This window comes from Solibacillus daqui, from assembly GCF_028747805.1.
GTDB lineage: Bacteria > Bacillota > Bacilli > Bacillales_A > Planococcaceae > Solibacillus > Solibacillus daqui.
Window position 1 is genome coordinate 3,483,700 of sequence record NZ_CP114887.1, and the last position, 57,671, is coordinate 3,541,370.

The window sequence follows — 57,671 nt, forward strand, 5'->3', positions numbered from 1 at the left end:
ACTTCCTTGTCTTTATACGGACCAAATGCCGTCATAGATAATTTTAATGGTTTCATTTATTTACACCTCCTGCTTTTCGCGTTCGTTATCAAGTAATTGTTGGAGTACATTTGTATAAATAGATTTGATATCCGCTGTAAGTTCTTTACCTGTCATTTCACTATAAAATAATTCAAATAGCTCTGAATCGTCCATTTGTACACGATTCATCGTCGCTGATTGCTGCTCCATTTGTGCAAAAACGGCTACGCGCTCGATGTGCAGTGCATTTGGGTACACAGTACGCACAAGTCCCGCTGCCCCTTTAACATAGCCTTCATCTTCTAGCTTCACAAATACATAATCGTCACTTTTCGTATGTTGTAAAATATCGTCTAATAAACCCTTTACAATGCGCATTTCACGTTTCGGTACGAGCAGCTTTTTCTCTATCGTAACTGTGCCGTCCTGAGCTAAATCAAGCATTAAAAAGCCTTTTTTATGCGTCACTTCCGATTCCGAATATTTAAGTGGGGAACCTGAATATTGGATCGTTTCATTCGCAACAAAATGGGCTTGGTGCAAATGACCAAGCGCTGTATAGCAAAACGGCTCAAATAGCGCTGCATTGATGCATTCTGTACCACCAATCGTTAATTTGCGCTCGGAATCACTTGTGTTTAGTTCCGGCATACCGTCCTTCGTAATAAAGGCATGTCCCATAATAATATTGCGCTTCGTCGAATCAAGCTTCCCTTTAATGTGATCAATAATTTTAGCCATTGCCGCTTCATGCGTTGTAATCGAATCATCGTCAAAAAGAATGCGCACTGTGGAAGGTTCTGCAAATGGTACTAAATAAAAATGCACCTCGCCAAATTCATCCTGCAGGATAACTGGCTCTATGTCATTTTCTAAATGACCAACTAAATGCAAGCCACTTGCCTTCATTAAATCACTACCAAAATTTAAACGTGTTGCGCTATCATGATTTCCTGCAATCGCAACAATAGGCGTTTTTTCGTCGATTAATATTTGCTTAAATATTTTATTTAACAGTTGAATTGCCTCTGTTGGCGGAACAGAGCGATCATATAAATCACCAGCAATCATCACAACATCGGGTTTTTCAATTTTAATTTCCTCAATAAATTGTTGTAGAATGTACGCCTGATCTTCTGTCATCGCTACACCTTGTACAAGTTTTCCTAAATGCCAATCTGCTGTATGAAAGATTTTCATGAGTGACGCCTCCTAGTCAAAAGATCTTATTTTTAGTGTACATGAGTGCCATCAAAAACACCACAATATACGAATACTCGTTCGTATATTGTGGTGTTTTGTTTATATAATTGTTAAACATATATTGCTAATGGTGCTTTGACATTATGAATGGCTACCGTCTTACTTTGAAATTGTTCACGTAGCCGTAGCATTTGTTCAAAGCTTTTTGGGTTAGGTGCTGGTAATTCGCTAGCCTGCAATTGTAACGAATCATCTCCGCTATATCTTCGCAGTATCGCATTCGCCATTATTAAATAACCGAGTTGATTGGGATGTACATCATTATTATTCGTTAAATAATTCCCTCGATTTTCTTCGAAGCTATCATATACATCAACAAAGATCATGCTTGCTCGCTTTGCCTCTTGCGCCAAAATATCATTCAATAATTTTAGCGCTGCGGCTGCTCCCCCTACTTGCTCTTGATGAACACTGACATATGGGAAATAGTAACCTACTACATATACATCTGCTTTTGGCGCAAGTTCACGTACAAGCAGCAGCAATTGAGCTATTTCTTCACGCACATTATTTAACGCCAAGTTTGCATTGAGTTGTGAAAAATTCAATGTCCCTTGATTCGGATTATGCGCGATTAACGGTAATAAATCATTAGCACCTGCAGAAATGGTAATGACCGTGGCATCTTGAAGTAACAACGCGGCTTGCTCAGACTTAACAGTATCAATTACATCACTTACACGATATCCAGGGAAAGTAAGCTCTTTTGTAAAATGAGCTAGCTTCCCTTTCTTTTGAAGTTGTAATGCAATAAAATCCGTGTAACCCGCATCGATTTGTGAATACGGTGTTTGCCCTGCTGCTAAAGAATCGCCAAGCGCGATATATACTTCACGTTCATTTGCCATAGCTTGTGCCGGTAACAATAAACAAATTAGTAGCGCGAACAAACACTTGCGCATCACTTCACCTCACCCATAAAAAATCATTTACATTTCTGCATACATTCCGTCTTAAGCGTTATTATTTTCAATCGGTTTCACATAGAAACCATTAGAATTAAAATGCCCAATTTCCTTTACGGAAGATTGGTTCGACTCTGCCATCTGCTAAAATTCCGTCGATATTCATTTCCGCACTACCAATCATGAAATCTTCATGCGTAATTGACGTGTTAATACCTAATGTCTCTAATTGTCCTTTTTCTAGCTCCTTACCACCCTCATAGCAAGTTGGGTAAGCTTCACCAATCGCTAAGTGGTTCGAGGCGTTTTCATCGAATAAGGTATTGTAATATAAAATATTCGACGCTGAAATAGGTGATTCGTGTGGCACTAATGCTACCTCACCTAAATATCGAGAGCCTTCATCTGAATCGATTAATTGTTGCAGTAAATCTTGACCAACCTTAGCTTCTGCACCAACAATTTTCCCTTTTTCAAATGTGAGCTTAAAATCGTCAATAATATTCCCTTTATAAACAAGTGGTTTTGTATTAGAAACATAGCCATTCACGCCAAATTTCGCCGGTAATGTAAATACCTCTTCAGTCGGCATATTGGCAATAAATGTTGTATTAGCAGGTGTTTTGCTACTACCACTTTTCCATAAATGCTTTTCAGGTAATTCAATAGTTAAATCTGTGCCTGGAGCAGTGTAGTGTAGTTTTGCATATTTCTTCGCATTTAACTGATCTGCACGCGCATGTAGATTCGTGATATGACCTTCCCAGTTTTCTACGGCATTACCTTCTCCGATACGAACTGTTTTGAAAATTGCTTCCCATAAAGCGTCTACCTGCTCGTTTTCAGGTAACTCTGGGAATACTTTAGCTGCCCATTTGGGTGATGGTACAGCGATGATTGACCATGCAATATCGTCGTTCATAACTGCTTTACGATAGTTTACTAATGCTGTACCCGCCGCTTTTTGTTGTGCACCGATTTTTTCAACATCAATCCCTGCTAATAAATCCGGATTTTCCGCGTCGATCCACAGTAATGCACCTTTACGCTCAATTAATTCTTCACGCTGTGCAACAGTCCATTTCGGGAAATTTGCAGTTTCTTCAACTGTAACATTTTCATAATAGGCACGCTCGAAGCATGAATCTGTTAAGTTGACATGCACACGCCCAGCGCCTGCCTCATAAGCTTTCTTTACAACGATACGTGTGAAATCTAACGTATCAGTAGAAGTGTTGATTAATAAATATTGACCCTTTTGAACATTAACGCCAATTTTTACGGCTAACTCTGCAAATTGCTCTAATTTTTCTTCAAATGTCATCTGTTATTTCTCCTTCTTCTTACTGAATTTCATACCTTTTTTACCTGTTTTTGATTGATACGGTTTTTTTTCTGCTTTTGTCGCTGGAGCTGATGATGCTTTTGAAGCCGTTACCGTTTTCGCATTGCCTTCAATGAATTCACCACGGTTCCATACTTTTTGCACGCCTTTTAATGATAATTCGCGCAACCATTTTTTATACGTTTTTTCATCTTTATAAGAAAGTAATGTTAATACTTCACCATCCGCACCCGCACGACCCGTACGACCAGAGCGGTGTGTATATTGTTCAATCGTGCGTGGAACATCGACATGAACAACATGTGTTAAACCAGAAATATCTAAGCCACGAGCCGCAATATCCGTTGCGATTAAAATTCGTGCCTCGCCATTACGGAATGCATCTAGTGCTTTTTTACGCTCTTCTTTTTTCATATCTGAATGCAGCGCTACAATTGGAGCATCCCTATATTCAAGCTTGCTTTGTTTCATTAATACTTGGTCGATATTGTTGACGAACGCTAACCCCCGCACGCCTTCAATATTCGCTAAGCGGCGTAGCATATCTGTTTTGTCTCGCTCTTCCACCTTAACAAAAGAATGCACGACCTTGCCGAATTTCACCATGTCTTCTGGATTGATTTTGATTGCGACTGGCTCAAACATTAAACGCTCTGCTACAAGTTTAATCTCCTCTGTAATAGTTGCTGAAACAACTACCACTTGACGACCGAAAGCCGCACCCTCGATGAATGATTTTACAACAACGCGGTATTCACGGCTTAGTAGCTGATCACATTCATCTAAAACAACGGTTTCGATTTCTTTTAATTTTAATTTTCCTTGGCGCGCTAATTCGTTTAAGCGTCCTGGTGTACCAACAACAATTGTTGGCTTTTTCTTTAATTTTTCAATTTGTCGAGCTGAGTTCGCACCACCGATTAATTGTTGTACTGTAATATCTGTGCCCTCTGTCCACTGACGGATTACTTCAACAATTTGCATTGCTAATTCTTGTGATGGCGCTACGATTAATGCTTGTGTTTGCTTTTTTGAACCATCTACTTTATTTAAAATTGGTAGTGTATAAGCTAATGTTTTCCCCGAGCCCGTTGGAGATTCTGCCACAATGTCTTTTCCGTCAAGCATTGCTGGAATCATCTCTTCCTGAATTTTCATTGTCGCATCAAACGACCATTTATTTTGAAGTGTTTCCTTTAGTAAATTGATAACTGACATATTGTTTTACCACCTTTTATTCATTGATTTCAGTGTACCATATTCCATGAACGTAGGTGTAATTTGCATGTTCTCTAAAACTTTTGAAAAATATAAAAGGTGCTTGTCCAGAAATCACTTTCCGGACAAGCTCTACATAAATTTACATACGCTCAATAATTAATGCAATTCCTTGTCCACCACCGATGCAAAGACTGGCAATGGCATAACGACCATTTCGACGTTGTAGTTCGTAAGCCACCGCTAAAATAATGCGTGTACCACTCGCACCAACAGGATGCCCAAGTGCAATTGCGCCACCATTCACATTTGTTTTGTCACGGTCTAAGCCGAGCTCTTTTTCTACCGCAATATATTGCGCCGCAAATGCTTCATTAATTTCTACTAAATCCATATCATCTAATGTTAAATTGGCACGTTTCAATGCTTCACGAATTGCTGGTGCAGGACCAATGCCCATAATTGTTGGATCAACGCCCGCAATCCCCCAGCTTACAATACGTGCAATTGGGTTTAAATTTTGTTGCTGTACAAATTCCTCACTTGCTACCACTACCGAAGCTGCGCCATCATTAATTCCTGAAGCATTTGCTGCTGTTACTGTACCGTCCTTTTTAAATGCAGGACGTAATTTTGCCAATCCTTCAAGTGTTGTACCTTCCTTAATATGCTCATCTGTATCGACAATAACTTCACCTTTTCGTGTAGGAATAACTACCGGGACAATTTCCTTAGCAAACTTTCCTTCTGCCCGCGCCAGTGCTGCTCGGTCATTAGAAAGAATCGCAAAAATATCTTGCTCCTCACGTGAAATCTCATATTGCTCTGCTAATTTTTCTGCGGTCAAGCCCATGCCGGAACCTGTAAATTGGTCAGTTAATGTTGCTTGTAGCATATCAGTAAATTGTAAATTCCCCATTTTCGATCCATTAAAGCGCTGTTCATAGTTTGAATACGGTGATTGCGACATATTTTCAGCACCACCAGCTAGTACGACATCCCCTTCGCCTAACTGAATCATTTGTGCTGCTGAAATAACAGACTGCATACCAGAACCACATAAACGATTTAATGTTAATGCTGGCACTTCTTGAGGTACACCAGTATAAAGACCAATATGACGCGCTAAATACGCTGAGTTTGCACTTGATGTAATAACCCCACCATATATAACATGATTCACCTGTTCTGGTGTAATACCAGAGCGCTTTAATGCTTCAATTGCTGTTTTTGTCCCTAGTTGCACTGCATCCACAGAAGCAAATGAGCCCCCAAATGCTGTAAATGCCGTACGTGCACCGTCTAAAATATATACATTTTTCATTTTTTCATTTCCCCTTTGTGTTTACTATTTTAAATTTGCTTCATTATTTCAGTAATACCAAACCTTTTAGTTTTCTGAAAATTATTACACCTTAACTTTAACAACACATAAATTTAAAAACAACGTCTTTTCAAGAAACAATTTCAATTAAAAAAAGCTACCATTAAAGGTAACTCTTTAAACTATCTACTAGTTATCATTAAAATAGATTTCATTACATATTCGTTCTATTTTATTTCTAATTGGCTCCATGTTCGTTGAATATTTTGCTTTCGCTCATCATCTAAAAATACATCACTTTCCAATAACGCTAGTATATAAGCCCCGACAGCTCCAATAACATTTGGTTTCTTCACTATTAGTTTTGGATAATTACTAGAGATAATTTGAACAAAATCTCGGTAAAACGACTCATCCGAAAACAGCCCTCCATGTAATACTAGCGGCTTCATAATATCCATTCGTTCATAACCCGATTTGACTAATGCAAGTAGTGCCTCAAGAACAGTTGAAATAATAGTCTTTGCGACATCATCTTCCTCATATGCATTGATGACAATTTTACTTACGGAAGAAATGACCGTCACAGGATTTGAACTACTGTAAATGGTTGTGATTAATTCTTCAGGATGCTTCACTTTAATGAAATCTAAAATTGCTTTTTGAAAGGGCCTTAACGCTACATTTTGATCCTGTGCTTGTAGAATAGAACGAATTGCGAGCTTTCCTAAATGATAACCACTGCCCTCATCACCTAATAAATAGCCCCAGCCCCCTATGCGAAAGCTTTTATTTTGATGCCATCCAAATAAAATAGCACCCGTACCCGCAATCATAAGTGTTCCTTCGCGACTCCAAGTACCAGATGCTAGAGCGGCATGAACATCACTTTGTACCCGCAATTTCTTTAGAATAGGGGAATGTTGAAATGCCTCATAAATTTTTTGTTGCTCACCTTGTCGATCAGCACCTGCTAAAGCGGCAAAAATCAAATTCACTGAACTCAATTCAATATTCGACTTTACTAATAAATGCTCAATAATATGATGAATTCGTTCGACTAGTTGCTCTATCGAAATAGCTGTTAAATTTCCAGACTGACCGTAATACACTGCCAATAATTGACCATTGCTATCGCCAATTACAGCCGATGTTTTCGTTCCCCCTCCATCAATCCCTATCCAGTATGCATCCAACATATTATCACCTTATTTATTGACATGATCGAGCGCAATGGAATTATGAACAATTCTACGCAATCGCTGAATTTGACAAGTTCGTCCAAAATGAACACGATTCGTTAATAAGACAATCGCTAACTGCTGCTCATCAGAAACCCAAATGGATGTGCCCGTAAATCCTGTATGCCCAAAGCCATCTTGTAAATACTGCCCCGAAAATGAGGGTTGACTATATAATTGCCAGCCCAATCCCCTTTGTTCATCATGATTCTTTGAAAAACTTTGTTTACTTAACTGCTTTGTTTTCTCAGTAAAAATCGATGTTTTCCCTTTCATAAATGCCTGAGCAAATCGTATTAAATCTGGAGCAGTTGAAAACAAGCCTGCATGACCGCTTACTCCACCAAAGTGAAGGGCATTTTCATCATGCACCTCTCCCCATTGATAGTCTTGTAAATAATCACGATATTCTGTAGCTGCTACGCTTTCCTTTACAATGTTCTTTGGATTAAAAAGGGTCTGGGCCATTTTAAGGGGTTCAAAAATGTTAATATTTGCAAATCGATCTAATGATTCATTCGTAATTTTTTCGATAATAATTCCTAACAAAATATAATTTACATCACTATAAATAACCGCCGAATCAATCGGTTTCCTAGTAGAGATGCTCGCTATTCGTTCAACTACCTCTTTATAAGAAACAGGCTCTCTATAAAACTTAATCTCTGATTGAAAGCCACTTGTATGGGTCAATAAATGCCGAACCGTAACACCAGCATGAAAAAAGGCTAATTCAGGAAAATAATACGAAATCGCATCGTCTAAATCTAGTTGACCTGATTCAAGTAATTTGAAAATGGATGCTGCTGTGGCAACTACCTTCGTTAACGAGGCACAATCAAAAAGGGTGTCTTCCGTCATAGCAATTTGCTTTTCACTATGCGCCGTGCCGAAAGCCTTGCAATAGATCATTTCCTCACTATTCGCGATAGCTAAAACGGCTCCAGGGATGTAACGTACCTTTACTGCATTCTCTATAAATTCCTCAACTCGTGTATATGCCACCTTGTAGACCTCCTACTTAATTGCACCTTCTGTCATTCCTTTTACAATATGACGTTGGAATATCGTATAAAAAATAATGACCGGAATAACAGCAATACATAAACCTGCAAATAATACACCCCAAGCACTATCATATTGGGCGTCTACCTTTAATAAGTTCATAGCTACCCCTAACGTATTTTTGCTTTCCGTCTGTAATAAAATGAGGGCCATGAAAAATTCATTCCAATAGGATATGGCATTTAATATCGTAACCGTCATAATTCCTGATTTAATAAGTGGTGACACAATTTTAAATAAGATCCCATACGGACTCATGCCATCTACTATTGCTGCTTCTTCTAATTCTTTAGGCACATTTCCTATAAAGCCAATCAAAATGAAGATGGTAAATGGTACATGAGAGATTGCATAAACAAGAGATAACGCCCACAAATTATCTAACAAATTAAATTTCATTAATAAAAAGAATAATGGAATCCATCCTAAAACGGCTGGAATCATCATCGACGCTAGATAAACATTGATGAGTACCTCGCCTAATTTTGAACGAATTCGCTCAAGTGCATATGCTGTAGGAATGGATAAAAATAATGTTAAAAGCGAGCCAAGTACTGTAACAAAAAAGCTATTTAAAAATGCGCGCCCGATATTATAATCATTCCACGCACTTTCAAAATTAGAAAAATTAAACGTTTGAGGCAATGCCCATGGAGATGTAAAAATTTCTGCATTGGATTTAAATGCGCCCATAAACATCCAAACTAACGGAAAAACAACAACAAATGCCCATAAAATTAAAGGGATACGCACTAATATTTGTGAAATTATTTTCATAGCAATCCCTCCATTAATATTCGACTTTTTCTTTTTTCAAAATAAATTGCGAAATTAATACCGTAATAAGTGATACAACTAGAATAAGTACTCCTATTGCGGCTCCATACCCAAACTGAAAATCTTCAAAAGCACGCTGGTATAAATACGAACCCATTACTTCTGACGAGCTCCCTGGTCCTCCACCTGTCATTACTTGAACAAGCACAAATGAACCATTTAATGAAGTAATGATAATGTAAAGAATTGACGTCTTAATTTGTGGCCAAATAAGGGGAACCGTAATATGCCAAAATTGTTGCCACTCCGATGCCCCGTCAATTTCCGCTGCTTCATATAAGCTTTTAGGAACACTTGAAATACCGCCCATCAGTAAAAGCATAAATAAGCCAATCCCTGCCCAAATAGCAGGAATTGCAATACTCGGTAAAACCCATGTTTTATCACCAAGCCAAGGACGTACCCATTCAGTTAGACCAACTTGATTTAAGAAACTGTTTACAATACCAATATTCGGATCATATATAAATTGCCAAAGAATACCGATTACAACGACAGACATAATATTCGGAAAGAAAAACACAATTCTGTAAAACGGTGCTTCTTTAATTCGCAATTGTGTTAATGCCACTGCAAAAAATAATGACAGCATCATAATCCCTAGCACTTTTACAAATACAAAGAAAAAATCATTAAAGATTGCTTTTTTAATAATCGAATCATTCCATAAGCGTATATAGTTCTCTAATCCGATAAAGGTTTTATTAGCACTTGTACCTGACCATTCAAAAAACGAATAATATAACCCACCTAGCATCGGATAAACTGTAAAAATTAAAAAGAGAATAAATGTTGGTAATAAACAAAAGGCTAAAAATAAATATTTTTGCTTTGCAGAAAAGGCCACCATGTGTTCCCCCTTCCATTTCTTGAAAAAATAAGGGCTGTCCAGAAAGTAATACTTTCTAGCAACCCTATTCCATTGTTATAACTGAAATTGTCTACTTATTTAGCACTTTATTTTCTTAGTTCCTCCGCTTTTTTCGTTAATTTTTCTACGAATTGCTCTGCAGTAATTTCGCCAAGTAAGATATCTGTAATTTGTAATTTAATTTCGTTTGTAATTTCTACAGCAATTTTTTGTTCTTCGGCATTTGGTGTTTGGCGTTTGAAAATTTGAACAGAACCAGGATTGTTGATCATATCATTAACACCTTTTAAGAAATCTGGTACATTTGAGCTTGCTGATAAATCAACGTTTTTCATGTTCATAATTGCACCTGTAGATTCAGCAAATGCTTGTGCATATTGCTCAGTGAATACAAACTCTAAAAATGCTTTTGCCGCTTCTGGATTTTTCGCTTTTTCAGCAATGGCAATCGTACGAATATCTGGTACAAGTGCTAGCGGCTCGCCTGGATCATTCATCGGTGTAGGTGTAAAGCCAAATTCAAAATCTGCTGGAGTGTCTTTTTTCATTTCGTTTGGTAACCAGAATCCAACAGGAATATAAGCATTTTTATGCATTAAGAAATTCATTTGTGATTGTGTATGATTGTACGCAGCAAAACCTGAATCAAGCACTTTTGCCTGCACAATTTTTTCAACTTTTTTCAACACTTCAAGTGTTTCTGGTTTTTTCCAAGCCTCAACTACACCATTATTTAAATCATTTAATAATTCATTTCCGCCTGCTGCTGCAAACGCTGGGTTTAGCACCCCTCGTTGGAAGTATTGTGTATACTGGCCTGTTGTTACAAGAGGAGTAATATTTTCATCTGCTTTAATTTTTTCCATTGAACTTAACCAGCTATCAAAGTCAGTTGGTACTTCCCAACCTTTATCTTTAAACCAATTATTGTCATACCAAATTCCCCATGTATCAAACACTAATGGTAAGCTATAAATTTTTCCGCCATCTAATTCTTCAGCCGGTACGATAAAGCTATCTAATAGAGGACTATCCTCAAATTTCCAATCTTTCACGATGGAGCTAATGTCCATTAATTGCCCTTCTACAATCATTTGCGTTTCATCTGCACCATTACCATCAATATAAACAACATCTGGTGGCGTATTTGAAATCCAACGTGTGTTCATTTCCGTATTAATATTCGGACCTGCATGTTCAATAATTTCAAGGTTAGGATGTTGTTTTTGGAAATCACCAATTACACGTTTCCACCATTCATCCCCATAACCACCTACGAAATATTGAATTTCAAATTTTCCAGTTAGTCCATCTTCTGTATTTTCAGAAGCATCAGTCTCCGTCTCCGTTTCCGTATCTGTTTGTTCGTTATCTGTAGTTGTGTTACCATCTGTTGCACTATCTCCTGAACAAGCGACTAATAGCACCATCAAGCTCATTAAAGCGATTAAAAACCAAATCCGTTTCATCTTTACTTTAAGAATAATGTGAAACACCCCTTAGCTTTATTTATGTTAACTATATGAATATAGTTACCACCAATATTAATGGGCAAAAACTTATAGTTATTCCTAATATTATTTTGTAACTGCCGTTTATGAATTGCATCTATTGAATAAACTGTATGTTATAGGCTAATTTAGCGTTACACCTAAAATTTCAATTACAACTGAAATATTCAGAGTGAAACAACAAAAGTTTAAGAAACAAAAGTTCTTCCCGTTTCAGACTATTCGAAATCCAACTCCAAAATACCCTTTGCACCGATTTGCAAACCGTTTATTCACTGAAATGATTTTATCAATTACGCCGCTGCGTAATTGCGTCCAGATTTTTTCAAGCTCGGGGCCACAGGACGTGGGTCAGTCAGCCGTTGTCACACGATGTGACGTCTTTAGGCTGACTTCCTCTTTAAAACTCCCCTAAAAATCTGTGACATCCGCCGGGGCTTGGGCTGGCCAACACGATGTTGGTCACTCAGGTGTTGCCGCACGATGCGGCGTCCTTAACCTGAGTTCCTCCATTCAGCTGGAATTTCAACCCCCACTTAATAGAAGTAGGGGACTTTTTGTACCTGTCGCTTCACTTCCGGTACAAAAAGGATTTGCTGAATCAAGTTAAATATTTATTTTCTTGTTTTATATCTCTTGGTATAATACAAAATGATTCTTTTATTGGTGGTGATCAAAATTTGCAATACGCATTCGTTAGCGACTTACATTCGCATTATAAAAACACAAAAAAAGTGTTAAATCACATTGAACAAATTGCGCCGCAAGCTGAAATTATCGGCTTAGGAGATTTATTTGAGTGTACAATCGGTAAGAAAAAAGCAAAAACCATTCGTAATGCTAAACTTAAGGATGCAGCCATTATTGAAGAAAAATTTATGAACCTATTAACATTTCCCTCTATTATCGGAAATCAAGAAGAACGAATCGCACTCGTAACAGGTGATCATCGTTTTTTACAATACGAAGAAGTCCGTGAAATTGAACACGCTACATTAATTCATGGTCATCAAATTGAATGGGATGAAACATATAAACCAACATTCCCACAAATTAAAACACCGCTATTATTTTTTGGTCATAGCCATGAAGCAGCTATTTATATTAATGGGCAACGTCAACCGGTGCCTTATAATATTCCACTTGCAATCGGACAAAAACCTTATCAAATCAATGTTGGCGCAGTAGTGGACAATAAGGAATGGTGTCTATATGACAGTGAATCCATGACTGTAACTTTTTTACAGGCACAATAAAGAAAAGCGAGTAGCTCAGTCAATTCAGACTAAGTTACTCGCTTTTACTGTTGTTATTATCAATTACGCCTCGGCGTAATTGTGTCCAGATTTTTTTCAAGCTCGGGGCCACAGGACGTGGGTCAGTCAGCCGTTGTCACACGATGTGACGTCTTTAGGCTGACTTCCTCTTTAAAACTCCTCTAAAAATCTGTGACATCCGCCGGGGCTTAACTTGATTCACCCTACTTATAGAAGTAGGGTGAATCAAGTTAAAAACTGTGCTTTTGAATCAATTAAAATTTCTTGTAATCGTTGAAGCTTCGTAATTACAACCGTTGATGTGTCAGTCAATTCTTCCAAATACTTTTCTGCTAAAGCTTTTTCGCCAGCTGTATGAGCTTTTACTGCCTTTTTTGCAATTTCATACACTTTTAAGAATGGCGTTTCTAACTCGCGATATTCCTTTTCATCACCCAGTAATTCACGGCCTTTACCGTAATACCACTGACCTAAGTTTGAGTCACGTGGAGAATCTAAATTTAAACTCGTCATTTCTTCAAAGCCTAGTAATAAGTTGTAGATTCTCCAGCGCCATAATAGGTGGTCAGTAATTGCTACCTCGATAATATCTTCTTGAGAAATAATGAAGTTTTTCGAGATTGTTTGTGAACGGTATTCATCAATCATTTTACTTAATGTATATATAGCCGAACCTGTTTCAAACGCGATTTCTTGACTACGAATTGTGCTTTCTGTCATGCTGCGGTTACGCTCAGCAATTTCAGAAGCGGATTCTGCTTGGTGACGAGTTGTCGAAGCAATTTCTTCAAAGCGTGCACCTTGTGTTTGTAATGTATCATTCAATTCAGATAATGTGTTCGTAATTTGAATCACATCCGATACACCTACGTGTAACTCTTCTGTTGAACGTCTTGTTAAATCATCGATGTTTTCAGTAATATGTAATAATGCTTTAATATCTGAATCAATCGATTGAACAGAGCGTTTAGTATCATCTGCTAATTTACGCACTTCTTCTGCTACTACTGCGAAACCTTTACCAGCCTCACCTGCACGTGCTGCCTCGATCGAAGCGTTTAATGCAAGTAAGTTTGTTTGGTCTGCGATACCTTGGATTAGCTCCATTACTTTTGATACACTATGTACTCGGTCTACTAGGTTCGCTACATTTTGGCGCACTGCTTGTTGACCTTCGTCTGTATTTTGTAAAATCGTCGATACTTGTTGTAATGATGTAAGGTCATTATTCAATTCTGTTAATGACGCTTGCGTATGTGTCGAAATATCCCCTACCGATGCAGCAATTTCCTCAATACTTGAATCAAGTTCAAGCATTAAATCACTCGCTAATTTAACATCATTATGTTGTACTTCTTGGAACTGAATAAGCTCTTTCATTTGATCAAGTTGTGTATTGTATTTAATGATTTCTCCAAGACCATTAACTACCGAGCCACCTTGAATTTCAATGTATGTTTCAACAATAATTTGCAAATCTAAAGTAACTAAACTATCGTATGCAAGTAATGTATCTAGTAATTTTTTATAATCGCGGCCACAATGTTTTGCAATTAAAGGAATAATTAATTGGTTGATTAATGTGTAGGCCGAAATCATCCAGTTTGGTAATACGCCAATCCGAGCATGTGTATACGCAATACGACGACGCTTAAACACATATTCAATGTTTAATTCATCTTGGAAAAGACTAGAAAAATGACGGTCAAAAGTTACTTTTAAACGCTCTACACTTGAATTCTCTACTATAATTTGTTTGAATTCCGGAATTGATAATAAACGCGTATAGAAATTATCTAAAATGTCATTACGATTTTCCGTATAAATTTGATTTAATAATGACACAGATTGACGACGAACCTTACTTAAGGCTAAAAAATCTAATTTTTCTTTAAAACGCTCATTTGTTTGAATATCTGACGCTGAGGCTTCACCGAAATACTCATAGTTATCAATTTTACTTTTCCCAAACATATCCTAATCTCCTTGCTACTATATCAATTACGCCTCGGCGTAATTGCGTTCAGATTTTTTCGTGCTTAGGGCCACAGAACGTGGGTCAGACAGCAGTTGTCACAGGATGTGATGCTTTAGGGCCCCCTGAATGAAGAACATACTTAGTATTAATCCCAACTTATAGAAGTGAAGGACTTGTGCTGAAACAATTTAAATTATCAGATGACCCTATATAGAATAATAACTAGATTAAAATGTACTATAAATTACTTTTATAATACTATATTCTAATATTTAAATATAGAATATAATCACATTTTTTCTATTTATTACAAATCAGGTAATTCAGAATCCATTCCAAATTTCTGACGGAAGCCACATTTTTTACATAAGTCCTCAACCGCCTCACGTCGAGAAAACCCGTCTACTAAATTTTGTGCGCGTTCACTACCAATTATGTCTCCAAATTTTTGTTCATGGACATTCCCTAAATTGATTACCCCTTCTCCATCCAAACAGCAAGGAACTACAGAGCCATCTACTAAAATCGCAGCATGTGTACGAAGCGCATGGCAAAAACCTTTACCTTCATCTGCTTTTTCCAGCAGGCTTGGCCAGCGGAATTCGTGATCTTGGTTTAAGTAAATATTTTTAGTGATTTTGACGCCCTTACCCATTTCAACTCGTTCTTGAATTTCATAATCTAATTCATATTCTTTTTCAAGAATATCTAACGTTTCGCGGTTGCGACGATTGGCGATTTCCGAAATGTTGTTGCGTTGTAAATTCCATAGACGATACGAGATAATTACATTATGTTCACGTACATCACGTACAAATTCTAAAATATCACCTAAATATTTTTCACGATTTTCTGAACCCTCATGTCCATCAAAGCTATGCAACGAAAAATTGATTTGGCGTAATGCAGGCTTTCCTAACAGCTTGTCACGGTTCTTTTTAATTAAAGTACCATTTGTTGTAATATTTACTTTGAATCCTTTTTCATGAGCGATGTCTAACAATTGCCCAATGCGCGGATGTAATAGCGGCTCTCCCTTTACATGTAAATAAATATATTTTGTATATCCACTAATTTCATCTAATATATTGGCAAATTGTTCGACCTTTATTAAGCCTTTTGCACGCTCTGTTGGCGGACAAAAGCTACATGCTAAATTGCAAACGCTCGTAATTTCAATATAAACTTTTTTAAATGTTTTCAACGTTCGTTCACCATTCCTTTTTAATAAACAATACTTTTCATTGTAACAAATATCAGATCGAAATAGGAAGCAACGACAATGGTTTTAACAATTTAAATAGCTGTTATTACATTACAACCTCACTATGAACATTTTTGAATACAAAATTTGGAACAAAGTGTATGCAGATCATATAATTCGTTCTGCTACACTACGGGGCATGCTTTCCTGGGGGCGTGGCTACAACTAACTATATGCATGCCACTACGGCGGCAAGCATATAGTGGATTTTCCGCGCACGCTTTATCCCCAAGGAGTCCGCCCCTTCACTTCGCGGCACTCTACTATAAAACTATAGTTGATTTTTATTACAAAGCTATTGCATTAAGTGCACTGAATTGAAATGAAATGAACTTTATTATAAAAAAAAGCCTACTCTCTGCTAAAAATGATTTTATATTTGTGGCATTCAAAATAGCTAACTTTTATTTATAAAGGAAACTTGTTTTACAAAGCTACATCTTTGAAACGGCGACATATTTTTTCATTACCGCCGCCTCGGGATAGCGCAAGCGGCAGATTGGACTCTTTTAACTAATTTTAGAGGCAACATTTTAGTTTAGCGGGCCTTGCATGCGGCATTAAAGACAGAAGCAGTCATGCTCCTGTCGCTGCGCTTTCGTCGCAGAAGTTAAAACCAACCAAGACGGCGGTTGGTTTTAGCTTTGCCGTAGCCCGCCAAAAATAAATAACACTGTACTTAATCTATTTATTGGAAGTAATTTTGCTCATTAAGAGTTTCAACTTTAGCATCCAAAAAAAACATGCTTTCAAACCTAAAAAAAATGCACGAAAAATTTTATTTTTCGTACACCTCATTTTTATCCACGATATCGAATTGATAAGCCTTTTAAAAACTTACGTGTGAAGTTATCGCCACATTCTTTATAGTTTCGGTGGCCTGGCTTACGCATAATCGCACCTAACTCACCTTTTGATACCGCGATTCCCCCATCATCTAAAACGTCTAACATTTCTTCAGTCGTTAGCTGACAAGCAACCTTTAATTTTTTTAATACCATATTGTTTACATGATCCGGTTTTTCTTGCACTGGCGCAGTTTGCCCTTCTTTTTTAGGCATTGGCCCACGTTTAAATGTAATCAGCCCGTTAAAAAATGCTTCAAGTTTTTTATCATTTATTTTAATTTGATCATAATCAGCCGGTACTTCTTCATCTTTCGCTAAAGACTTTATTAATATTTTTGGCATTTCTTCTGCTGCCACTGTTTCGCCGCCTAGCTTAAAAATTTCTACCATCTCTCTATTCTTTAAATCAAGTGCATATCGCACACGGATTAAAATATCGTTATTTTCCATTGTAGCCTCCATCAATGTTTTGCTAAAGGCTATTATAACAGAGGTTCACGCTTCAATGTTAGTTCGATTACTCGTTTTGCTTTTCATTATAGGTGATCTGTTTCTTTACTTTCATTAATAGCTTGTTCTACTGCCTCGTCATTTTGTGCATTACCAAGTGGACCTGTACTATCAGTATTTTGTAAATTTTCTCGTAAACGACGCCCATAATCCGCATCTGCCTCTTCTGCGTAACGAATCATCGTTTCTTGAATAACCGACGCACATTTTGCTAAATCAGTCGTTAAATTTAAAATAAGATCATCTTGCTCCCACTTTTCAAATTTACGATACGTTTCTCCTGCTTGCTTCGTGTCATTTGTTCGGTCTATTGGTGCTCGTACTAAATTCCCTTCTATATAAGGAGTATATTCTGTTCCAGATTGTCGAGCTTCCTTTAATCCACCTAATAATGATGGCTCGTAATTAATATGTGGATTTTCATGGTGGTCGACTTTTATTTGCATTTGTCCCCCACGCTGATTTGTTGCGACATGCTTTTTCGGCGAATTGATCGGTAACTGTAAATAATTCGCGCCTACTCGGTAACGTTGTGTATCAGAATAACTAAATGTACGCCCTTGCAGCATTTTGTCATCAGAAAAATCAAGTCCATCTACTAACACACCCGTGCCAAATGCCACTTGTTCTACCTCAGTAAAGTAATCATCAGGATTCTTGTTCAATGTCATTTTGCCAACTGCCAGCCATGGGAATTTTTCTTCTGGCCAAAGTTTCGTATCATCAAGTGGATCAAAATCAAGCTCTGGATGTTCACCATCCTCCATCATTTGGACAAACAGCTCCCATTCAGGATAATCGCCCTTTTCAATCGCATCAAATAAATCTTGCGTTGCATGGTTAAAGTTTTTCCCTTGAATATCCTGCGCCTGCTGCTGTGTTAAATTGCGAATCCCCTGCTTTGGCTCCCAATGGTATTTGATAAGCATTGCTTTTCCTTGTTCATTGACCCATTTATACGTGTTGACGCCTGAGCCTTGCATCATACGATAGTTTGCCGGAATTCCCCAAGGTGAATAAACGAGTGTTACCATATGAAAACTTTCAGGTGAGGCTGCACAAAAATCAAAAAAACGTTCGGCATCTTGACGATTTGTTACGGGATCTGGCTTAAAAGCATGAATCATATCTGGGAACTTCATTGCATCACGAATAAAGAAGATTTTTAAATTGTTGCCTACTAAATCCCAATTTCCATCCTCAGTATAAAATTTAACCGCAAAGCCACGTGGGTCACGTAATGTTTCAGGTGAATGTCCTCCATGAATCACCGTTGAAAAGCGGACGAATACTGGTGTTTTTTTACCTTTTGTTTGAAATAGCTTTGCTCTTGTGTACTTATCAATCGGCTCATTTCCAACCGTACCATATGCTTCAAAATAACCGTGAGCCCCAGCTCCCCTTGCATGAACAACACGCTCTGGTACCCGTTCGCGATCAAAATGACTAATCTTTTCAATAAAATCATAGTTTTCTAATGTTGCCGGACCACGTTTGCCAACAGAACGAATTTGCTGATTGTTTGTAACAGGATGTCCTTGGCGATTTGTTAATATATTTTCTTCCATTTTATCACTCCTTTTTAATAATCATGGTAAAAAATAGAAAAATTTACACATCCGGGGTCCATTATCATTGAATAAGTTTTCAGTTATTTCTGTATCTCGCCATTTTCTTTGTTACTCCTTATTATTGTATTTTTTTGATATAGGTAATTTCAGCTTTCTTCAACTCACATAACGATGTTAATTATTCCATTAGTATTTATCCATCGATTTTAAAACCAATTTTTACTTTTAAAATAAATAAAAATACTATTTAAAACATATATTTCACTTTAAGAACATTAAATAAAAAACGCGCCACTATCACTATATTAAACAATTGCAAAAAAATTTTTCTAAAAATTTGAAAAAATGTTTATTATTTTATTTGTTTTTGATATAGTTATATTGCGTTACAAGTTGTCAGAATATTACGCAAAATGGGAGGTTAACAAATGAAATTCAACAAATTTCTAACACTGATGATGGTACTTGTACTGTCGATCGTACTTGCTGCATGTAGTTCAGATGACAGTAAGGAAGAGGTTGACAAATCATCCGAAGGCACGACAGACACAGGTACCGAAAGTACTACAGAACCAGCTTCAGAACCAAAAGAAATTAACTTAGTATTTGGATCTGAGCCACCATCAATACACCCTGGTTTGGCAACAGATACGACTTCAAGTACTATGATTCAAAACATTTTCGAAGGGTTAATGACTATGGAAAACGGCGAAGCTAAAGAAGCTGCTGCTGAAAGCTATGAGATTTCTGATGACCTTTTAACATACACGTTCAAATTACGTGATGCTAAATGGACAAATGGTGACCCAGTTACTGCAGAAGATTTTGCTTATTCTTGGAAATGGGTTTTAGATCCAGCGAACGCATCTGAATACGCTTCAATTTTATACCCAATCAAAGGCGCTGAAGCATTTAACCTTGGTACAGGTTCAGGTGATGATTTAGGTATTAAAGTAGTTGATGAAAAAACAATCGAAGTTACTTTAGAAGTGCCAACACCGTACTTCCTAGAGTTAACAGCTTTCAAAACAATGTATCCATTCCATAAAGGTACACAAGAAGCTAATGCAAACTGGTTTGCTGAAGCAGATTCAATTGTTTCAAACGGACCATATACTTTAACTGAGTGGGTTCACAACGGTAACCTAGTATTAACTAAATCAGAAAGTTACTGGGATGCTGCAAATGTCAACATCGACACTGTAAACATTTCTATTGTAGAGTCTGAAAGCTCTCAAATGGCTATGTATGATGCAGATGAAATTGATTTCTTAGGTACAAACTTTGGTTCAATCTCTTTAGAGGCACTGGATCGCTTAAAAGCAGATGGTACTTTAAATGTGGAACCTTACTCTGGTATCTATAATTACAAATTTAACACAACTGACAAAGTTATGAGTAACGTCAACATTCGTAAAGCATTAGCTTTATCGATTGACCGTGCAGGCCTAATCAAAAACATTACTAAAGGTGAGCAAGAGCCAGCTTTAGGTATGGTTCCGAACGCTGTTGGAGGTTTCGGCGATGATTCTGGTTACTTCAAAGACGCTGATTATGAAGGCGCTAAAAAATTCTTAGAAGCTGGTTTAAAAGAGTTAGGTTTAGCTAGCCCAGCAGATTTAGAAATTACGGTTTCTTACAATACTTCTGAGGCACACGCTGCAATTGCTCAATTTATCCAACAAGGTTGGTCTTCACAATTAGGCATTAACGTAAAGCTTGATAACGCTGAATGGCAAGTGTATTTAGACAAATTATCAAACTTAGACTACCAAGTTGGGCGTTTAGGCTGGATTGCTGACTACAATGATGCCTATACATTCTTAGAAATGTATAACTCAGCTTCAAACGGTAACAACGATACAGGTTGGGAAAATGCTGATTACGCAGCATTATTAAAACAGTCTGTTATTGAAACAGATCCTGCAAAACGTACTGCAACATTATTAGAAGCAGAAGCTATCATGATGGATGAAATGCCAGTAGCTCCAATCTACTTCTACACAAACCTTTACATTAATAAAGACTTTGTAACAGGCATGGTTCCAGATGCTTTAGGTAACATTTCACTTAAAAACGTTGATATCAATAAATAATTCCAACGATTCATCAGTATTTTTTGTGTAGTTGTACACGAAAGGCTGCTCAAAAATCCTCGTGATTTGGAGCAGCCTTTCATAATATAACAGAATTTTCAAAAATTTAAAGGGGGTCTGTCAAATGCTTAACTACATTTTAAAGAGAATTCTTTACATCTTCGTTGCTCTTTTTGTTATTATTTCAGCTACATTCTTCTTAATGAAGTTGGCTCCAGGTAGTCCATTCGCTAGTGAACGTCAACTTCCGCCAGCAATTGAACAGCAACTAAACGAAAAATATGGCCTCGATAATCCATGGTACATTCAATATAAGGACTATTTAGTTTCGTCATTTACATTTGATTTCGGTGAATCGATGAAATATAAAGGTCGTTCTGTAAACGATATGATTTCTGAAGGATTCCCGGTGTCTTTAGTTTTAGGTATAGAGGCAATGATTTTAGCCATTGGTCTTGGGATATTGCTTGGAGTTATATCTGCGCTTTACCATAATAAGTTTCCTGACTATGTGTCGACTGTAATCGCCGTCTTAGGGATTTCAGTACCATCATTTATTTTAGCGGGCCTTTTACAATTATTCTTTTCTTTGAAACTCGGATGGTTCCCAGTAACTGGATGGAAAGGCTTTATCTACACAGTATTGCCTGCAACAGCTATTGCCCTAACACACGCCGGCTTCATTGCAAAACTAACACGATCAAGTATGTTAGAACAAAATAATAGTGAGTACGTTAAATTAGCACGTGCAAAAGGGATTGGAAAATGGTCAGTCGTCTTCAAACACTCACTACGCAATGCATTGTTGCCAGTTGTCACATATTTAGGACCCTTAACTGCTGGTGTTGTAACTGGTAGTTTCATTATCGAACAAATATTTGCGGTTCCTGGTATTGGACGCCACTTCGTTCAATCAATTACTAACCGGGATTATACTACCATAATGGGTGTAACCGTTTTCTACTCCATTATTTTATTGCTCGCTGTATTAATAGTAGATATTTTATATCAATTCATTGATCCACGAATTAAGTTAAAAGGAGCGAAAAAATCATGACATCAAATAATAATAACTTCGACCATATCGCTCCTGAACGTTTTAAAATAGTTGGAGCTCGTACAAATGAAGCGGATACATTGAACAAAAAGCAAATATCCTTTTGGCAAGAAGTTATGTACCGATTTTCACACAATAAATTAGCCCTTGTTGGATTAATCATTTTAGCGTTTGTTGCCATTATGGCGATTTTTGCACCGATGTTCTCTTCTTGGTCCTACGAAGAAAACACGGGACTTTACAATACCGCGCCATCTGCTGCCCATTGGTTCGGTACAGATGACCTTGCTCGCGATCTATTTGTTCGGGTATGGCAAGGGGCTCGTATATCTTTATTTATTGGACTTGCGGCTGCTGTAATCGATTTAATTATTGGGGTTCTTTGGGGGAGTATTTCTGGATTAATAGGTGGTCGTATCGATAATATTATGATGCGTATTGTAGACGTTTTAACAGCAATTCCATATATTTTAGTTGTAATTATTTTATTAGTAGTAATGGAAAAAGGCTTAGTTCCAATGATTATTGCACTTTCGATTACTGGTTGGGTTAACATGGCTCGTATTGTTCGTGCGGAAGTGCTTTCGATAAAAAATCGTGAATATGTATTGGCAGCTCAAACATTAGGTGCAAACACATGGCATTTAATTAAGCGCCACCTTATACCAAATGCAATGGGTGTGATTTTGGTAACAATGACTTTAACCATTCCAAGTGCGATTTTTACTGAATCATTTTTAAGCTATATCGGCTTAGGTGTTCAACAACCAATGTCAAGTTGGGGAACGATGGCTTCAGAAGGTAATAAGGCCATTCAATCAGCACCGTGGCGTCTAATATTCCCTGCCGTCTTCATATCGTTAACCATTTTTGCATTTAACGCGGTTGGAGACGGACTTCGGGACGCACTAGATCCAAAATTACGAAAATAGAAAAGGGTGTACGATATGAAAAAGAAACTTTTAGATGTTAATGACTTGCATGTCCATTTCAAAACGTACGCCGGCATTGTGCAAGCGGTACGTGGTGTAAATTTCGAATTATATGAAGGTGAAACACTAGCCATCGTTGGCGAATCTGGTTCTGGAAAAAGTGTTACAAGTAACGCACTGATGAAGCTAATTCCACAACCACCTGGAATTTACGCTGGCGGTGAAATTCTTTTTGGTGGCAAAGATTTAATTCGGCTTAGTGAAAAAGAAATGCTTGCTATTCGAGGAAATGAGATGGCGATGATTTTCCAAGACCCTATGACGGCATTAAATCCAACGATGCGAATTGGAAAGCAAATAACAGAGGTGCTCTTAAAGCATAAAAAAGTCACTTCAAAAGAAGCTGCAAAAAGACGCGCGATTGAACTGCTTGACCAGGTAGGGATTCCATTCCCTGAAAAACGGTACAAAGCCTATCCGCATGAACTATCTGGTGGGATGCGCCAACGTGTTGTTATTGCGGTTGCGCTTGCCGCAGATCCAAAGCTCTTAATTGCGGACGAGCCAACAACAGCACTTGACGTAACGATTCAAGCACAAATTTTAGAGTTAATGAAAGAGATTCAAAAATCGTCCAATACATCAATTATTTTCATTACCCATGATCTTGGTGTAGTTGCTAACGTAGCGGACCGAGTAGCTGTTATGTATGCTGGACAAATTGTTGAATATGGTACTGTTGAAGATATTTTCTATGACCCGAAACATCCCTACACTTGGGGATTACTCGGTTCTATGCCGGACTTGAATAATTCATCTGACGAGCTCTTACGTGCGATTCCTGGCTCTCCACCAAACTTAATCAATCCGCCTATTGGCTGTGCATTTGCACCACGAAATGAGCTAGCCCTAGCGATTGATTTTGAAGAAGAGCCACCGATGTTCCAAGTTTCTGAAACGCACTTCGCAAAAACTTGGTTACAGCATCCAGATGCTCCGAAAATTCCACTTCCTGAAGTTGTTGCTCGCCGTATTGCATCATCAAGAGGAGGCCAAGCATAATGAGAAAAAAAATATTGGAAGTCAAAAATTTAAAGCAGCATTTCGGTCCGGTAAAAGAGCCGATTAAAGCAGTAGATGGCATTAGCTTTGAAGTATTTGAAGGCGAAACATTAGGGCTTGTAGGTGAATCTGGCTGTGGTAAATCCACGACTGGACGATCTATTATACGCCTTTATGATATTACAGATGGCGAGATATTGTTTAATGGTAAAAACGTAAATTCCTATTCTTCTCGTAAGGAATCCATGCAATTCAATCGTGAAATGCAGATGATTTTCCAAGATCCATATGCGTCATTAAATCCACGTATGACGGCTGGGGAAATTATTGCAGAAGGATTTGATATTCACGGACTATATAAAAATAAAAAGGAGCGGCAACAAAAAATTGGCGAACTCCTTGAATCAGTTGGGCTCAACCGTGAACACGCCAATCGCTATGCACATGAATTTTCAGGTGGTCAGCGTCAACGTATTGGCATTGCACGTGCACTAAGCTTAAATCCTAGCTTCATTATTGCAGATGAACCCATTTCCGCACTAGATGTATCGATTCAAGCGCAAGTTGTTAACTTATTAAAACAGCTTCAAAAAGAGCGTGGTTTGACGTATTTATTCATCGCCCACGACTTGTCGATGGTAAAATATATTTCTGACCGTATAGCTGTTATGTATCGAGGAAAAATTTTAGAGCTTGGCTTAGCTGATGAAATTTATAATAATCCGATTCATCCATATACAAAATCATTGCTATCAGCTGTGCCTCAGCCAAACCCTGAATACGAGCGTAAACGTGTCCGTATTCCATACAAGCATGAAGAAGCACCAACAAATGCAGAAGTACTAGAAGCACGTCCAGGTCACTTCGTCTTTGCAACAAAAGAACAACTCAGTAAATGGTTATAAAGTGAAACTTAGCTCGTTGGGGTTTCTTCATCCCCACCGAGCATTAACTTTCACCAATCGGGCTTTTACAGACAGTGGATAGTCCACTACTTGGCTGTCTCCTGACGCTTGCCAGTTTGAAGTGGGTATAATACTGTCCCTTAATACAAGATAAATGAATCTATTTTTTAAGTAGCACTATAAAAATGCAGTCAATTTGATATTCATCAAAGTTACTGCATTTTTGTTTTAATTTCTCAATGGCGTGCGTAATACCAGTAAAATATCCCCAGAATCCATAAAGTTTTGCTTTCATTAATATTTTTTAATTTAAAATTTTTATCGCATTAAAATGAGCACTTTTTGGACACACTAAGTATCAAGAATGATTCGAAGGTGGGGATTTAAATGCCAATCGTTGAAGTAAAATGTACAGTAGAAAATTGTTTTTACCATGAGCCCAGGAATATTTGTGGCGCGGAAAAAATTGAAATTCATGCAGATGTTAGAGGAAAACAGCATCAGCAAACTGAGTTTTCGACTGATTTTGATGCACATACAAAAAGTGTAGCCGCGCATTCAAAGGACACATGCTGTAAAACATTCATTTCGAAAAATGACAAAAGAACGAACGCATAATCTGCGTTCGTTTTTTTTTCATTGAGTTAGCGTGGTCCGTCACGGTCTAAGTGAATCATATTCGGAATCTGATTGAGTACAAAATCGTTACTGTCTATTTTTGCATTAGACTTTAAAGGTTCGAGTGGAATTTCATCAACCGTGTGCACTTCTCGTGCCTTTTCAATTAATGCCTCGGCATCATTATGAGAAAAGCCTAACGTCTCATGAATAATTTTCACTTTTTTTTGGTGTTCCATCAAGCACACCTCCTCTTCAGTAGCTTGTGCGAGAGCAGAACTTTTATGTAAATAAATCTAAAACCCATCCTTATATTCAAAATTTATAAAAAAACTACACACTTCTAATACAAATATCCATACTTTTTTAATTTCCTTACATATTCTGAACTAATCCTATACAAAGGAGTGATACACTATGGGTTCAGCAGGATATGGTTATGGTGGTAATAGTGGTTATGGTAATGGGTCAGGTTTCGTTTTAATTGTGGTACTGTTCATCCTATTAATTATCGTTGGTGCTTCTTTCTACAGTGGGGGCTATTAATACCACTTGGTAGATAAAGCTTTCTATGTATATTGAAAGCAACTTTATAATGAAATCTTCCCTTCACTCTTGAGCTTCTATAGAAGTGAAGGGATATTTCAATTTTTTTCAAAGCGTTATAAGCTATTTCAATTCTCACATAAATTAGTAATTATTTTTTTTAGTGCTGTCTTTTACTACATTTACGTCTAGTGGTTCTGCCGCAATTTCTTCTTTTGCCTTTGCCCTTGGTCCTTGGGCAAGTGCTGCCAACATTTCATTATAAGAAGGGCCAGATGAGGCATTTAATCGCTTAACTTCTTCAATATTTGTTCCTGCTTTTGTGTACTTTTTTCCTTCCATTTATACACCTCCCTTTCAATTAGCATGTACGGGAGTGGATCGATTATGTTAGAAAACACAAATTTCGCATAAATTATACGAGTTGCTTTTTTTATGTGGATTCCATTGGTAGTTACATTTAGGCGACTACCTATTCGTTCTTAGTTTTATGTGACTTTCCTTATAGAAGATAATCCCTATTATGCCCATCATAGAAAAAATAACGGGCGTGATGAAGCCATAATAGTAACCGTCCGTTATATTTCCTGTAGTTCCATGAAAATATTCCAATATATAACCGTAAAAGATCGGCAGCAGTACAGCACTTAAAAAGCCACCTGTATTTACAAACCCAGAAACAATGCCATTTTCTTTAACTGAAAAAGATTGACGAACCGCTGCAAAAGATAATGCACTTGCCCCATATCCATAGCCAATAATAAAAAATAGGATACTAAGCAATACCAGTGACGGATGCCCTTTAAATAATAAGAATGTACACCAACTCAATAAAACCGTACTATGAACAACAATGTAAGGTTTTTTAATTGTTTCTAACCGGCTTGAAAGCCAACTTGTTAATGGTGCTCCAATAAGTGCTCCGATAAGACCAAGCATTATTAACTGGCTCGCCTCTGAACTTGTCATTTCATACAAATCCGTCATATATGGTACTGCCCATGAGCTAATGAACCCCACATACCCGCCGACAACCCCGAAATGACAAAAAAATAGTGCCCATGATTGACGATTTGAAAACACATTTCTGACGATAACAAGTGTTTTATCTCGTTGTACCATTTCTTTATTAATAATCGGTTCTTCTTCAAATCGGTGTTTTGTATTTTTTATAAGTACAAAATAAAGAAAGACACCACAAAAGCATAATAATAACCCTACTGAAAAAAATGTAGCTCTCCATCCATATAAACTAATCCATGTAGAGTAAGGCACTGTCGCTAATAAAAAGCCAAGACTCCCTGTCATCCCCGCAAAGCCTACTAATCGAACGAATTCTTTTTTCTGAAACCACGTTGCTAAAATTAACATCATATTAACCCATATCGTTGCATCCCCTACCCCTGTGAGGATTCTTGCAAAAAACAGGATCAATTCATGGGTACCCAAACTATAAATAATTGTCCCAAATCCTGTAAGTGTAGCCCCAATAATCAGAAAAAAATTCGGTCCAAAACGATCCGCTAAAATCCCCATTGGAACTTGCAAACTTGTATATACAAAAAATTGTATACTCATCAATAAGCCAATTTCAGAAGTAGTTAAACCGAAATCTTCCATTAAGTTATTCGTAATTAATCCCGGAGCCGTTCGTTGACTTGCCATTAATAAGTATGTGAGTAGCACCGAAACAAATACAATCCATCGGTATCGACTTTTTTGTTTTTCCACTTGTTTCTTACTCCTATTTATTTTTAATTTCCATGTGTTATTTAATATTTTATTTCCAAACCATTTATACCTGATTACCACTACTTTTTAAATTCATTTCATATTCGGTTTTCTATTACATATACATATCTATATCCATGGAAAAAATTCTTCACGTTTTTCCAGTATTTAATCCGACAAATTTAAAGGGATGGGGAGCATTATTCAAATAAATCCAGTCCATATAAACACATGTTGTTTAAACAATGGGACGAGACAGATTGTGTATTATCCACAAGTGACTTTCCTTGAGAATTATTTATGGGAACATCGCATGAATCATGCTATTTATGAGCAAGTGAAGGATCTTATTTCACTACAAACAGGGAATATGCCAACTACAGTTGATGAAATGTTAGGATTTTATGAAATAAAAAATAACCAGCGGCAATTGCTCAGTTTATCTCTTACCAATTACACATATCATAAGCAGGCTGCACATGGGATGACGTATATCAAATCGCTTACTTTTGATTTTGATAATGAAGAAATTTGTCAATTAAACGATTTATTTACACCTGGTGCTAATTATGTCCAACGAATTTCTGAACTTGTTGAATTACAAATTATTCAGCGAGATATTCCTTTACTAGGTGAATTTACGGGAATTCGACCAGATCAAGATTTTTATATTGCAGATAAATCGCTCGTAATTTATTTTCAATTATATGAAATTACGCCCTATGTGGTGGGGTTACCTATGTTTCCTATTTCTGTTTTTGATTTAGTGGATATTATTGATGAACAGAGTCCTCTAAGTAGAATGGCCGTTAACAACTAACACATAAAAGACCCATGCTTAAAGAAAATTACACTCTTGCATGGGCTTCTCTGTTTTATTCGTGTATTAATGTTCATCAATATGCGGTGGTTGAACTGGGTGTGCATTTTCGATAACACGATACGCAATCTCCCATTAACAGCGACATTAGATCGTTATGGTAGATTAATGCTTCAGTTACATAGCCGAATATAGGTGTTCATCTTTGATAAGCTGCTAAATAATAAATACAGCTACAATAGTCGTTACAATTAAACCAACGACAACGGGTACAAGATTTCTCCGTGCAAGCTCAAATGGACTAACATTACAAATCGCTGCTGCTGGGATAAGTGCCCAAGGAATTAATGTACCGCCACCCACCCAAATCGCAGCAATTTGACCAAGTGCCGTTAATGTTGCCGTCCCTTCACCAATTGCTGTACCAAACAAGCTTCCAATAGAACCAACTAATGAAATTCCCGAAAACCCAGATCCATCAAGACCTGTAATTGCTCCAACTCCCGTTAATGTGACAACTGCGACTTCTGTTGTAAGTGGCACAATAGAAGCTAGTGCAACACCGAGGTCATTTACAATACCATGCGAGCTTGATGGTAAATAATCGCCGATGATTGTAAGGAAGCCCGAATCACCTAAATAGAAGAATGCCGCAATTGGAATGACCGGCCCAAATACTTTAAAGCCAAACTGAAAGCCATTGATAAAGTAACTCGTCGTTTGATCTAACCCTTTCTTTTTATAGGCAATGATACAAAGTAAAAGTAGAATAAATACGGAAGTGCCCCCTACTAAAGCAGTTGCATCCCCACCTTGCAAATCAAATAACGCCATCGCAACAACATCTAAAATGAACGCAGCCGGAATTAAAACGGCAAAGAATTTTTTTTGCTTCATTGTTAGTAAATCCTCTGTCGTTTCTTGCTCCGTGCCATTATCATACGTACCTACTAATTCTAGTTTGCCTTTTTTCATATCACGTTTTAATAAATAAAAAGCAACAATTGTTGTTACAACCCCCATTGTAATAACAAGCGGGATACTCGCTGTAACAACATCCCCGACAGGAATTCCAGCTGCATCCGCTGTTAATTTTGGTGCACCCTGAATAACAAAATCAGAAGACAAAGCTATGCCATGACCAAATAAGTTCATTGCCATTGCAACACCAAGTGCGGGAAGTCCAGCACGAATCGCAACAGGCAATAACACCGCCCCTAGTAATGCTACGGCCGGTGAAGGCCAGAAAAACCAAGAAATAATCATCATTAATAGTCCAATTGTCCAAAAGCCGAGCGTCGGATTTTTAATGATTTTTGTAAAGGGGGCAACCATTACTTCATTAATACCGGTTTTAGTTAATACACGGCTCATCGCAACGATTATGGAAATGATTAAAATAGTAGATAATAACTCTGTAATGGCATAAATAAAGCTATTAAATATACTACTAATAGAGGAAGTAAAATTTCCTGTCGCCACAATTGCGATAACGAAAATACCTAATATGCTAATCAATGTTGTATCAAGACGCCTTACCATGAAAAAAATGATGAGCAATATAAATAAGACATAGATCCAATGCAAGACTGTTAATTCAATCCCCATACACTGCCTCACTCCCTTTTTGTTTAGCATATGGAGGGCATAGATAGATGGTGAGCGCCTATTAGCAATTAATATTTTTTTAGAATTTAATGAATTCGCCTATTTTTTATTAATTTCGTATTGATTGGTTAAAAAGGGATATTCATAATATTTTTGTTCTAAATAGGCGAATTTTATCTTACAGTATAAAAAAGCATTTAAGGAGAGAACAAATGATTGTAGATGGCGTGTTCTCTGGTGGTGGTATTAAAGGATTTGCTTATGTAGGAGCATTACAAGTGCTTGAAGAACGTGGAATACAATTTAGGCGTGTGGCCGGTACTAGTGCTGGTGCCATTTTAGCCGCTTTCATTGCTGCAGGTTATAATGCTCAGGAACTAGAGGAAGTTTTTGATGAATTAAACTTGAATGTATTGCTCGACCCACCGAAAATCTGTATCGGTATGCCCTTTTTAAAATGGGTTAATTTATACGTACGTTTTGGAATGTATCGCGGAAAGACTCTTGAAAAATGGTTTTATCAAAAATTAGCTTCAAAAGGAATTTATTCATTTGGAGATTTGCCTGAAGGGTCATTAAAACTCCTTGCTTCAGATTTAACAAACGGGAGAATAGTGGTGTTGCCAGATGATTTAAAGCATTATGGCATTAATGCACGTACATTCCCTATTTCTAATGCATTACGTATGAGCTGTGGTCTTCCCTTTTTCTTTGAGCCAGTTTATTTAAAAAATGGAACAAGCGAAAGTGTTATTGTGGATGGTGGCGTATTGAGCAATTTTCCTCTTTGGATTTTTGATAATGGGAATCAAAAAAGACCTGTTCTTGGATTAAAGCTAAGTAGTGCAAATGAAGAAATGGCGCCACGTGAAATCGATAATGGTATTCAGCTATTTGAAGCATTGTTTGCTACAATGCAGAATGCACATGATAATCGCTATATTGCTCGGCGACATGAAAAAAATATTATTTTTATCCCGGTAGAAAAATTTAGCGCCACTCAATTTGATATTGATGAGGAGACAAAACAAAAATTAATGAGTATTGGTAAAGAACGCACCATTCAATTCTTAAAAACATGGTCACCCGTTTGGTAGCGTATTTTGCCCCTTATAGAAATACAAGAAGCCTTCATAAAAGTGAAATCCCTTTATGAAGGCTTCTTACGCTTATTCCTAACTTTACAACTGTCTAGACTTCGCAACATTTCTCAATAGTTTGTTATGGAAACTAACCTCCGATTGTCCATTTACTTAAGATTTTTGGTGCTTATTCTTTGACCAGTTCTTATGCTTTTCCTTTCTTACCTTTTCCAATTTCCTCTTTTATTTCTTCTTTTAGTTCCTCAATTGATTGTTTACGTCGCTCATTTTGCTCATTTATTATTTCTCGCTGTATACCGTCTGTAAACTCTTTGCCAATTTCCGCTTCCATAAGATTTCTTTCGGTATTTTGCACAATTTCACGTATTCGATTTACATTACTCGTTTTATCATCTTGTTTCGGGTACTTTGAATTAGACATATTCTCCTCCTAAGTTATTGTAGATTAAACTTAGTGTGGTTTTTTTATTTGTTCCTATGTGCTCCACTAATAAATTTTAAAAATTGGCTATCCATTATTCAGTAGCTAAAGCTGTAATAACAGCTCCAATAGCTTGGATCCATCCACCAATTGCATTCATGACAGTCCCCTCTTCGGTATCCGTGTTAGCAAAAACTTGAATGACATTCCCTATTAATTGAATGATATTCCCTGTATTTTCAATTGTCTCTAATAACGTTAACTGTCCCGATGTTTGAATGGTCATACCCATTCCTACTATTTGGAGAAGATCTCCTTGTTTTTGTAGGAGCTCACCTGATTGCTCATTGTTATTTAGTATCCCTGCAATTACCGCGATATTGCCAATTGCCTGAATCTGGTCTCCAACAATATTTAATAATCCTTCCTCACCTTTTGCTGCAATAGCAGTTCCACCAGCTTCTAAAACATTGCCAATTAAATTAAAATTTGTGAGGGTTTGTTCTGTAAAAATTTTTGAAGGTGTACTTGCTATTGCAGTAATAATAGTTCCAACTACTACAATCCAGTTACCTGCAATGCCAGCAATATTTGCACTAATAGCTTCATTTTGACTATTGGACTGTTGCTGTTTTACACGTTTCCTAGAAGGAATCATTTTATCTCTATTATTTACAGTTATATCTTTTCTTTTTCGATTAAATTGGTTATTTGGGTTATAAATGCTCATCTTATTTTCACCCACTAATCTATACATCATGCAACAGTATATGATGTTTAAAATAGTAGCATTAGACTAATGAAATGCTGCATCATCTTTTGTCATTTACACAAAAAACCAGACTGCTAAAGGCATCATTCCTTTGGCAATCTGGTTTCATTTTTATTCTATCTCTTGCATTGCTTTAAAATTATCTAATAATGTACGTACTTCATTTGTAGATTTTGTATGCATTAATTGGTTACGTAATTCACCAGCACCGCGGAAGCCTTTTACGTAAATTTTGAAGAAGCGGTGTAAGCCTGACATTGAGCGTGGTAATTGTGCTGCATATTTATCTTGTAGGTCTAATTGTAAACGTAACAAGTCAAGAAGTTCTTCGCTTGTATGCTCTCTTGGCTCTTTTTCGAAAGCGAAAGGATTTTTGAAAATACCGCGTCCAATCATGACACCGTCTACACCATATTTTTCTACAAGCTCTAAGCCCATTTGACGATCTAAAATATCACCGTTGATTGTTAATAATGTATTCGGTGCAATTTCGTCACGTAGTGCTTTGATTTCAGGAATAAGCTCCCAGTGTGCATCAACTGCACTCATTTCTTTGCGCGTACGTAAGTGAATCGAGAGGTTGGCGATCTCCTGCTTTAAAATATGCGTTAGCCATTCCTTCCACTCATCCACCTCTTTGTAGCCTAAACGTGTTTTCACACTTACAGGAATTCCACCTGCTTTTGCCGCTTCAATCAACTCTGAAGCTACATCTGGTCGTAAAATTAAACCTGAGCCCTTTCCACGTCCTGCAACATTTGGTACAGGGCAGCCCATGTTTAAATCAATTCCTTTAAAGCCCATTTCCGCTAAATCGATACTCATCTTGCGGAAGTTATCCGGATTGTCTCCCCAAATATGTGCCACAATAGGTTGCTCATCTTCTGTGAACATTAAACGACCGCGTACACTTTCAATACCATTTGGGTGGCAATAGCTCTCTGAATTTGTGAACTCTGTAAAATATACATCCGGTGCGCCTGCCTCAGCAACAACATGACGGAACACACTGTCCGTTACATCTTCCATTGGTGCTAATACAAAAAACGGCTTCTGTAGCTCCGTCCAAAAGTTTTCTTTCATCTGTATAATCTATCCTCTCATACCAGGACGAATTTCATCCTAAAATTAATCAGTTATATGTTTTGAAATCATTTATTGTAAGCAAAAATACAATCATTATTATAGTATAACCTAGCTTGAAAAATATTTCTTGTATGAGATTTTGATCGAAAAAAGGACAGGTTTACACCTATCCTCCAATAATTAACTTATCGTTAATTCGTTGTAATGTACCTAAAATACTCATCGCCGCTAAATAGCTCGTTTTCGCATTTTGTGGCAGCGGATTGTTTTTTATTATGAAGGTTGCTTCGCCAAAATCCCCGATAATGTCCACTTGGTGAATATTTTGATCAATATGCGGATCGGCAACTAAGCATACCTTTGTTTTATCAAAACCAATACTTGCTAAAGCTAGGACAATGGAGACGTTCATATTTTTAGGGAATTTGCGAATCGCACCACGTGCGGTTCCTTCAAAAATAACTTGTGCTTCGTTAATTTCTTGGTCAATTAATGAATACGCTGGCTTGCGTGTAGTCAATGAAACCTCCTTTACCGTACCAAGTGCGTGGGCGTTTTGTAATAAATCCAAACCTCCGATAGCACCGGATGGTAAATACAGGTCATGATTGTACTGAATTGCTAGCTCGTTTAATTGTTGTAATAACTGCTCATCGGCAAGTGCCCCAATGCTAATTAATACAACCGGTTTTTGTTTGAGAATCGTTGGCACTAATGCTTGAACCGCTTCGATTGTTGCAGCTTCAACAACAAGATCAATATCTGACTCAAGGAATGCATCGAGCTCTGTGAATAATGTAATGCCGAATTGGTGTTCAAGTTCCTCATATTTTTCTTTATTGCGAACATAGATGCTACTTATGCGAAGGTCGTTTTGCTGTTTTTCATTGAGCTGTTGTAATAAGAAATTGGCGATAGCTCCTGCGCCGATTAGACCGATATTCATCGTAACTTCCCTCACGATCATTTTTGATTAGTTGAACCTCACAGTGAATTACGATCGAATATTCGCTTTTTTATAGCCGTCATACACAGCCATGGTAGCACTAAATATAAAGATCATTATAGTCCCGCCAATTATCCACATATTAAATTGATCGCTCGTTACACTGAATATATCCCCTAAATAGGCAATAAAGGTTGGATTTAGTAAATTTGGATTCACTAAAATAATGATAAATACAATGGTTGAAATGATTTGAAGAACCGCATTACTAAATGCCATTCTGATTGTCCATTGTTGCTTAAATAACTTATAAAGGGCTAACGCGATTTCAGCCCCGATAATAATTACAACAATTGGCCAATATTTTAGGAAAACTTCCTGATTTAAAGCTGGTATCACAAATTCTAGCCGATCCCCATTATTTTCATATACCCCTACTAGCTGGTTGGCATAAAAATAAAGAGTAGCCCAAATTGCCGTCCACATTAAGCTTCCAAAAACTTCGAACTTCGAAATTGCTTTTTTCTTAGGTATATAAGCCACATTTTTCAAATCATCTGCGGTCCATTTCTCCAGGCTTGAAGTTAATGGTTGTTGCTCTTTATCCTTATCAAACCTCTCGATAAGTGCAAAGGTTAGCGTGATCCAGAAAAAGACTTGAATACCTACCTCAATAATTGTCCCAATCCCGTTACCTATAATCTTTAAAACAACAGCTAGAATTGCCTCTTCCCCACTGTAGCCGATAAAATATTGGGTAATTATCGTGATTAATGCAATCACGGCGGCAATAGGTAAAATCATTTTCAATAACGAAATATATACATCAAAATAGCGTGGACCTATTAGGTGCATGGGTTGGTCCTTGTAACCATTCGCCAAAACTACCGGGTTCCCTAATTGATTGAGTACCCCTTTTACTTCTTCCTCACTATAATGATCTGGTAGCATATCCTCAATGGTTGAGCGTAACTCGAGTGCAATATCCGCACGAAGTTTTTCAGGTAGCCTACGTGTGACCTCTTGAATATAAATTTCAATTAACTTCATCTTCCTCATCCCCTCTTAATAGAGCATAAAGTTCCTTTGAATTGTTAATCCATTCCGTTTTTAATTGTAGGAAAATTTCCAAACCATATTCGCTCAATACATAGTACTTACGTGGCCTACTCTCAGATGTATCCCAGCTGCTTGAAACCAACTCTTGTTTTTCTAGTCGACGGAGCAATGGATATAGCGTACTTTGATCAATGGAAATTCCTGATTCCTCCAATAACTGAACGAGTGAATACCCATACTGTGGCGTTCTTAATTGACTTAAAACCGCCAACGTCAATGTTCCTCTCCTAAGCTCTGTCGTTAACGAATTTAATAAATTGTTCATTTATACACCTCCAGTTTCAATATTGTATGTCGTACAGTATTTACTTTATACTATGCATCATACAGTATTGTTGATACAAAATCAATTTTAAATTATTTAAGCACGAAAAAAACACAGATTAGACCTGTCTAATCTGTGTTTTTTCATTTAACCCCACCACAAATTGCAAGCATACAAATTTTTCAAGCTACTACTATTATTTAAAATGAAAACTCATATCCTACATAATTAAATGTGTTACGAAATCCTAATTTCTCAGCGACCGCTACGGACGGTTTATTCCCCTCCATACAATCCCAATAAACCGTCATGTCATTTTCAAAGCAATCCTGAACAAAATGATGTGCAAGTATTTGAGCCAACTTCTTCCCTTGATGATCTGCTAATGTTTCAATCCCAACACAATGAATATTGTTAACGACGAAACCAGAGTAACAAATGCTGACGATTTCATTGCCCCAAAAAGCGCCATATGCGATTCCATTATTGAAAAATTGCTCAGGAGAGGACCAAAACTCCTCAATCGTTTCATGTAAAAAAGCTTTATTTTCAATAGTATTTTCCTCATATAGCTGCTCGTTAATTTTACGTATGGTATAGCCTTGTGGTAGTGAAAGCTCCCCTTTTCGCTTATTAATTTGTTCATTCAATGTATAAACCTTTTGATTCCAACTACCTAAATTACGATGCTTGAATAACATTTCAATCGTTTCGTTCCACTTTTCATGATTGCCTACAACTTCAAACCAATTTAAGCCGACCTTTTTCGCATCAGGTATAATTACCTCATCAATAAATGTATTTAACGCTCCATTAAATTGTTGGTTTGAGTCATCCCCAAATAATATAAATCCATCATTATTGCCGAGCCAAATCATACCCGTTGTCGGTGCGCTCGGCTTATCTACAAAAATACGTCCCGGATTAACACTCATTGCAATTGCTTTTGCTTCAAGCTGTCCTTGCTCATTTAATACATGCAAACATTTATGAAAATCTTGCTGCTGTAGTTCAGTAATCATATAAGTCCTCCGTAGTTGTTCATTGTCTATACAATTGGCTATGAAAATTCCTTTTTACCAATTTCACTGTATTTCAAGATCGTGTGGTATTGGATACTTTACCTCTGAAAAGTTTTTGATTAGCAATTCCTCTTGTATCATTTGTCCCGTTCCTTTATCAATCGTCTTTCGCCAAATTTCATTTTGACGATAGTTTTTCCCACCACTTTTTAAAAATTGATGATTTCTTTCCTCAATATGATGAGAGCAAGGGATTTCTTCATTAGCAAAAATAGCACCTTTTAAATGTTTGTCTGTTACCCAAACTTTTATTTGAAATGATTTAGATGTTGGATTATAAAATCGTAAATCGACATAATTGTAAAAAACACTGGCCCCACTACCAAATGGAAGTGTTCGTCCTGAATCAGGAAATGGGTCGAAACTATGGTGATGCCTTTCTGTAACAATTAGCGGTGTGTGTAGCGTCATCCAATATAGTAGATTGGCAAGCTGACAAATTCCCCCACCAACGCCCGTCTTTACTTCTCCCATTGAGAGCTGCATACCTTCAATATAGCCCTTTTTCACAGTCGTTTTTCCTACTAGTTGCCAAAATGAAAATGTTTGGCCAGGCTTAATGATTACACCATTTATTTCACTTGTAGCAATTTTTAAATTGGTTATTTTATTTTCTTGTAATTGTGGATCACTGTTTCCAAGCGTTCTTCTAAGGAGTGATTGATGTTTTTTGCAAGTAAAAGGAAATGTAGTAGCTAACTCTTTATGCACAGCAAATCGTTTTCTTTCTTTTAAATTTGCTAAAAATCGAAATAGTACTTTCTGTTGAATTCGTGCATGATAGAAAATCGGATGAAGTTCAGAAAGTCTCACGATAATTCCCTCCGTAACTTTATTTCGAATTGCATCACAAGAATCATTTAATTCTTTACACTTCAATTTTCCAACTAAACTGAACTTAGTAAATTCAAACACACTAACCTCTACCAGTTTTTACGTTCACACAAAGACATGATATGCGCCACATGATGCTTCCCATGCCATGCGTAAATTCCAATATTTTCTCCAATAGATACTTCACCTGAATCTGGATGAACAAAGGTCTTTTTTAAATCCGCCTGTGTCAAGCTACGTAAAAGGTTTGACCAGCGCTTGTGCAATGATTCAAGAAGTACTAATGAAGGTTCAATCGGTAAATTATAATCAGATAAATCTGCCCATTTCGCTTCATCATATGGCTTAATGACTGGATTATCTTCCGTCAGTGCCAATTTAAAGCGAACGTACGCATTCATATGACTATCTGCAATATGATGAACCACTTGTCTAACAGTCCAACCTCCATCTCGATAAGCGGTATTCAACTGTGCATCATTCAAATCCTTTACCGCCTCTCGTAATGACAGTGGTAATGTTTCAATCTCATTTATCCAGTTATTGATCACAGAACTCGTGATGTCACCTTTAAATTGAAAATTTCCAATAGGGTATTTTTCGTTCATCTGTAGATCCACTATATTAGCATCTTTCTTTTCTAATAAATTTATTTGATATTTTATTGCAGCCATTATGTACACAGAATTCCTTGATTTTTCTATAATTTTATTGCTCAACCCTTTTTCCTCATCTAGCCACCTTTTATAAAAAGGACTTACTTCAAAAAAATTAGCTTTCGTAATTTTTCTTGGGTTCTTTATTTTGCTAGATGGTTGTAAATCAGATTTATTTACTATTAGTGTTTGGCTATCAGTCGTTAAAGTAAAATGTAAACCTGTTTTTGTTGTTAGATTTAACGGTCCGTTTTTGCACTCTGCGATTAAACTGTCCCATACTTTTTTTGCTTGCATATGACAACAACTCACTTTTATCATTATTTTACTAATACATTCAATAAAAAAGAACGAATCCCTTTTCAAGAATTCATTCTTTCTTAGTTTTTAAATTAACACCTGCCATGTCACCGCTTCAAAATGTTTAGTGTATATGGCAGCTTAAGAGGCTCTGGTAGGATTACGTAGTTAACCGAGTCCTACAAAAATAGAACCTAGTCCAAGTAAAACCCAATAAAAATCGGTTTTTGACACAGCTTTCTTTAAATATTTGGGCTAACGCTTAGATGTTTATTTATAATTTAGTTGCATTCGGTAACTCTTGTACTATAATTTTATTCATTTTACAAAAATGTTTTAAAAATTGTTGTGCCAGTTCGTGTTCCTTTGGGTCACTTTTAAGTGAAACGATATCAAGCAAAATTTGAGCCATCCATGAATTATTAAAATAACGGTATTTACCAGTATTCCACGAGGTTTTTTTAGAGGATTTATCCTTTACATAATTATCCCATGAAGGCAGCGCATAGGATTCCTGTTCTGTAAGTTGAAGTTTATATTTTGAATGAGCCGGAATATACCCATCTTCACAAAGCTTACCGATAAAGTCTTCATTCACCATATAGACACCTAAAATACGTCTTTCTTCTCCAGGAACACTAGAATTTTTTTCTGTTAATAGGACAGCGCTATTTTGGTGCAAGCGAATTGGCTTATTCGGTTTCCCTTTATCATTTCCACTTTTTACTACTCCCGAGAAAACTCTCCCCTCTGAAAAGGAACTATTCTTTTCTACAGTGTCACACCAATAAACCATTTGTGATTCAGGATGAAGTTTATAATGTTTCATTAGTTTTTCATGTTCCAAACGAAGCTCCTGTTTTCTTCGATGTAGTTGTCTCTCTTCTTCTTTTTGTAATTCTTCCACTTTTCGTTCATTTTCTTTTTTTTGTATAATTCCCTCTAGTATTATAGCCATACTTTGATCATGTAACTTTAAGTGCTTACCAAATACATCTGGAAAAACAAATAATTTATTTTCGGACGCAAAATTTATTTCAATGCTAGATTCAGTATGTTTAACTATGCTCCCCATACCAAAACGCTTGTGTGTAACTTTCTTATTGATTAAGTTCAATATTCTAATCCTCCTTGTGAAATAAAAGCTGGGTTACCACTAAAAAGTCTATAGATAATTTTATTCAACTAACTTACGTAAAAACTCACACAACTGCTTGAACAACTTTGTACTTCGGTTTCAGAAAAATACATATCGTTTTACTAGCACTAAATGACGTCTTTTCTCATGTGGATTTCATTAAATAATTTATCCACAAAAAAAAAACCAAAAATTAAATTATTCCCTTTCCATAAATTTGAAACAAAGTCGTCGAAATTAAGAACAATTTCGGAAGCTGCTTCATAAATAAATACTTGTTTTTTTCCCAATAATTATATAGTGCCCTCATAACCTATAATCAATACTAAAAATTACTTTCTTAGAAAAGAAACGGATAAAATACTTCGTACGTTAATCATGCATTCTGCGCGTGAGATATTTTCATTTATGTTTCATTTTAGACAACACATTTAGCACAAATGATGACTTTTCTTATTTAGATTTCATTGAAAAATCTATTATTTCCTATCCATAAAAAAAGACCCTCGTTTCGCAATGGTTATTTGCGCAAACATTAGAATCGATATTGATAATATTTACTTTTTCAAGTAATACAATACTGTTTGAAATTTTTTAACGATGGAATGTCTTATTAAAGAGGTGAGTTATCTTATAAAAAAAGCAATTAGGCATCAGCCTAACTGCTTCAAGATTTTCATTTTTTATTCATCTATGCTGATCAATAAGAATGGGATTGCCATCAGGATCTTCAATGGTAAAGCTTGCAGGGCCTTGACTTGATTCATCTGCTTCCGTCAGTAATGGAATGCCTTTTGCCTTAAGCTGTTTCTGTAGATCACGAATATCCGTAAACGAACTCAAATTTTCTGCATTTTCATTCCACCCGGGATTAAACGTCAAAATATTTTTGTCGAACATATTTTGAAATAACCCAATAATGGTACTTTCATTTTTCATAATGAGCCAATTTTGCGAAATATCTCCGCCTAAATCTTGAAATCCTAAACTTTCGTAAAAAGCTTTTGATTTATGAATATCTTTTACATTTAAACTTACCGAAAATGCACCTAGTTTCATATATCCTCCTATAAAAAATTAATAATAAAGAAAGTATACAACATTACCTTCTAGAACATCATTCAGTTTGTCCAATTTTTTTAAAGTTAATCTGACAGCATTCTTCACCGGTTACACTAACAAGTCGTCCCTAGAATTTGTTGATGATCCAGTATTTAAATGATTGATTATTCATATTCTTATATACTATAATTAATTTACAAATTTTTCAAATATCCAGTGCCGTGAATGGTAACGCTAAAGAGGAGTTGTTGTCTATGAATTTCATCACATGGATGATCGTCGCGTGTGAAATCGGCTTTTGGATTGTTATCTTGCTAGGGCTCATCACACGATACATTCTCAAATATGAACGACTGGGACTTTTTTTTCTTGCCTTGACGCCAGTAATTGATTTAATATTACTCATCGTCACAGCAACTGACTTGTACAATGGAGCAACCGCGACGCAAGTGCATGCAATCGCTGCCATTTACCTTGGAGTGTCAATCGCGTTTGGAAAAAGTATGATTCACTGGGCGGACGAACGTTTTATTTATTACATTCAAAAACAAGGACCAAAACCGATAAGGAAAACAGGCTACGCATATGCACGTCATTCGATGAAAGGTTCATTACAACACGTTCTTGCCTATATCATCGGTGCTGCATTTCTAGTGGCCATGATTTATTTCATCAATGCCCCAGCAAAAACGGAAGTGTTTTTAGAAACATTGAAAATATGGGCACTTGTGCTCGGTATTGATTTTGTTTTCTCTATTTCTTATTTCATTTGGCCAAGACCCGAGAAAGCCTAGTAAAGTCCATTCTGTAATTAGTTTAGAAACTTTTGTCAGTAATAATAAAATGCAATCAAAAAAGCCTTGTTGAACTTTATTGTTCAACAAGGCTTTTTGGTATATCGCGGTATAGAAAATGTATATTCTACACCGGGTTCAAGGACCATTTTTGATTGGAATTACTAGAAGTATAAGGGCACATAGAAATTTGATAATAATAAGTAATTTATTTCATGTGAGTAACAAAAAAGACTTCGAATTTTAAAGTTTCGACCGATAAAGATTATGGACATCATTTATGAATCGAAAGGGCTATTGTAAAGCGTTTTTCGAAATAATGCATCGTAAGAAAGAGCTTAAAAAGCTTATACAGAAAAAGGAGAACCGTTACATGAAAAATTTATTTAGTAGCCTTAGAAACAAGCTGTATATTGCGTTTGCACTTGTATTAGTAATCCCAGTTGTTTTAGTAGGGAGCCTCTCCTATCTAGCAGCAAAAGATTCAATTGAAGAAGAAATTCTTTATAGTGCTAACGAGAGTATTAATGTATTAAACTCACTCATTGACAAAACTATGAGTGAAAAAAAGCATGAAATAAGTGTTTTTAGTGAGGTAATCAATTCTTCAAATTATGGTCAGGGGGAAGCGTCTTTAAGAGCATCTCTTTCACAATATATTAAGCAAAACTCTGATACAATAAGTGTATATGTAGGTACTACAGAAGGGGCATTCATTCAAGAACCAAAATTAATAACGGATACTAATTATAACCCTACGGAAAGAGATTGGTATAAAAAAGCTGTCGAATTTCAAGGAGAGCCAATTATTACAGAGCCTTATGTTGGTAAGGGAACTGGAGAAATGATTGTTACAGTTGCTCAGCAGTTAAAAGACCGTTCAGGGGTTGTAGCAGTAGATCTTAAATTAACTAATTTACAAAAAGTGTCAGATTCCATTCGTATTGGGAAAAATGGATACTCTTCCATTTTTGATGTCAACAAAAAAGTTATCTCACACCCTACATTAGAAGGCGGTGGAGAAGTAAAAGAAAGCTTCATGGATCAGATGTACGAGAAAGAATCTGGTACGTATGATTATGTTTATAAAGGAGATAACCGAATATTATTTTTTACAACAAATGAATTGACGGGCTGGAAAATTTCAGGAACAATTTTCTCGAAAGAAATAGATGAATCTGCTTCCTTTATATTGTATACAACGTTACTTGTATTAATCATTGCCATTGTAGTTAGCACAATTGCCGTTCATTTCGTCGTAAAAGGAATTATTAGACCGATTGACAATTTAAAAGAAAGTGCCGTGACAATCAGTAAAGGGGATTTAACTGAAAAAGTGACAATCACTTCGAATGATGAAGTTGGACAATTAGGTCAAGCTTTCAATGATATGCAGGAAAGTCTACGAACACTTATAAAAAAAGTAGAAGTGAATGCAGAAGAAGTCGCATCTTCAGCGGAAGAGTTAACAGCTAATGCCGATCAAACGAGCTCGGCAACCGAGCAAGTGGCAATTGCGATACAAGAAGTTGCTTCTAGTGCAGATACGCAAACAATCAGTGCAAGCAAAAATGCGGATTCTTTAAATGAATTGTCAAAAGCAATTCTTCATATAGCAGAAATTTCTTCTACAGTATCGGATCTTTCACAGGATGCTTCGATGCAGGCAGATGAGGGTGGTAAAGCCGTTCAAGATACGAAGGAACAAATGAATTCCATCCATCAATCCGTTTCAGAATCAAATACAAAAATTCAAACGTTGCATGAGCGTTCGCAACAAATTACGTCTATTTTAGATGTGATTACAGACATTGCGGATCAGACAAACCTTCTGGCTCTAAACGCTGCAATCGAAGCTGCAAGAGCAGGAGAGCATGGGAAAGGTTTCGCCGTAGTTGCAGATGAGGTGCGTAAACTAGCCGAGCAATCCCAGCAATCTGCGAAACAAATTTTTGAGTTAGTGCATAGTATTCAATCGGATACGGAACAATCGGTGCGCATTATGGCTCAAGTGACAGAGGACGTACAAAGTGGCTTACATGTATCAGATGAAGCGATCGCTAAGTTCCAAGTCATCTTGACGAGCATGCGAAAAATTACACCACAAATGCAAGAAATATCTTCCGCATCAGAACAGATGTCGGCAAGTGTGCAAGAAGTTACCTCGATTACAGAAGATTTAGCTTTCTCAGCAAAAGAAAATGCTGCGACATCAGAAGAAGTTGCTGCTTCTACTGAGGAGCAATTAGCATCTATGGAAGAAATCAATGCATCTGCACAATCACTTTCCCACATGGCAGATGAGTTGAAATTACTTATTAATCAATTTAAATATTAAATTCGTAATAAAAAAACCTTTGGATAAAGCCTCCAAAGGTTTTTTGTGTTTTGGTAATTAAGAAACTGTTACAGCTTCATTTTGGTTAACTGGCACCACAACCGGTCCCATTGCATTTGTGATAATTTGTTTAATATCTTCAAGAGTAGCTTTTCGTGGGTTTGTCGCTGCGCAAACATCTAACATCGCATTTTTAGCTAAAATTTCGATGTCTTCGTCTTTCGCACCAAGTTCACGGAAGCCACTTGGAATATTTAAGTCTTTTGCTAACGCTTCAATAACTGAAATTGCTTTTTCAGCAGCATCGCGCTTGCTTAGCCCTTCAATGTTTGCACCTAATAATTCAGCAATTTTTGCAAAACGTTCTGTGCGTGCTGTTAAGTTGAAACGGCAAACATGTGGTAATAAAATTGCGTTACATACACCGTGTGGAAGGTTATAGAAGCCACCTAATTGATGGGCAATGGCATGTACATAACCTAATGATGCGTTGTTGAACGCCATTCCTGCTAAAAATTGAGCGTAAACCATTTGCTCGCGTGCTTCTAAATCTGCACCGTTTGCATAAGCACGCGGTAAATACTCAGGAATTAATTGCAGTACTTTTTCGCCACAAGCATCTGTAATTGGCGTTGCATTTGTTGAAACAAATGCTTCGATTGCATGTGTTAATGCATCTAAGCCAGTTGCTGCCGTTAGTGCTGGTGGTAAACCAATCATTAACTCAGGGTCATTAATTGATACAAGAGGGGTAACATGTTTGTCGACAATCGCCATTTTTACTTTACGCTCTGTATCTGTAATAATTGTAAAGCGTGTCATTTCACTTGCTGTACCAGCAGTCGTATTGATAGCGATTAACGGAACTAATGGATTTTGTGTTTTGTCTACGCCTTCATAATCATGAATGCGTCCACCATTCGAAGCAATAATACCGATACCTTTTGCTGCATCGTGTGCACTACCGCCTCCAAGCGATACAATTGAATCACAGTTCTCAGCTACATAAGCCGCGATACCATCTTCAATATTTTTGTCTGTTGGATTTGGTTCTGCTTTCGGGAAAATTGCCACTTCAATACCTGCATCTGTAATGATATTAGCAATTTGTTCTGAGAGCCCTAATTTGTGTAAGCCCTCATCTGTTACGATCAATGTCTTCTTCACTTCTAAATCTTTTAGTTTTTTACCAACTTCTTGAATTGCCCCTGGTCCAAATAAGTTTGATGATGGCATGACAAATTGCTTTAGAACGTCTGACATGTTTCCAACCCCTTTTCCAATGTTAAATATTGCTTGAATGGCAAAAATCACCCTTCAAATTATCCTATTCTATCAACTTTGAAAAAATACTCGGGATTTTTCAGTTAAATGTATATTTTTAGTGAACGTTATTATGGAATAGTTTATCAATTTCAGTATCCTCAAAAATGGCACTACTGCTTACATCGAAAACAATTACCGTGATCGGTTGTTTCATTTCGTAAGTAAAACCTGATTAGGATACACTTAGTTAGATACTTTTTATAGAAGATAATGGCGATTACTACATCCTTCAACTAAACAGAGCTTTACTCTTGTTAGACTCTCCTTATTCGTTGATGTAATAAACCATCCGTACTACTATTTTCACCATAAATAAAATCTTGCATATAGTAGGTTAAGTATTTCCCATAATTACTTTGCGTATTTAGTAATAATTCATCGACATAATATATACTTTGAGGGATATTATCTAAGATTAAACTCGCAGTTCCTGCATAAATACCACAAGCTACTTGGAAGTATGTTGCACTAGTTTTATATTTTTGATAGATATCGCTACTTTTCAATGTGTTATAAATATAAATCTCCTTATCTTCGAATACTAATAGAACACCAACAAGGTCTTCTCCCTCCACCTCTCCATCAGCCGGGTCTATTAATTTGTGATTCCACTCCCAAAGGTCGTCAACATTATCCAAATTACCCCTAATCAATGTAGTTGTATACTCGTTGACTCGATAGATAAACCCTAATTCAATATTATAGAGTTTACCTAATGATAGTACTTCTTCATGTGGCATCAGACATCCATAAAATTCTTTGTTGCCTACCGTTACCTTAAATTCAGTGGCATAGACTTCATCGTATAAATATAGTGGTAAATGGTGTTTTACAAACATTGGATAGCTTAAAATAGCTTCATCTAGAAAGCATTCTACGGACCAAGTAGTATAAATAGTTTTAGGTTGTAGAAGGTTTTTGTCTTTATAGATGGAATTGTCATGCTCAAAAATGTAACAAGCTAAAGGTTTACTATTGGCATTTTCTTGCAAGAGTTTTAATGCCATCCATTGAACAACGCCTGGATTCATACCTGATCCAATAATAGCTTTTGTATTAGTAAAGGTTTCTTTCTTTTCTTCAAATCGATTAAATCGTTCAGTTAATGGGAAACCATATAAACTCTCATCTTGGTCAACCATTGTATTCTCTAATGCTGAGTTAATGTAAAAAACACCAAGTTTATTACAGCACCCTAGCATTTCAATTGTATCTGCCCATGATACATCAATAACTAATTTCGTATTTGTTGTTTGTAAATGTTCAGTAAATTTGTCCGTATCATTTAAGTCAAATTGCAATAGTGTCAACTTATCTATTAAATTTGGAAACAATGATTTGTAATAATCTATTTTATGTTGATTGTGATCTATTAAAAAAAGCTGAGAATTTTTAATAACACTATGAATAGAATCGTTTTTGTCAATAGCAGACTGATTCAAAATTGATAGAATTGATTTAGCAACACCGCCCATACTTCCAAGTATCGTGATTCTATATTGTTCTTTTTCTTTCAAAGCAAAGCACCCTTTTCATATTTTTTTATAGCTTATGTTTTTTAAGTGCTCTCACCTGTATGAAACAACTATATTAAATGAGAATTAACTTACAAATTTATTTGTAAGCGCAAATAACATCGCACGTTCAACAAATTTAACTGACATAAAACAATAATGAAGATAAATGAAATTGGAATTTTTTTATGAAACGATAGAGCGTCAATTATTATGGAAATCGCGTACTCAAGCTTTCCACAAAAGTAGTGAATCGAACTTAGTGGCTTGGTGTGAAAAAAAATGTTCCTGTTCAAAGTATGTATAAGAAGCTAGATGAATCTTCAAGACGCGTTAAATGGGGGAAATTATGGAATTAGTAAATACATTTCTCCAAAAGAAGAAGAGGATGAAATGAAAGCAGAGTTATACAGCTATACGGAAAAATTTTTTCCAACTGCCAAAAATTCATCATTAACTAAATTGAAAAGCAGACGGCCAACAAGAGGTATTCCCCCTTCTAAACCGTCTGCTTTTTAAGTTACATGGAATAATTAAATTCAAAAAACAATCCCACCTAATAAAACAAACGGTAAAGTTTGGGCAATTGTTGTAGATATTTTAGCGAAACCAATCTGTTAGAATGACCATTGTAAGAAAACCAAAAATGAAGGCTATTGTTGCCGCTCTTTCATTGCCATCTCCATGACTCTCCGGAATTAATTCTTTGTACACAACAAAGAGCATTGAACCCGCAGCAAAAGCAAGTCCATAAGGGATAATATAATCAAACGATTCTCCAAATAACATCCCAATTAGTCCAGCACACATTTCTATAATACCTGTAATAGTTGCAAAAAAAACCGCCTTACCATGTCTTACATTTTGTGTTATTAAAAATAGAGCAACCAAAAATCCATCTGGTACATTTTGAAGTCCGATAGCAAGGGAAACAAGTGCTCCCAACTCCTGTTCATTACTTACATTACTTATTCCAACAGACAGACCCTCTGGTAAGTTATGTAGAGACATGGCAATTAAAAACAAAATGATTACACTAGAATTATCTGCTGGTTTGCGAGAGTGCTCTAAATCAACATGTGGAATAAGACTTTCTAATATCGTGAGGACAAATGTACCAATCAGCATCCCAATTACCAACACAATTATGTTAGACAGTTTTAGAGCAGACGGAATTAAACCATAGGCTGAAGCTGCAACCATTATGCCTGCTGTATAAGCTAGCAATATATCCTTTCCTTTATGGGAAACATTTTTAATTAACAATACAGGTATTGCTCCCAAGCCTGTACAAAGAGAAGAAAGAATTATAGGTAAATACTGCATTTAGATCCTCCAGAATCGGGTTAATACATGTTATGTTGAAATTCTAGTAACATGCAGTAACTGTTACTCCATTAAAAATGAATCGTAACCCCATCCTGTCGCAATTCTTAATTGTATTTCTTTAGATCCAATAAAAAAAATGAGTGACTTCATAATTATGTGTCACTCAATAGTTGAAGAATCCACTTTTTCACATCAACAAGTCGATTATATTGAGGTAATTCATTTGAACCTGTAACAATCATTGGCACAATGGAATCTACTTTATGAAGGCTACCATGTGCGCCACCCCCTGCATGGTCATAACTATGTTCCTCAATAAACTCATATGACGGCTCGGCATCCACAATAATGAAACGCCCTTCCTGTGAATGAAGCGCTCCATGTAGCCTTGCTAGGGCATCTGGATAATCTTGATACTGAATACGTTCCCCATTAATTACCTTCAAATTTAAGATTGAAGTATTACCAGCAATTTCCCACGATTGTTCATAGTCATCAACATACGTACCCTTTGGTGAAAATGTAAATTCCTCATCACTTTGTGGGCTTACAACATAGTTTGCTTGCTCATCTTTCCATGCAATAAAACCAATACGTTTGTCCTCTTTTAAAATGTTCACGATTTGTGATAATTCAACTTGTTGATCATTTACGTAAATGTACGCCATGCGCTCATTAATGGCGATGGCAAGTTGGGCATCTCTTTTATCGCCTTCCCAAAATGTATAACCCGTCAATGATTGATTTAAATCAATTAAAGAAGTTTTTTTATCTTTATTCACGGATGATTGGCCGCTATCACCTAGTGCAATCCACGTTACCTCTTGAATTGCTTCTTCCCACGATGCAAAGCTATTCAATAAGTCTTGTAGTGCCTGATCTGCTTTTTCGATGCCCTTTAAATCGTCCGGTCCATTTTTGTGTATAGAAGCATCTGCATCCGGTAAATAGGCAAGCGTAAAGGATGGTAACTTCTTTTGTTCGATTAAATATTTCAACTCATTTACCGTGAATTGATTATTGACTCCCATACGATTCCATACAAATTTATGCCAATTATTCTCTCTGTTATATTGAGATAACACTCCAAGTGAAAACAATGTTGGTCCATTCATTTCAATATCTTTTGGTAAAAGATTAGCCATTGTAATAAGCCTAGGGACATTTAGTTGATGTTCATAACTTCCACGGTACAAAAGACCATTAATCGAAGCAGATTGAAGTTCTCGATTCGCTAGTTCTTCATGAATCGTTTGAACCTCTTTACTTAAATGGTCTTTATTGAGTCTAACAACACTATCTAATGCAACATTCTTCAACCCATTATTCCAGATTTCACGGATTCCACTTCCATAACTAATCATTCGATTTTCATCTTCCTTAAACCAAATCAATCCCGGTACTTTATGTTGGTTCGGATACGTACCGGTTAATAACGTACTATCAATGGTGACAGACATCGTCGGATAAGAGCTAATTATCTCCTGATTAAAATGTCCATTGTTAATCAAAAATGCAAATGCAGGTGCTTTTCCTTCTTTTACTGCTTTTTGTAACGGTTCACTCATTAATGAATCTACGACCAAAAGTATAACGGGCTTCTTTGTTGAATTTATTGAAAAATCATCCAGCTCTTTTTTTGGAGATATAGAAATTGCTAGTACAAGTCCAGTACTTATGACAAGAAATACAATAAAAGCGATTACCATTTTTCGTTTCATCGACTCACCTTCAAATTAATTTATTTTCTCTTAGTATGGTTTGAATTTCATTAATACATGTAGATGAAGGATTGATTTATGAATAACGCTAGTCACAGTATTTCACCTCAATTATTTATTTCAAAATACGTATCATCTTCTACAATTACTCATAGTAATGATAAAGGAATAACTATCACCATTTGACTACTTCCTTTGCTCCAACATCCATCTATAAAAGGAGAACTTATTTGAAAAGAAAAAAACCATATAAGTTTTATTTTTTGGAGCTCATCTTTAAAATCCCGTGGATCATCCTCGGTGCAATGATGGCAGCTATTAGCCTTGAAGTTATATTGATTCCAAACGGTTTAATTGATGGAGGTATTACAGGTATTTCTATGATGCTATCTGACAAATATGGTTTTTCACTTAGTGTAGTGTTATTCATATTAAATATTCCGTTTGTCCTAATCGGTCTTAAACATCTTGGAAAACGATTCGCTTTTCTAGCTACACTGGGTATCATTTCATTAACAATATCAACTGCAATTATCGAAAGGTCCTCAACATTTGTTGAAGGAAATTTCATATTACTCATTTTCATCGGTGGTTTACTACTCGGTATGGGAATTGGAATTGTCATTCGAAACGGCGGGGCTTTAGATGGCACAGACGTGTTGGCATTACTTATCTCCAATAGAACGTCATTCTCTGTGGGGGAATCTATTCTTGCATTAAATATTCTCATTTTTTTAGTTGCTTTAATCATATTTGGATGGAAAGGCGCTATAATATCAATTATTACTTATTTTATTGCAACAATGGTTGTCGATATCGTTCGAACCTAGATAATCTCATGGAAGAGATTTCTTTGTGAAAGTGAACAGTAACTTGATGTACACAAAATTATTGTTGTTATTCCGTATTTCAAACCAATACATAATTTCAAATAAAACTTGTTCAAAAAAATAATCTTTAGCGTATAAAAAATTCAAATTACCCTATACTATTAAAGATTTCACTTCCAAACTAAATGACTGGAGGGTTAACCCGATGAGTGCGAATGATCGTTTACTCTGAATAACCATCAACTGAATGCTCAAGCACGGTTGTCTTAGGTTATTCTTAAGATTCAATGCTTAAAGCATGACAGTGTGTCATGAAGGAAAAATGTAAGTGTAATCAAACCCGGAATTAATTTTCCGGGTTTTTTTTGGCTTTACAAACTGGTCTATTTTAAATGGTCAAACATAAGAAAGCCCCAATACACACTATGAAGTGAATATTGGGGTCGGGCTAAAAAAACTTATTAATTTTTTTGATTTTGATTTTGATTTTGATTTTGATTTCGGTTGAAGTTTACTTCCTGAGCGAACTCTTCTCTGTTTGCGCGCTCTCTGTTAGCATTTTGATTTTGATTTTGCTGTTTTTTATTATCCTGCGTTTTATTGTTTTTATGTTTATTACTTCCCATTTGACACTCACCTCCACTACTAGTGTGAGTGAAAAATCACTTTTTATCCGCCTTAGATTGCATGTTGTAAAACAAGGTATAATTGTTTTAATTGGAATAGGTAAATAATTAATTGGTTCGCATTGGCTAATAATAATTTAATTACAGTTTCATATACTTTTCTATTGATGAATGATAAAGGGAGGAACTATGTGGACGTTTTCATTAGACCTGGTGATTCCATTTGGTATTATAGCCAGATTTTTAAACTTCCTCTTCAATTAATTATTGATTCAAATCCAAATTTAAACGCGCAAGCACTAAAAATTAATCAAAAAGTTAAAATTCCTGGATACGTAACAAATCAATATACAATTCAACGTGGTGACTCTATTTGGGCGATTGCACAAAGAAACGATATGCCCGCTGATACAATTTATTTACTGAACCCTACATTTAATCCAAATCGATTACAAATCGGGCAAGTAATCGTGCTACCGATTCGTGTAACTTGGAGAGTAGTCAATGGAAAACAAAATTACGACTATAACACAATGATGAATGACCTTAGTACACTGCTAATGATTTATCCATTTCTTATAAATAAGTCAATTGGAAATACTGTTTTAGGTAATAAAATTCCAGGACTTCACATTGGTAGCGGGCAAAAACGTGTGCATTTTAATGCGTCATTCCATGCTAATGAATGGATAACAACACCAATTGTGATGACATTTTTAAATGATTATTTATTATCACTAACGAATAATGGTTCGATAAGAGGACTTTATACATTGCCCTTATATCTTCAATCGAATTTGTCTATCGTCCCTATGGTTAATCCGGATGGAGTAGATTTAGTGCTAAATGGACCTCCTACAAACGAAACGATTCGAACAAATTTAATTGAATGGAATGATGGGAGTACCGATTTTTCAGGTTGGAAAGCAAATATTAATGGAGTGGATTTAAATGATCAGTTCCCAGCGGAATGGGAATTAGAGAGAGAAAACAATCCAAAAACGCCAGGTCCTCGCGATTATGGTGGAGAAAGTCCGCTATCACAGCCAGAATCAATTGCAATGGCAGAGCTCACAAGAGAAATGGATTTTGCTCGAGTATTAGCGTTCCATACACAAGGTGAAGTCATTTATTGGGGATTTCAAGGGTTAGAACCACCAGAATCAGAACAGTTAGTAAACGAGTTTGCGCGAGTGAGCGGATATGAGCCTGTTCAAACAATTGATAGCTATGCAGGCTATAAGGATTGGTTTATACAAGATTGGCGCAGACCAGGTTTTACTGTCGAGCTAGGCCTAGGTACAAACCCTTTGCCAATTAGTCAGTTCGATGAGATTTACGAAGAAGCATTAGGATTTTTTTTAGTTGCACTTTATTGGTAATTGATCGAAACGTCTAGCTTTCGGTGCATATTCATTAATTCTTAATAAGAAAAATAACCCCGTTCGTTTAGTTGCGACCTTTCAAAGCTAGATTTTTACGCTAACTTATCCATCACAGCAAATTTACGGGGTTATTTCGATTTAGTTTGGATCTCTTAAATTTTCTTGTACATCATTTAATTGCTGTTTTATTTCTGATAATTTCTCTTTATTTTGCCCCACAATATCTAAATGCTCCTGACGCTGTTCAGCATTGTGAAGTGCATTTTCGGTACGCTCAATAGAATGAAAAGCGTGCTCTACTGCAATTTCTTCTGGGTGAGACATTACTTGTTTTACTGCACGCTCTGACCTTTCAACAGAATTTGATAATAAAGTGCTTGGGTGATTTTGTTTCCAACTTGGTGTACCTGCCCTTTTTTTAGCCATAGTTCCTCGTCCTTTCTTTCGTAGCAGACTTTTCAATGTTAGTATTGTGAGTTGAAAGAAATCGATACACCCAATATATTGGCAAAATAAGTATTAATTATTTTTTTCTAATATCTTGTTGTTAATGTTCAGAGTAAGTATTGCAAAATAAAAGTGAATGTAGAAAAAATAAATTGTGCAGTTTTATCAAGATAGTTCCCTAAAACAATTCACTCTCGTTTTCATAGATTACTAAAGTAAGTATATGAAAATTTATTACTTACAATATCTTATATAAAAAGGAGGGCTATTTTTGGGTATGTACAGTGATTCTCTTTATATTGGTGATACAAGTGACGATACAATCAAGCGTTTTGACGCAACAACAGGAAAATTTCTTAATACTTTTGTGACATCTGAAAGTGGTGGATTGCACGGACCTAGAGGTATTATTTTTAACCAACTAGGCAATCTTGTTGTTTCCAACCAGAACGTGAATCAGCCACAAAACGGTAATGTATTAAAGTACAATGGACACACTGGGGCGTTTCTACGTGAACTTGTTAGTACCATTCAAAAAGGAGCACCATTTGCCCCACGTGGCATCGTTCTTTCCAATAACAATGTATTATATGTAGCAGACATACAAGGCCCAGGCGACACACCACAACCTGGAGAACTACGCGCGTATGATGGTACTACTGGTAAATTTCTCTGTAATTTTAATCACTCTTGCTTCAATAAACCATTCTTTCCACGCAGTGTAGTCTTCGGTCCAGACGGTTTGCTTTATGTTTCAGTCTTCAATCCTTTTGACCCACTAGATGGCTGGGTATTGCAATTCGATCCAGTAAAAAAAGCGTTCAAAAAGGTGTTTGTTGAGAGCAATGCTGTCAATAAACTACACCGCCCTGAAGGATTAGTCTTCGGTCCAGACGGTAACCTTTATGTAACGAGTTTTCGTGCCGACGAAAACGACACAGATAAAATTCTTATTTTTAATGGCAAAACCGGTAAGTTCCTAGATAAGATTGAGCTTGATACAGTTGGCAGCCCGCGTTCTTTTGCAATGGCAATCTTGTTTGGTCCATGTGGAAAACTGTTTGTGCCTATTTCAGGAACTGGTCCTGATACAGGTTCTGTACGTCGTTACGATGTTGAAACAAAGACTTTTAACGTTTTCATACCAGCAGGTAAACAGTTAGGATCACCTTGGTATCTGACTTTTGGCAATACAGACTCGGGAACTTTAGCATATTATATGTGATAATTCTTATTAATGTAATCGACTAAAAAGAGAAAGAACAGTGAAACACGGTAGCTCAAAAACCATTTGAGCTACCGTGTTTCATTATCAAAATGTAATAGTACGTGTGCTTTGCAGGGCATTTCACAGTAGCAAACCGATAGATAAATGGCGAGAAACTTTAAATAGATAGTTGGTAAATCCGCAAGGTACTTTCTTATTTTCCTTTAATAAATTTTATTTAACACAACTGTAATATATTGTATATTTTAAAAATATTGATGTTAAAGGGAGGAGAGATTTATTGAGGAAAATTACTTTAATGGTATTGGTACTCGTTCTTAGTTTTGTATCAGCTGCTTCTGCAAAAGAAGGAATCATTACACCTTCTGGAATTCCTTACGCTGAACTAAGGGACCGTGTGGATGAATATGCAACTAACTACATTGGGAGGACTACGGCTGGAGCAAATGTGTTAATTATAAAGGACGGAGAAATCTTCATGAATACGTCCTATGGCTATGCAGATATTGAAAATCAGATAAAAGTCACACAAGATACTGTTTTTGAATGGGGATCTGTTACGAAGCTCCTTGTGTGGACCAGTGTGATGCAGCTTGTAGAGCAGGGAAAGTTAGATTTAGATGAAGATATTCGTGCATATTTGCCGGACGATTTTTTGACAAAACTGCAATATGATACCCCCATTACGATGTTGAATCTTATGCATCATAATGCTGGTTGGGAGGAGAAATTTACAGATTTATTCTATATGTCAGCAGCTGACGTAAAGTCCTTGAAAGAAATGCTTCACATTACAGAACCTTATCAAATACATGAGCCAGGAGATGTGGTTGCCTATTCGAACTATGGTGTGGCCCTCGCAGGCTTTATTGTTGAACGGATCGCCGCGGAACCATTTTATGATTATGTGAAAGAACATATTTTTTCTGTTTTGGAGATGAAGGATACAACGATTCATCCTACACAGAAAGATAATCCAGATGTAGCATCTAACAGAGAAGCAGTTTATGGATATAGTGTTAATGGCGACAATGAATTTAGTATTTCAAAAAATGGACGGGTTTTTATTGGTTTGTATCCAGCAGGTAGTGCAATGGGTACGATAGCCGATATGGCGAAATTTATGGTGGCACTCATGCCAGTAGATGGTGTGAATAGTCCGTTATTTAAAAGTAATAGTACACTAGATGAAATGCTGACGACGAGTGATTTCTATGGCGATGGCTTTCCTCGAAATGCACATGGTTTTTGGGAAGGACTATATACAGTAAATGTATTGGAACATGCAGGCAATACGGATAGTTTTTCGAGCAATTTCACCTTTTCAAAAGATGAGCAGTTGGGTGTAATTATCATGACAAATCAAATGGGTGAATTCGGACTGAGTTACGGCTTACCAACACTCGTGTACGGCGAATATTCCGTAGCAGATGGCAAACAAGCATTTCCAAATACGCAGGAGCTTGAAGGAAGTTATAGTATGGCGAGGCAGCCCTATAAGGGTTTTACCAAATTGTACGGAGCGCTAAGTATTGGAAATATTGAAGCGACAGATCGAAACAATTTTAATGCTTATGGGATGACATTTGAACAAATAGCTCCGTATCTTTATAAATCTACAAATGAATTTAATTTATATCTTCATGTTACATTGAATGATAGTAAAGTGGAAAAGATATCTATGCCAACAAGCGATATTCTACCGATTTCTCCAAGTGCGAAAGCCTTTAATATGGTCAGTACCTTGGCGGTGGCTTTCAGTGTCTTATACACCCTCATTGCTTTACTAATTATTTTGATCAAATCAATAAAGAATCGAAAACAAGAAGTTCAATTTACAGTGATGAAGAAGTGGGAAATACTATTACTTTTAGCGGGGATCGTACCTGTTATGAATTTAATTATTTTAGCTTATAGAACACTAAATTATGCTTCTTATTCTACTCTGAACATTCATTTTTTAGTGAATTATGCGTATATCTTAGTTGTAGTAATTTGTCTAGTAGCGTTATTTGTTCAGTGGAAGAAGACGACGAAAACTCACGGCCAAAAAATCGGCTATGTACTTTCCTGTGTTTCGGCGCTACTAATGGTCGTTCTAGTATTTGGCTGGGAGCTTTATTATTAATTGCCTTAATTCTACACATTATTTTTCGCTACGATTCTTGAGCTTTCTTCATAGTAAATTTATTTATCCGATTATGTGATTAATTTTTTTTTTGCGTATAAAAAACTGAAGATGACCTATACTATTAAAGATTTCACTTCAAATCCAAGTGACTAGGAGGGTTAACCCGATGAGTGCGATTGATCGTTTACTCTGAAGAACCAGCAAAACTGATTAAGCTAAAGCAGAGTTTTCTTAAGTAAATCTTAAGATTCAATGTGAAAGCGAGGCAGTGTGTCATGGAGGACTTTTAGTAAGTGCTAATCATGCCCGGAATTTAATTGATTAAATTCCGGGTGTTTTTTTGTTACATTGAACGATCGAAAAGATATCTATGCCAACAAGTGATATTCTACCGGTGTCTCAAATTGCCTCTATGCTACATAAATTTTTTGGGGGCGTATAAAAAACAGAAAATGACCTATAATATTAAAGATTTCACTTCAAATCCAAATGACTAGGAGGGTTAACCCGATGAGTGCGAATGATCGTTTACTCTGAAGGACCAGTAAACTGAATAAGCTAAAGCAGAGTTTTCTTAAGTAAATCTTAAGATTCAATGTGAAAGCGAGGCAGTGTGTCATGGAGGACTTTTAGAAAGTGCTAATCAAAACCCGGAATTTATATTCCGGGTCTTTTTTTGCGCATAATAACGTCAAAACGACGGGAAACTATTATGAATAGTCACTCGTCGTTTTCATTTATAATATTGTTACAATTTCTAATTTGCAAGCAACAAATTGCTTATATGGGCCAAA

Annotated in this window: 53 protein-coding genes (1 of these 53 running past the window's edge); 17 read left to right on the plus strand and 36 right to left on the minus strand. The window is 36.5% G+C overall.

What is annotated here, in order from left to right; all coding sequences use genetic code 11:
* From O7776_RS17160 to O7776_RS17210, 11 genes are all read right to left on the minus strand, one after another.
* Positions 1-56: the 5' end (the start) of an AAA family ATPase gene (locus O7776_RS17160; RefSeq protein WP_274308150.1), read on the minus strand. Its footprint begins 2,998 nt before the window's first position; the window shows 56 of its 3,054 coding nt (coding positions 1-56); it begins with the start codon at positions 54-56; its stop codon lies off the left edge, out of view.
* Positions 57-60: 4 nt separating this feature from the next.
* Positions 61-1,221: an exonuclease SbcCD subunit D gene (locus tag O7776_RS17165; RefSeq protein ID WP_274308151.1), complete on the minus strand. Its 1,161-nt coding sequence runs from the start codon at positions 1,219-1,221 to the stop codon at positions 61-63.
* A 113-nt stretch (positions 1,222-1,334) separates the two neighbouring features.
* Positions 1,335-2,186 (minus strand): SGNH/GDSL hydrolase family protein, encoded by an 852-nt coding sequence (locus O7776_RS17170; RefSeq protein ID WP_274308152.1) that lies wholly within the window; start codon positions 2,184-2,186, stop codon positions 1,335-1,337.
* 97 nt (positions 2,187-2,283) lie between these two features.
* Positions 2,284-3,513 (minus strand): aminopeptidase, encoded by a 1,230-nt coding sequence (locus tag O7776_RS17175; protein ID WP_274308153.1) that lies wholly within the window; start codon positions 3,511-3,513, stop codon positions 2,284-2,286.
* A gap of 3 nt (positions 3,514-3,516) precedes the next feature.
* Positions 3,517-4,752, minus strand: a complete 1,236-nt coding sequence (locus tag O7776_RS17180; RefSeq protein ID WP_274308154.1) for a DEAD/DEAH box helicase — start codon at positions 4,750-4,752, stop codon at positions 3,517-3,519.
* Between the two features lie 142 nt (positions 4,753-4,894).
* Positions 4,895-6,076, minus strand: coding sequence for an acetyl-CoA C-acetyltransferase (locus O7776_RS17185; protein WP_274308155.1), 1,182 nt, complete (start codon positions 6,074-6,076; stop codon positions 4,895-4,897).
* Between the two features lie 227 nt (positions 6,077-6,303).
* Complete coding sequence (locus tag O7776_RS17190; RefSeq protein WP_274308156.1) at positions 6,304-7,275, minus strand: BadF/BadG/BcrA/BcrD ATPase family protein; 972 nt, start codon at positions 7,273-7,275, stop codon at positions 6,304-6,306.
* Positions 7,276-7,284: 9 nt separating this feature from the next.
* The gene (locus O7776_RS17195; RefSeq protein WP_274308157.1) at positions 7,285-8,322 is read right to left on the minus strand and encodes a serine hydrolase domain-containing protein; all 1,038 of its coding nucleotides are present in this window, start codon (positions 8,320-8,322) and stop codon (positions 7,285-7,287) included.
* Between the two features lie 12 nt (positions 8,323-8,334).
* On the minus strand, positions 8,335-9,159 hold the full coding sequence (locus O7776_RS17200) for a carbohydrate ABC transporter permease (RefSeq protein ID WP_274308158.1): 825 nt from the start codon (positions 9,157-9,159) through the stop codon (positions 8,335-8,337).
* Positions 9,160-9,172: 13 nt separating this feature from the next.
* Positions 9,173-10,066 (minus strand): carbohydrate ABC transporter permease, encoded by an 894-nt coding sequence (locus O7776_RS17205; RefSeq protein ID WP_241370441.1) that lies wholly within the window; start codon positions 10,064-10,066, stop codon positions 9,173-9,175.
* 110 nt (positions 10,067-10,176) lie between these two features.
* Positions 10,177-11,559 (minus strand): extracellular solute-binding protein, encoded by a 1,383-nt coding sequence (locus O7776_RS17210; RefSeq protein ID WP_274308159.1) that lies wholly within the window; start codon positions 11,557-11,559, stop codon positions 10,177-10,179.
* Between the two features lie 722 nt (positions 11,560-12,281).
* On the opposite strand from O7776_RS17210, the gene O7776_RS17215 reads away from it, so the two are divergent.
* Positions 12,282-12,857 carry a metallophosphoesterase family protein gene (locus O7776_RS17215; protein ID WP_274308160.1) on the plus strand — a complete coding sequence of 192 codons (576 nt, stop codon included), beginning with the start codon at positions 12,282-12,284 and terminating at the stop codon, positions 12,855-12,857.
* A 246-nt stretch (positions 12,858-13,103) separates the two neighbouring features.
* Here O7776_RS17215 and O7776_RS17220 read toward each other — a convergent pair whose 3' ends face one another.
* From O7776_RS17220 to O7776_RS17235, 4 genes are all read right to left on the minus strand, one after another.
* Positions 13,104-14,852, minus strand: a complete 1,749-nt coding sequence (locus tag O7776_RS17220) for a methyl-accepting chemotaxis protein (RefSeq protein ID WP_274308161.1) — start codon at positions 14,850-14,852, stop codon at positions 13,104-13,106.
* A gap of 311 nt (positions 14,853-15,163) precedes the next feature.
* Positions 15,164-16,060 (minus strand): radical SAM/SPASM domain-containing protein, encoded by an 897-nt coding sequence (locus O7776_RS17225; protein ID WP_274308162.1) that lies wholly within the window; start codon positions 16,058-16,060, stop codon positions 15,164-15,166.
* Between the two features lie 860 nt (positions 16,061-16,920).
* The gene (locus O7776_RS17230) at positions 16,921-17,418 is read right to left on the minus strand and encodes a YehS family protein (RefSeq protein ID WP_274308163.1); all 498 of its coding nucleotides are present in this window, start codon (positions 17,416-17,418) and stop codon (positions 16,921-16,923) included.
* A gap of 86 nt (positions 17,419-17,504) precedes the next feature.
* Positions 17,505-19,046, minus strand: a complete 1,542-nt coding sequence (locus tag O7776_RS17235; RefSeq protein ID WP_274308164.1) for a catalase — start codon at positions 19,044-19,046, stop codon at positions 17,505-17,507.
* Positions 19,047-19,477: 431 nt separating this feature from the next.
* Here O7776_RS17235 and O7776_RS17240 point away from each other — a divergent pair, with 431 nt between their 5' ends.
* The 6 genes from O7776_RS17240 to O7776_RS17265 all read left to right on the plus strand — a co-directional run bounded on the left by O7776_RS17240 (position 19,478) and on the right by O7776_RS17265 (position 25,719).
* Positions 19,478-21,145 (plus strand): peptide ABC transporter substrate-binding protein, encoded by a 1,668-nt coding sequence (locus O7776_RS17240; RefSeq protein ID WP_274308165.1) that lies wholly within the window; start codon positions 19,478-19,480, stop codon positions 21,143-21,145.
* A gap of 124 nt (positions 21,146-21,269) precedes the next feature.
* A complete protein-coding gene (locus tag O7776_RS17245; protein WP_274308166.1) occupies positions 21,270-22,202 on the plus strand; it encodes an ABC transporter permease in 933 nt (310 codons plus the stop codon).
* Positions 22,199-23,134 carry an ABC transporter permease gene (locus O7776_RS17250; RefSeq protein WP_274308167.1) on the plus strand — a complete coding sequence of 312 codons (936 nt, stop codon included), beginning with the start codon at positions 22,199-22,201 and terminating at the stop codon, positions 23,132-23,134. The genes O7776_RS17245 and O7776_RS17250 overlap by 4 nt, the downstream gene beginning before the upstream one ends.
* Positions 23,135-23,149: 15 nt before the next feature.
* On the plus strand, positions 23,150-24,196 hold the full coding sequence (locus tag O7776_RS17255; RefSeq protein ID WP_274308168.1) for an ABC transporter ATP-binding protein: 1,047 nt from the start codon (positions 23,150-23,152) through the stop codon (positions 24,194-24,196).
* Positions 24,196-25,101 (plus strand): ABC transporter ATP-binding protein, encoded by a 906-nt coding sequence (locus tag O7776_RS17260; protein ID WP_274308169.1) that lies wholly within the window; start codon positions 24,196-24,198, stop codon positions 25,099-25,101. Before O7776_RS17255 ends, O7776_RS17260 begins: the two co-directional genes overlap by 1 nt.
* 387 nt (positions 25,102-25,488) lie before the next feature.
* Positions 25,489-25,719, plus strand: a complete 231-nt coding sequence (locus O7776_RS17265) for a DUF1540 domain-containing protein (RefSeq protein WP_274308170.1) — start codon at positions 25,489-25,491, stop codon at positions 25,717-25,719.
* Between the two features lie 26 nt (positions 25,720-25,745).
* Here O7776_RS17265 and O7776_RS17270 read toward each other — a convergent pair whose 3' ends face one another.
* Positions 25,746-25,958, minus strand: a complete 213-nt coding sequence (locus O7776_RS17270; protein WP_274308171.1) for a hypothetical protein — start codon at positions 25,956-25,958, stop codon at positions 25,746-25,748.
* A 178-nt stretch (positions 25,959-26,136) separates the two neighbouring features.
* Between O7776_RS17270 and O7776_RS17275 the strand changes: the two genes are divergently transcribed.
* Positions 26,137-26,265: a YjcZ family sporulation protein gene (locus tag O7776_RS17275; protein WP_274308172.1), complete on the plus strand. Its 129-nt coding sequence runs from the start codon at positions 26,137-26,139 to the stop codon at positions 26,263-26,265.
* Between the two features lie 144 nt (positions 26,266-26,409).
* Here the strand turns inward: O7776_RS17275 and O7776_RS17280 are convergent, their stop codons facing one another.
* Positions 26,410-26,607 carry a hypothetical protein gene (locus O7776_RS17280; RefSeq protein ID WP_274308173.1) on the minus strand — a complete coding sequence of 66 codons (198 nt, stop codon included), beginning with the start codon at positions 26,605-26,607 and terminating at the stop codon, positions 26,410-26,412.
* Between the two features lie 126 nt (positions 26,608-26,733).
* Positions 26,734-27,996, minus strand: a complete 1,263-nt coding sequence (locus O7776_RS17285) for an MFS transporter (protein ID WP_274308174.1) — start codon at positions 27,994-27,996, stop codon at positions 26,734-26,736.
* Positions 27,997-28,309: 313 nt separating this feature from the next.
* Here O7776_RS17285 and O7776_RS17290 point away from each other — a divergent pair, with 313 nt between their 5' ends.
* Positions 28,310-28,816 (plus strand): RsiV family protein, encoded by a 507-nt coding sequence (locus O7776_RS17290; protein ID WP_274308175.1) that lies wholly within the window; start codon positions 28,310-28,312, stop codon positions 28,814-28,816.
* Positions 28,817-29,032: 216 nt separating this feature from the next.
* Here O7776_RS17290 and O7776_RS17295 read toward each other — a convergent pair whose 3' ends face one another.
* On the minus strand, positions 29,033-30,424 hold the full coding sequence (locus O7776_RS17295; protein ID WP_274308176.1) for a hypothetical protein: 1,392 nt from the start codon (positions 30,422-30,424) through the stop codon (positions 29,033-29,035).
* A 212-nt stretch (positions 30,425-30,636) separates the two neighbouring features.
* Here O7776_RS17295 and O7776_RS17300 point away from each other — a divergent pair, with 212 nt between their 5' ends.
* Positions 30,637-31,521 (plus strand): patatin-like phospholipase family protein, encoded by an 885-nt coding sequence (locus O7776_RS17300; protein ID WP_274308177.1) that lies wholly within the window; start codon positions 30,637-30,639, stop codon positions 31,519-31,521.
* A gap of 190 nt (positions 31,522-31,711) precedes the next feature.
* On the opposite strand, the gene O7776_RS17305 is transcribed toward O7776_RS17300, so the two are convergent.
* The 11 genes from O7776_RS17305 to O7776_RS17355 form a co-directional block, all read right to left on the minus strand.
* On the minus strand, positions 31,712-31,948 hold the full coding sequence (locus tag O7776_RS17305) for a small acid-soluble spore protein Tlp (RefSeq protein WP_274308178.1): 237 nt from the start codon (positions 31,946-31,948) through the stop codon (positions 31,712-31,714).
* Positions 31,949-32,042: 94 nt separating this feature from the next.
* The gene (locus O7776_RS17310) at positions 32,043-32,678 is read right to left on the minus strand and encodes a DUF6944 family repetitive protein (protein WP_274308179.1); all 636 of its coding nucleotides are present in this window, start codon (positions 32,676-32,678) and stop codon (positions 32,043-32,045) included.
* Between the two features lie 153 nt (positions 32,679-32,831).
* Entirely contained in the window at positions 32,832-33,803 is a 972-nt protein-coding gene (locus O7776_RS17315; RefSeq protein ID WP_274308180.1) for a tRNA dihydrouridine synthase, read from the minus strand.
* 169 nt (positions 33,804-33,972) lie between these two features.
* Positions 33,973-34,752 (minus strand): aspartate dehydrogenase, encoded by a 780-nt coding sequence (nadX, locus tag O7776_RS17320; RefSeq protein ID WP_274308181.1) that lies wholly within the window; start codon positions 34,750-34,752, stop codon positions 33,973-33,975.
* A gap of 48 nt (positions 34,753-34,800) precedes the next feature.
* Complete coding sequence (locus O7776_RS17325; protein WP_274308182.1) at positions 34,801-35,802, minus strand: HAAS signaling domain-containing protein; 1,002 nt, start codon at positions 35,800-35,802, stop codon at positions 34,801-34,803.
* Positions 35,789-36,136 (minus strand): PadR family transcriptional regulator, encoded by a 348-nt coding sequence (locus tag O7776_RS17330; protein ID WP_274308183.1) that lies wholly within the window; start codon positions 36,134-36,136, stop codon positions 35,789-35,791. Before O7776_RS17330 ends, O7776_RS17325 begins: the two co-directional genes overlap by 14 nt.
* A gap of 200 nt (positions 36,137-36,336) precedes the next feature.
* Positions 36,337-37,158, minus strand: a complete 822-nt coding sequence (locus O7776_RS17335; protein WP_274308184.1) for a GNAT family N-acetyltransferase — start codon at positions 37,156-37,158, stop codon at positions 36,337-36,339.
* Positions 37,159-37,221: 63 nt separating this feature from the next.
* Positions 37,222-38,031 carry a VanW family protein gene (locus tag O7776_RS17340; protein WP_274308185.1) on the minus strand — a complete coding sequence of 270 codons (810 nt, stop codon included), beginning with the start codon at positions 38,029-38,031 and terminating at the stop codon, positions 37,222-37,224.
* 110 nt (positions 38,032-38,141) lie between these two features.
* Positions 38,142-38,660 carry a YfiT family bacillithiol transferase gene (locus O7776_RS17345; RefSeq protein ID WP_274310535.1) on the minus strand — a complete coding sequence of 173 codons (519 nt, stop codon included), beginning with the start codon at positions 38,658-38,660 and terminating at the stop codon, positions 38,142-38,144.
* A gap of 622 nt (positions 38,661-39,282) precedes the next feature.
* Positions 39,283-40,125, minus strand: coding sequence for a malate synthase (locus tag O7776_RS17350; protein WP_274308186.1), 843 nt, complete (start codon positions 40,123-40,125; stop codon positions 39,283-39,285).
* Positions 40,126-40,833: 708 nt separating this feature from the next.
* A complete protein-coding gene (locus O7776_RS17355) occupies positions 40,834-41,205 on the minus strand; it encodes a VOC family protein (RefSeq protein ID WP_274308187.1) in 372 nt (123 codons plus the stop codon).
* A gap of 257 nt (positions 41,206-41,462) precedes the next feature.
* Between O7776_RS17355 and O7776_RS17360 the strand changes: the two genes are divergently transcribed.
* Positions 41,463-42,002: a hypothetical protein gene (locus O7776_RS17360; protein WP_274308188.1), complete on the plus strand. Its 540-nt coding sequence runs from the start codon at positions 41,463-41,465 to the stop codon at positions 42,000-42,002.
* Between the two features lie 373 nt (positions 42,003-42,375).
* Positions 42,376-44,340, plus strand: coding sequence for a methyl-accepting chemotaxis protein (locus tag O7776_RS17365; RefSeq protein ID WP_274308189.1), 1,965 nt, complete (start codon positions 42,376-42,378; stop codon positions 44,338-44,340).
* Positions 44,341-44,397: 57 nt separating this feature from the next.
* Here the strand turns inward: O7776_RS17365 and O7776_RS17370 are convergent, their stop codons facing one another.
* Together O7776_RS17370 and O7776_RS17375 are read right to left on the minus strand one after the other, a co-directional pair.
* Entirely contained in the window at positions 44,398-45,603 is a 1,206-nt protein-coding gene (locus tag O7776_RS17370; RefSeq protein WP_274308190.1) for an iron-containing alcohol dehydrogenase, read from the minus strand.
* A gap of 317 nt (positions 45,604-45,920) precedes the next feature.
* On the minus strand, positions 45,921-47,141 hold the full coding sequence (locus tag O7776_RS17375; protein WP_274310536.1) for an S-adenosylmethionine decarboxylase related protein: 1,221 nt from the start codon (positions 47,139-47,141) through the stop codon (positions 45,921-45,923).
* Positions 47,142-47,495: 354 nt separating this feature from the next.
* Between O7776_RS17375 and O7776_RS17380 the strand changes: the two genes are divergently transcribed.
* The gene (locus O7776_RS17380; protein WP_274308191.1) at positions 47,496-47,699 is read left to right on the plus strand and encodes a hypothetical protein; all 204 of its coding nucleotides are present in this window, start codon (positions 47,496-47,498) and stop codon (positions 47,697-47,699) included.
* A gap of 81 nt (positions 47,700-47,780) precedes the next feature.
* Here O7776_RS17380 and O7776_RS17385 read toward each other — a convergent pair whose 3' ends face one another.
* On the minus strand, positions 47,781-48,506 hold the full coding sequence (locus O7776_RS17385) for a ZIP family metal transporter (RefSeq protein WP_241370338.1): 726 nt from the start codon (positions 48,504-48,506) through the stop codon (positions 47,781-47,783).
* Between the two features lie 155 nt (positions 48,507-48,661).
* Entirely contained in the window at positions 48,662-50,230 is a 1,569-nt protein-coding gene (locus O7776_RS17390) for an alkaline phosphatase family protein (protein WP_274308192.1), read from the minus strand.
* A 230-nt stretch (positions 50,231-50,460) separates the two neighbouring features.
* On the opposite strand from O7776_RS17390, the gene O7776_RS17395 reads away from it, so the two are divergent.
* Complete coding sequence (locus O7776_RS17395) at positions 50,461-51,060, plus strand: YitT family protein (protein ID WP_274308193.1); 600 nt, start codon at positions 50,461-50,463, stop codon at positions 51,058-51,060.
* A 461-nt stretch (positions 51,061-51,521) separates the two neighbouring features.
* On the opposite strand, the gene O7776_RS17400 is transcribed toward O7776_RS17395, so the two are convergent.
* Positions 51,522-51,686 carry a hypothetical protein gene (locus O7776_RS17400; RefSeq protein ID WP_274308194.1) on the minus strand — a complete coding sequence of 55 codons (165 nt, stop codon included), beginning with the start codon at positions 51,684-51,686 and terminating at the stop codon, positions 51,522-51,524.
* 191 nt (positions 51,687-51,877) lie between these two features.
* Here O7776_RS17400 and O7776_RS17405 point away from each other — a divergent pair, with 191 nt between their 5' ends.
* Positions 51,878-53,068, plus strand: coding sequence for a M14 family metallopeptidase (locus tag O7776_RS17405; protein WP_274308195.1), 1,191 nt, complete (start codon positions 51,878-51,880; stop codon positions 53,066-53,068).
* Between the two features lie 141 nt (positions 53,069-53,209).
* Here the strand turns inward: O7776_RS17405 and O7776_RS17410 are convergent, their stop codons facing one another.
* Positions 53,210-53,497: a hypothetical protein gene (locus O7776_RS17410; RefSeq protein ID WP_274308196.1), complete on the minus strand. Its 288-nt coding sequence runs from the start codon at positions 53,495-53,497 to the stop codon at positions 53,210-53,212.
* Positions 53,498-53,795: 298 nt separating this feature from the next.
* On the opposite strand from O7776_RS17410, the gene O7776_RS17415 reads away from it, so the two are divergent.
* The gene (locus O7776_RS17415; RefSeq protein ID WP_274310537.1) at positions 53,796-54,743 is read left to right on the plus strand and encodes a Vgb family protein; all 948 of its coding nucleotides are present in this window, start codon (positions 53,796-53,798) and stop codon (positions 54,741-54,743) included.
* Positions 54,744-55,026: 283 nt separating this feature from the next.
* Complete coding sequence (locus O7776_RS17420; protein ID WP_274308197.1) at positions 55,027-56,874, plus strand: serine hydrolase domain-containing protein; 1,848 nt, start codon at positions 55,027-55,029, stop codon at positions 56,872-56,874.
* Positions 56,875-57,671: the final 797 nt, after the last annotated feature.

Bases quoted from the DNA above. Each gene is read 5' to 3' on its own strand.
- O7776_RS17165 (WP_274308151.1), bottom strand. From the start codon at position 1,221: ATGAAAATCTTTCATACAGCAGATTGGCATTTAGGAAAACTTGTACAA.
- O7776_RS17170 (WP_274308152.1), bottom strand. From the start codon at position 2,186: ATGCGCAAGTGTTTGTTCGCGCTACTAATTTGTTTATTGTTACCGGCA.
- O7776_RS17175 (WP_274308153.1), bottom strand. From the start codon at position 3,513: ATGACATTTGAAGAAAAATTAGAGCAATTTGCAGAGTTAGCCGTAAAA.
- O7776_RS17180 (WP_274308154.1), bottom strand. From the start codon at position 4,752: ATGTCAGTTATCAATTTACTAAAGGAAACACTTCAAAATAAATGGTCG.
- O7776_RS17185 (WP_274308155.1), bottom strand. From the start codon at position 6,076: ATGAAAAATGTATATATTTTAGACGGTGCACGTACGGCATTTACAGCA.
- O7776_RS17190 (WP_274308156.1), bottom strand. From the start codon at position 7,275: ATGTTGGATGCATACTGGATAGGGATTGATGGAGGGGGAACGAAAACA.
- O7776_RS17200 (WP_274308158.1), bottom strand. From the start codon at position 9,159: ATGAAAATAATTTCACAAATATTAGTGCGTATCCCTTTAATTTTATGG.
- O7776_RS17210 (WP_274308159.1), bottom strand. From the start codon at position 11,559: ATGAAACGGATTTGGTTTTTAATCGCTTTAATGAGCTTGATGGTGCTA.
- O7776_RS17220 (WP_274308161.1), bottom strand. From the start codon at position 14,852: ATGTTTGGGAAAAGTAAAATTGATAACTATGAGTATTTCGGTGAAGCC.
- O7776_RS17230 (WP_274308163.1), bottom strand. From the start codon at position 17,418: ATGGAAAATAACGATATTTTAATCCGTGTGCGATATGCACTTGATTTA.
- O7776_RS17235 (WP_274308164.1), bottom strand. From the start codon at position 19,046: ATGGAAGAAAATATATTAACAAATCGCCAAGGACATCCTGTTACAAAC.
- O7776_RS17240 (WP_274308165.1), top strand. From the start codon at position 19,478: ATGAAATTCAACAAATTTCTAACACTGATGATGGTACTTGTACTGTCG.
- O7776_RS17245 (WP_274308166.1), top strand. From the start codon at position 21,270: ATGCTTAACTACATTTTAAAGAGAATTCTTTACATCTTCGTTGCTCTT.
- O7776_RS17250 (WP_274308167.1), top strand. From the start codon at position 22,199: ATGACATCAAATAATAATAACTTCGACCATATCGCTCCTGAACGTTTT.
- O7776_RS17255 (WP_274308168.1), top strand. From the start codon at position 23,150: ATGAAAAAGAAACTTTTAGATGTTAATGACTTGCATGTCCATTTCAAA.
- O7776_RS17260 (WP_274308169.1), top strand. From the start codon at position 24,196: ATGAGAAAAAAAATATTGGAAGTCAAAAATTTAAAGCAGCATTTCGGT.
- O7776_RS17265 (WP_274308170.1), top strand. From the start codon at position 25,489: ATGCCAATCGTTGAAGTAAAATGTACAGTAGAAAATTGTTTTTACCAT.
- O7776_RS17270 (WP_274308171.1), bottom strand. From the start codon at position 25,958: ATGGAACACCAAAAAAAAGTGAAAATTATTCATGAGACGTTAGGCTTT.
- O7776_RS17275 (WP_274308172.1), top strand. From the start codon at position 26,137: ATGGGTTCAGCAGGATATGGTTATGGTGGTAATAGTGGTTATGGTAAT.
- O7776_RS17280 (WP_274308173.1), bottom strand. From the start codon at position 26,607: ATGGAAGGAAAAAAGTACACAAAAGCAGGAACAAATATTGAAGAAGTT.
- O7776_RS17290 (WP_274308175.1), top strand. From the start codon at position 28,310: ATGAATCATGCTATTTATGAGCAAGTGAAGGATCTTATTTCACTACAA.
- O7776_RS17295 (WP_274308176.1), bottom strand. From the start codon at position 30,424: ATGGGGATTGAATTAACAGTCTTGCATTGGATCTATGTCTTATTTATA.
- O7776_RS17300 (WP_274308177.1), top strand. From the start codon at position 30,637: ATGATTGTAGATGGCGTGTTCTCTGGTGGTGGTATTAAAGGATTTGCT.
- O7776_RS17305 (WP_274308178.1), bottom strand. From the start codon at position 31,948: ATGTCTAATTCAAAGTACCCGAAACAAGATGATAAAACGAGTAATGTA.
- O7776_RS17310 (WP_274308179.1), bottom strand. From the start codon at position 32,678: ATGAGCATTTATAACCCAAATAACCAATTTAATCGAAAAAGAAAAGAT.
- O7776_RS17315 (WP_274308180.1), bottom strand. From the start codon at position 33,803: ATGAAAGAAAACTTTTGGACGGAGCTACAGAAGCCGTTTTTTGTATTA.
- nadX (WP_274308181.1), bottom strand. From the start codon at position 34,752: ATGAATATCGGTCTAATCGGCGCAGGAGCTATCGCCAATTTCTTATTA.
- O7776_RS17325 (WP_274308182.1), bottom strand. From the start codon at position 35,802: ATGAAGTTAATTGAAATTTATATTCAAGAGGTCACACGTAGGCTACCT.
- O7776_RS17330 (WP_274308183.1), bottom strand. From the start codon at position 36,136: ATGAACAATTTATTAAATTCGTTAACGACAGAGCTTAGGAGAGGAACA.
- O7776_RS17335 (WP_274308184.1), bottom strand. From the start codon at position 37,158: ATGATTACTGAACTACAGCAGCAAGATTTTCATAAATGTTTGCATGTA.
- O7776_RS17345 (WP_274310535.1), bottom strand. From the start codon at position 38,660: ATGAACGAAAAATACCCTATTGGAAATTTTCAATTTAAAGGTGACATC.
- O7776_RS17355 (WP_274308187.1), bottom strand. From the start codon at position 41,205: ATGAAACTAGGTGCATTTTCGGTAAGTTTAAATGTAAAAGATATTCAT.
- O7776_RS17360 (WP_274308188.1), top strand. From the start codon at position 41,463: ATGAATTTCATCACATGGATGATCGTCGCGTGTGAAATCGGCTTTTGG.
- O7776_RS17365 (WP_274308189.1), top strand. From the start codon at position 42,376: ATGAAAAATTTATTTAGTAGCCTTAGAAACAAGCTGTATATTGCGTTT.
- O7776_RS17370 (WP_274308190.1), bottom strand. From the start codon at position 45,603: ATGTCAGACGTTCTAAAGCAATTTGTCATGCCATCATCAAACTTATTT.
- O7776_RS17375 (WP_274310536.1), bottom strand. From the start codon at position 47,141: ATGGGCGGTGTTGCTAAATCAATTCTATCAATTTTGAATCAGTCTGCT.
- O7776_RS17380 (WP_274308191.1), top strand. From the start codon at position 47,496: ATGAATCTTCAAGACGCGTTAAATGGGGGAAATTATGGAATTAGTAAA.
- O7776_RS17385 (WP_241370338.1), bottom strand. From the start codon at position 48,506: ATGCAGTATTTACCTATAATTCTTTCTTCTCTTTGTACAGGCTTGGGA.
- O7776_RS17390 (WP_274308192.1), bottom strand. From the start codon at position 50,230: ATGAAACGAAAAATGGTAATCGCTTTTATTGTATTTCTTGTCATAAGT.
- O7776_RS17400 (WP_274308194.1), bottom strand. From the start codon at position 51,686: ATGGGAAGTAATAAACATAAAAACAATAAAACGCAGGATAATAAAAAA.
- O7776_RS17410 (WP_274308196.1), bottom strand. From the start codon at position 53,497: ATGGCTAAAAAAAGGGCAGGTACACCAAGTTGGAAACAAAATCACCCA.
- O7776_RS17415 (WP_274310537.1), top strand. From the start codon at position 53,796: ATGTACAGTGATTCTCTTTATATTGGTGATACAAGTGACGATACAATC.